Genomic DNA, 54,817 nt, shown 5'->3' with positions numbered 1-54,817 from the left:
CGAAACGTCCTTGCCGTCCGCGCCAAACACGTCGTTCGACAGCACGTCGCCCGTGATCGGCGCAAAACTCCCCGCTTCGACGTTGTCCGTGTCGGCAAACGCCGTCGGCTCGTCGTCGACGATCTCAATGCTGATGCTGACGGGGGCCGACGAGGCTCTGCCATCGGAGACGATCAGCGAGAATGTGTCGCGTTCCGCCACGTCGGGAACGTCCGTGGTCGCGCTGGTCAATTCATAGCTGTAGGTCACGACACCGGTTGCGGGGTTGTAGCCCGTTATGGTGAGTACGCCGTGAGCGCCGTCGAAGCTCTTGCCGACCATGTTGGCGATATTGACGGTAACGCCATTGATCGTGAGCGTCTTGAGGTCGCGCAGGCCATCCGGATCAGACAGGCGGAACTGGCCCTCATAGATGTGGCCCTCGGTTACGCTGCCGGGATTGGAGCCGACACCGGGCAGACCCGACTCATGGACGATGCCGGAATCGCCGAGCAGATCGATGCCGGGCGCCTGGTTGGCGACGCCCGGATAAAGGTCGCGCGCGTCGAGCTGCGAAAACTCCAGGGCGGTCGGCGGCAACAAGTCCGAAAGATTGAAGCCCTGGCCGATCCCGCCCAGCGGCAATGCGAAGTTGCCGCCGGAACTGTTGGTGCTTCCGCCGACCGAGATCGAGCCATTGGGCCCGAAGGCGACGTCCACACCGCTCGCTTCCAATGCGGCGAGAAGCGCGACGCGCGGGACTTCGACCTCGCCGAGAATGAAGGTCGGCACATTGGCGGCGGCGTTCTTGATGACGATGAGCGTGCCGTCGGCCTGTTCGAGAACCAGGTTCTGGCCATCGACCTTGATGTTGTCGATCGAGACATTCGCCGGCAGATGGACGACGTTGCCGGCCTCGAGCGCGTATTCCTGCGTCGCTGGGGCGGGGTTGGGAGCACCGGAAGTTTCGGTGGCGCCCTGCTGGATGGGGGCGCCGCTGCCGGCGTCGACCGGAACGGGATCGGCCTCGCTCTGGGCGGCTTCGGCTTGGGCGACGATCATGTGCGCCGTGCCTGCTTCGGACGGCTCGACCTCGAAAGCTCGCGTTCCCGCCAGGTTGTCAAGTTCAATGCTCATGTCATTTCCCCGCCAATTCGATAATCGCGGGGACAGAAACACCTATTGGACGAATCGGCAATACTCGGAATACTCGAAGCATATATGTGAATATGCAATCGCGGTGAAATTTCCGATTTGGTAAAATCAGAACATATATACCGTTATATATAATTTGCCGCGAGCCGACTCATTTGGCTGTGCCTTCGGCGAGAAATCGCGGTCGCTCGAACGATAAATACAATTTTATGCAAATTGTACCAAGTAAAGTCGGCAAGTATTAATCAAGTCTGTTTGCGCTATCTTTGCTTCTGCGAGCTAACGTCTTCCGCATAGGGGGCGTCATGAATAGCAGCAACAATAATGCGGCTCGTTCAAAGCAGAACGGGCGGATAATCTCTGCTCTACTTATATGTGCGGGGCAGGGTATTGCGGCCCAGGCGGTCGCGGATCCACTGATCGAACCGGCAGCGCCGAAGTCGATCGCGGCCTCCGCATTTCTTGGCGGCGTGGCCCTCCAAACAGCGCCGGCAGAGCAGCGAGTTCCCGCCTACGATTTCGCCGCAGGGTCGAAAATCTACGCTCCGGCGCCAAGCAAGGCGCGGGTTGTGGCGTCTGCGGCGGGTGTCGATACGATGAAGACTGCATCGATCGCCCCGGGCGTCTTTGGTTCCGTGGCGCTTCCGATGCGCAACTTCCCCGTTTCGGCCCGTTGGTCGCTGGTGAACCAGGCGATCAACTCCTGCGCGACAGACGCAGGTTGCAGCGATGACCCGCAGTTGCGCGAGCTCTTGGACGGTGTCCGGGGGAAGAGCTTCCGGGAAAAGCTTGCGGTAATCAACGGCGGCATAAATCGCATGATCACCTACAAGCCGGACAGCGAGGTCTATGGGCAGCTCGATTATTGGGCCAAGCCAAGCGAGATTCTCGGCAAGCGGGCCGGAGATTGCGAGGATTTTGCCATCCTCAAGATGGCCGCCCTGCTTGAAGTCGGCATTCCGGCGCAAAGCATGTCTGTCGTGGTGCTTCAGGACAGGCGGCTGCGTGTGTTTCATGCGGTCCTTTCAGTCAGCACCGCAAGCGGGAACTTCATTCTGGACAATGTGAGAAATACGGTTCTGGTCGACAGCCAGCTGCCGGATTACCAGCCGCTGTACTCGTTCAGTCAGGAGCGGGCCTGGATTCACGGGGCGAAGCCCGGCGCCATGCAGCTTGCAGACGTGGCAGGCGGGTTCGGCAAGATTGCTCCCGGAGAAGGGCCGCTTCCAGCCGGGCAGGGAACGCTAGCGATTAGGTAGTGTCCCGCTGTTGGAGACAAACGCGATCAGCAGCTCCAGTTCCTTCACGGGCGCACGCACGGCATTGATCTGGCCGCGATAGCGGCGGTCGCCGGCCCCCAGGACAAAGCCTGTCACAACGGGCTTTTCCAGATTGGCATCGAGATTCCTGAATATCTCGGGCAGGCTGAGGTCTAGCGAAAGCCGCAAGTCCTGCCTTCCGTCGGTGCCTTGCGGCAGGTGCTGCCGCACCAGCAACTGGAAGGGCGCGTTGAAGTTCAGGATCCGCTTGCCTGAAGAAAGGCTGAAGGCGGGCGAAGGGCACGCGGCCAGAATGGAATTGACCGTCTTCAGGGATGCGAGCCGGGCAAGCTCCGCATTTTCTTCGGTCAACCAGCGCATGCAACTGACGCGGATTGCCGAGGTTGCATTGCCCGCCCCCTCATGGGTTCTGGCAATCTCTTCGACTATAGCGCCAAGCGTGGATTTCCGGCTTTCGGCGAGCCGCTTCAGCGCCGTCCAGAAAAAGCGCTCCAGCCGAACCCCCCGCCGGGCTCCGGCATGGGAAACCACCCTGAACTCGGGCTCCAGTTCGGCCGACAGAGCCCCTGAAGTCGCTCCGTCAAATGCCTCCTGAGGCGCGGTTTCATCGTTCACGCATTGCCTCTTCGCGCGCTTTGTTGATCGGTTTGAGCAGGTAGCTCAGAATCGTCTTGCTCCCGGTCATGATGTCCACCGAGCAGATCATGCCGGGAATGATTGAATAGGATTTCCCGTCCTTCTCCAGCACCGCCTTATTGGTCGAGACCCGGACCTGATAGTAGGGCTCGCCCGTGTGCTGATCGAGGATGCTGTCGGCGGTGATGTTCTCGACCTTTCCTTCGAGGCCCCCAAAAATCGAAAAGTCGTAGGCGGTGATCTTGATGAGGGCTTCCTGGCCCGGGCGGATGAAGGCGACATCGCGCGGCGAAACGCGCGCTTCGACCAGCAGTGTATCGGAAGTCGGCACAATCCCGGCCACCACCGCGCCCGGCTGGACGAAGGCGCCCAGCGTATTGACTTCAAGCGTGTTCACTATGCCGTCGACGGGAGAGCGGATGTCGGTCCGTGCCACCCTGTCTCTGGCACCCCGGAGGGTCTCCTCCACCACCGACAGTTCGGCCAACGCTTGCGTAAGCTCATCCAGCGCCTGCTGCTGGAAATCCAGTCCGACCTCTTCTACCTGGAGCCGCGCCTCGGTAAGCGCACCCTGTATTCGCCCCATGGATTCCGTGGAGAGGTTTATCTGTCCCTTCAGCTCGGCCTGCTCGCGGTCGACGCGTATTTTTTCGGTTTGCGCCATGAGCCCCCGCTTGGTCAGCGATTCGACCAGCGCAGCTTCTCGATCACTGACGCTCAGGTTTTCGGTAAGGCGCTGCGAATTGGCGTTGGCTTCATTGAGTTCGCTTTCCCGCTGTTCGAGGCGCGCCTTCAGAACCGACAGCTTGTTCTCGAAGTTCTCCCGTTTCGCCACCAGCAGTTTCTGCTCATTGGCGCATATCTCCGGGGCAGAGGCGAGAATATCCGCCGGGCACTCGAAGGAACTGGAAATGTTGCCGCTCTGCTCGTGCTTCAAGCGCGCGATGCGCGCTGCGAGGGCGCGAGCTTTTGCCTGTTGCTCGCCAAGGCTGGAAACATTCATCGTATTGTCCAACCTGATTATGAGATCGTCCTTCTTCACTTTCTGGCCGATCTTGACGGCGATATCCTGAACCACGCCCGGCTCGCTGGACTGGATGATCTGCGTCTTGGAAGCGGGAATGACCTTGCCTTCGCCGCGTGCAATCTCATCCACCTGGGCAAACGCTGCCCAGCCGACGAACGCCACGAAAAGCGCACCGATAATGAAGACGGAAGCCGACGCAAACAATGGCGGGCGGTCTTCTCCGATCAGCATTCTTTAAACACCCAATATACTGGCCTCAGCCAATACACCCTTGATCAGGCACTCGGCCTTTGGAGCGCCTGTATAACTTTTTCCTTGGGGCCGTCAGCAACAATCCTGCCTTGCTCCACCACAATGAGGCGATCGACTATCTCCAGCATACTGTATCGGTGTGTGGAGATGATCAGTGTGGTGTCCTGGTCGAACGCCACTCTCAACTGGCGGATAAGCTGACGTTCCGAAGCAAGATCCATCGAGCCGGACGGCTCGTCCATGAACACGATCTTCGGCTTGGTCAGCAGCAGACGGGCAATGGCGACGGCCTGCCGTTGGCCGCCGGACAGGTTGGTGCCCCGTTCGCCGACATTCATGTCGTAGCCGCGGGGATGGCGAGACACGAACTCATCTACCCCGGCTGCCTTTGCCGCCGCGATGATTTCCTCGTCCGTTGCTTCGGGGCGGGCCATCAGCAAGTTTTCCTTGACCGTACCGGAAAACAGATCGCCTGCCTGTGCGACGATGCCGACCGCCGCCCGAACTTCCGAGGGGTGGTATTGGCGGATGTCGATGCCGTCGATCAACAGTTCGCCCGAGGTGGGCAGAAAGAGCCTGCCGATCAGTCGCCCGAGCGTGGTCTTGCCCGAACCTATGCGGCCTATGATCCCGATCCGTTCACCCGGCCTGATGGAAAGCGACAGGCCGGTCAGCACTTCGTTTTCCGAGCCCGGATAGACAAAGCCGACGTTCTTGAACGTCAGGGCGCCGGACTGAACCGGCCGGTTGACGAAGCCGATGGTTTCGGGCCGGTCTTCCGGCTGCGTCATGATCGTGTCCAGAACCCGCAGCGACAGCATGGCCTGGCGAAAGCGGGCAAGGGTCATGGCGATCTGGCTGAGCGGAGCGACCGCCCTGGACGCCAGCATGACCGCCGCGATGATCGCGCCCGAGGAAACATTGCCATCGGAAAATGAATAGGCCCCGGCTACCACGATGCCGACGGTGACCAGTTGCTGGATGAATTGGGTCGCGTTGGCGGCGGCCGCCGACAGTTCCTTGATCTTCTCCGACGTGTTGGCGGCGTTCTTGGTATGCTCGCGCCACTTCCTGAGAAGATAGGCTTCGGCGCGCAGCGACTTGATCGTCTCGGCCGTGGAGATCGATTCGACAAGCAAAGCCTGCCGCTGCGAAGCCTCGTTCATGGATGCGGCCACCCGTTTGCCGATCCGGTGCTGTGTGACCAGCCCGACAATGATCGCCGCCACAAAGGCCAGGGCCGGGATGATCACCAGGCTGCCAGCCACGGCATAGATGACCAAAAGGAACACGACGATGAAGACGGTGTCGATGAACACGCTGATGGTGTTCGACGTGAAGAATTCGCGCACGAATTCGTATTGGGTGACCCTGTTGGCGTATTCGCCGGTTGAGGAGGGGCGTGCCGAAAGCGAGCTGTTCAGCACCTTCTCGAACAGCATGTAGGAAATGCGGAGGTCGGCAGAGCGGCCCGCATGATCGATCAGCGAAGCGCGCGCAGTCTTCAGCAGCAGGTCGAACAGCATGGCCATGCCGACGCCCAGCGCGAGCACCCACAGCGTCGCGATCGCCTTGTTCGGCAGGATCCGGTCGTAGACGTTCATCGTGAAGATCGGCGACGCCAGCGCGATGATGTTGATGAAGACCGCGGCCAGGGCTACTCGCGTATATGAGCGCCAGAACAGGCTCATCGTGCCGAACAGCCAGTGGCGCCGCTCGATCTTGTGCGCGGTGCCAGCAACGGGGGCCTCGGCCGTGTTCCTGTATGTAATCGAAAAGGAAACGCCGCCGGTGACACCTTCGGCGATCAAGCTTTCCTTGCTGGTCGTCGTGCGGCCATTGTCCTGAGGTGTGGTGAGAAATCCGTCTTCGGCTTCAGCGAGCAGGCCTACGGGATAGCCGTTTCCCAGGAACACGATCGCGGGGAGGTCGAAGCGTCCCTTCGACAACTCCCGGCTGTCGAAAAAATGGACATCGAGGCCGATTCGCTCGGCAAGGTGCTCGATGTCGTTTGCTTCGATATGTGTCTTGCTGACCGGAACCCCGGCAAACAGAACGGTTTCAGCCGACGGCCTGCCCAGATAGGCTGCGACGCCCGCAAAACACGCTTTGAATGCGTCGCCGAAAGACTGGATATGAGTGTGTTGGTTCACGGGCCGCCGGCAACATTGGTAATCGGGCTTGCTCTTCCTGCCTCGCTCTAGTTCTTCCGCAGGGGTGCCAGGATATCGAGCGGCAGATTGTTATACTGCTGCGAAGGTTCCCTGGCCTGGGTGTCGGTTGCAGGTGTCGGCGGCACGTTGAACTCGCCGCGAGCATAGGCGGCGCCCTGCTTCGGCGCAGCAACGTTCATGGTCCTCAGCAACTGCCCCGTCGCCGCCAGCAGCCGGTATTCGGCGAACAGCGAAGCATATGCCGCCGTGTCTGCAAGCGCCGCGGTGTTGAAGCGGGTGTTCTGGGCATCGAGAACGTCGAGCAGCGAACGCTGGCCCACCTGGAACTGTGCCCGGTACGACTTCACGATCTGATCGCTGGTGGCCGCCTGCAGCCTCAGGGTGTTGGCAAGGTCCGCCTGCCTGAAGCGACGATCCCAGGAAACGCGGACGGCCTCTTCGATCTCGCGGAACACCTGATGCAGCACCAGGCGCTGCTCGCTCAGCCGGCGAACCTGCTCCTGCTCATTGGCCTTGTCGATGCCGCCGCGATACAGATTCCAGCGCAGCACCACGCGCGCCTGCAGGTCGTTCGATCGGCCGTCGTGGTGTTCCACGCTCTCCCACGTCCGCGCCCGGCCTTCGGCCAGGATCTCGGGGCCATACAGCGCGCGCGCAGCATCCACATTCGCCGACGCCGCGTCGATGTCGCTGTTTGCCATGTGGACGCGGGGGTTGTTGGTGCGTGCCAGGCCGATCGCCTCGTCGAGGGAGCGCGGCAGAGCCTTGGCGACGGAGCCGGGTCTGGCTGCATTGACCAGCGGCTTGCCGACGGTCTTGAAGAACCGGATCTTGGCGGTCTCCAGTTCCTCCGCCGCTTCCTTCAGGCGCGCCTCGGCTCCGTAAAGCCGTTCCTGCGCCTGCTGCACGTCCGCCTCGGTCAGCCCGCCGCCGTCGACGGTTGCGCGAATGTCGCCCAGGATCGACTGATGGAAGGCGAGATTCTTCTTCGCCTCGCCGACGATCTGCGCCTGCAGCATATATTCCAGATATTCCTGGACGACCGTGAGGCCGATGAATTCAGAACGCTCCAGAACCCGGAACGATGCGCCATCGACACGGGAAGCCTGCCGGTCCAGCTCGGCCCGCCGCGCGCCGTTGTCGAAAAGCGTCTGGGTCACCGAGACGCTGGCTTCGTTGGGGTAGAGGGTGCGGTTTTCCACGTCCAGGGCGCGCCGGGCAGGGGTGTCCAGCCTGCCTATGCCTGCCGAAGCCTGAAGGTCGACGCTGGGAAGGAACAGCCCCTTGGCCTGGCGCAGCTCGAATTCGATCGCCTCGCGGTTTTCGATCGCCTGGCCGATCTCCGGGTTGGAGCCAACGGCAACTGCTATGGCGTCCTGCAGAGTCAGCGCGTTTGAAATTCCTGGCGACAAAAACGTAGCCGCCAAAAGAACAGCCAAGCGCAAACGCTTGAATTGCATTGATGCCATGTCCCCCGACCTCACCTATAAGCTTGCGACATCCGATCTACAGATGTCACCCCCAGTCCCAATACCGCAAAAACCGCAAGAGTCGACAACCAATTGGCTGCTTGAGAGCTGTCAGCCTTGCGGTTCCATGTAAATACGCGCCGAATGTAGTAAAAAGAGCACAACTGATTGCACCGATTCTGGTCGATAACACAACCGCTCCGGCCGGATACGTCCGGAATGCCGGAATCTACGCGGATGACAATTTGAGCGCCGGGCCCGCAAAGGCGCCGCCGCACCGGCCGGAACAAAACCCTCCGCCGCCAATTGTTCGATTTAGCTTCAATCTGAATGTTTATCGAAACGAAGCCTGAACGTGTCGTGTCCTATTGACGTGGCGTTGCACGGAGGGAATGATCAGTGGCGGACAGGCGAAATGGCGGCATGTGGCCAATAATGCAATTGGTGGTTTTGGGCACGTTTGCCTGCGTCGGGCTGTCGCTTCTGTTCAATTATCTCCTGCTCTTCAGCGAGCTGACGTCGTTCGGACGCGGCATCGTCATGTCCATCGCGCTGCCCGTATTGATCGGCGTGCCGATGTTTGCGGCCATCGGCCTCAAGCTGCGGGAACTGCGGAGCCTCAGGAACGAACTGAACCGTTCGGCGAGCTACGACCGGATAACGGACTGCTACCATGGCGACGTTTTCTCCTCGCTGGTCGAGCGCCGCGTGAGCGCCAGGACCATGAAGCCCGGTGCGCAGGGCGCGCTGCTCATCGTCAATGCCGAGCATCTCGGCTCGATCATCCAGCAGCATGGTTTTTCATGGGGCAACGAGGCGCTGCGGCTGGTGGCGAACACCATCCGGTCCTCGCTGCGGCGTGACGACTTTGTCGGGCGCATCGGAATGACCGAGTTCGCCATTTTCCTGCACCACGCGTCGGAAGAGGACGCCGTCGAGGTCGGGCGTCGTATTCGAAACGAAGTCGCCAAGGTGTACTTCGCACCGGAAGGGGAAAAGGACATTCTCACGGTTCGGGTCGGGGGCGTTGCCTTCGACGGTGCCGTGGGCTTCACCGAGATGCTTCGTGCTGCCGGTTTTCAGATGTCACCCGCCGAGCGCAAACCCAACGAGGTGGAAGTGACGCGCCTTGGGTCGCCTTCCGTCGAGGCGAGCCGCCCGGTCTGATCGCCAGGCTCGAGGTCGCGCCTCCCACTCAACTCGATATATCTCCGGCAGGATAGCGCGGGCGCATTGGCGCTCGCGCTTTAGTCTGTTCAGGCGCATTCAAGCTTCGCTTGCCAGGCGAAGCGTTTTCGGTGTTCTATACGGATCTCATTTATTCTTGTCTTGAACACGCTTCGGCACGCCTCGGCGAGGCGGCGCCAGATGATGGCGGCAGTATTTTTCTGATTGGGCATGATGGGTTCTGCCTTGCATCAAGAACCCTGCTTAATAAAACGCGTTTTCAATTCGTGTTGCCAAATGGTTCCTGACTGAAGGGGCGCACTTCCCAGGTGTTGCTGTGCGGGAGGAGAGCATGCGACTCACCGACGAGATAAGGCATTTCATCGCCAGCCCGGTGATGATCATCGTCGGAACGCGCGACGAGGCCAACCGTCCGACGATCGGGCGGGGCGTGGGCGCCCGCATCCCGGGGCAGGATTGCGTCGAGGTGATCCTTTCCGCCTGGCAATGGCCCGAAACGATTTCCAACCTCTCCGCAAACGGCGACGCCGCAATCACCTTCTCGCGCCCTTCCGATTATGTGTCGTATCAGCTGAAGGGCTCGGCCCGCCTGCGCTCTGCCGACCATGACGATCTGGAGCTTTCAAGGCGCTACCAGGCCGAGATCTTTGCCATGTTCGACGGCCTGGGCGTGCCGGCCGACGTGGTAAGGCCGTGGCTTGTGGAGCGGGAGGCGATGGTGGCGTCCCTCGACATCACCGAGCTTTATGTCCAGACGCCCGGACCCAGGGCCGGCACCGCGGCAAGGGCGGGTGCGTAATGACAAGCCTTCGCGACCTCGAGGATTGTTTCGAAGGCGTGATCCCTTCGATCATCGCAACCGCGGCGGCCGACGGCACGCCCAACATTTCCTACCTTTCCCATGTGGTGATGGTGGACGACGAGCATGTCGGGATCTCCAACCAGTTCTTTGCAAAGACCGCCGCAAACATCCGCGCCAATCCCCAGGCCTCCCTGCTGCTGGTAAGCGCGCGTCACGGAGGGCAGTTCAGGCTCGACCTCAGCTGGGTATCGTCCAGGGACGAGGGCGCGCTTTTCGACCGCATGTCGGGCCAGTTGCGCGCCAGCAGCGCGCAGGTCGGCATGGCGGGGGTGATGCGGCTGCGGGCCATCGAGTTCTTCCGGGTCGATGCGATTTCCGCCGTCGCTTCTCCCTTCGACGAGGCCGACGCAGGCGCTGGCCCGCCGATGCCCGACCTGATGGCGCTCGGCCGGGCCATCAAGGCCATAGGCGCGCAGGGCGATACCGGGGCGGTCATTGGCGCGGTGCTGGATGGCTGCGCGGCACTGGGATTTGCCAACGCCATCCTGCTTCTGGCCGATGGCAGCCGCCGCCTGCTTACCACCGTGGCCAGCAGGGGGTATGACCGCTCCGGCGTCGGCTCGCAGGTTCCGTTCGGCGATGGCCTGATAGGCACCGCGGCGACGTCGAAGCAGACGGTCAAGGTCAGCGACATGAGCAGGGTCCGGCGGCTGGGCGCTGCCATCGAGGCAACCACTTCCGCCGATGAAAACCGCACCCGGACGATCGTGCTGCCCGGCCTGCCGGACGCATTGAGCCAGATGGCGATACCGCTGCTGGCGCAGGGGGCGGTGCGCGGCGTGCTGTTCGTGGAAAGCAGGCAGCGTCTTGCCTTCGGCCTTGCGCATGAAACGGCGCTGGAAGCGCTGGCGGGCCAGTGCGCGCTTGCGCTGGGCGAACTGCCTGCCCCGGAAATGCGCGCGACGGCGCAAGCCAGCGCGCCCGCGCAGCCCGCAGGCCGCGTCATTCAGGTCGTGCACCACCATTTCGATGACAGCGTCTTCATAGACAACGCCTATGTCATCAAGGGCGTGGCGGGGCGGCTACTTGCCTTCATGCTGGAAGTCTATGTCAGGGAAGGCAGGTGCGACTTCACCAACCGCGAGATACGCCTGGCGCCAGCGCTGCGCCTGCCGGAGATCAAGGACAATCTCGAGACGCGCCTTCTGCTGCTGCGCCGGCGGCTGGACGAAAAGAACCTGCCCGTCCGGCTGGTTCATCCCGGCCGGGGCCAGGTCAGGCTGGCCCTGGATGGGGTGCCGATGGTTTCGAAGGCGGGGTAGGGTTGCTCTGGGGCGGTGGATCGCGGCTCGGCGTAGCCCGCTTTCAGGCGGCATCATTTGCGATGGTTGGGGATGAGTTATGCAGCGTAGGGCGCAGCGGCGCTAAGCGCCATGTTGCGGTCAGGTCGACCGGCGCAGGCAAGATGATTGCGAAGGTGTTTTGGTTAGGGCGAAAGGGCGTGGCTGACTGAATGCCGCCGCCCCGGAAATGCGTTGGCGCGCTGCGGACTGGTGCTTGATTGCACTGGTCCGAGCGCGCCGGCATTCTCCCAAGTGCAGGAGACTTATAGCTTTATCAGGCCTTCGTGCAGCCCGCGCCAGTCCTGCCGATGTTGGTGCAAAGATCTTGCCACGCATCCTTGACGTAGCCTCCAACACCGATGATCAGGCCGATGGCCGCGGCAGTGATAATGCCAACCAGGATCGAGTATTCGACCATAGCGGCGCCGTCTTCTTCTTCACGGAACCGCCGTGCGATATTCATAATCTTGTTCATGTTGAGTCCCCAGGTTTACACAAAACACTGGACGGCGAAGACGTTGCTTCAGAAAAGGATCGTCCCCCGCGTCCCGACTTGATCCTGTGATGCGCGGGATTTCGAGTCAACGTCACCTTAACGATTCATTAAGGCTGAAGTGCTTGCAGACGGCAATTTTCTGCTACGAGATAACCTTTTATCTGTCTGAAAATAATTGGAAATTTATGTAATTAACTATTCCGTAACTTTCGTCCCGACCGGCATACGCCATTTGGATAATGGCGTCGTGAATACAGGTAGCCGGCCATACTTCGAGGTCGCAAAATGTTCTTTGTGCCGTCTTACGCCTGCCAGAAACCGACCTGAACAAGCGCGCATGATGGCGGAAAACAACTGCCGTGCGTCTCGTCCGAGACCGGCGGCGGGCCGCTTCGCCGCGCCAGGAGCACCCGCCCGATCGGCCGGCGCAGGGTCGTTCAGGCTTCGCGCATCCGCCGCAGGGCTTCATTAAGCATTGCGAAATCAGTTGCTGCCACCATCCAGAAAAAGTCTTGGCTGGGGTGCTGCTGCAATGCGCATGAGACAAGTATTTGTCGTCGCGTTTCCTGTCATCGCCATGCTTCTTCTTGCGGCAGAGCGCGCTGCCACGGTTCTGCTCGGCACCTTTCCGGACAGGCCGGAATTTTGGCGAATGTGGCTTGCGCTGCATCAGCTTGCCGGAAACTTCTGGGTGCTGGTCGAGCGCTTCGTTGCGATCCCGGTGTTTGCGGAAATTGCGGCAATTGGCGTGGCCACCCTTGCCGTGTGGCAAATCCTGGCGCGAACCAAGCCCGTGGCCGTCCGGTTTGTGGCAAACCACGCCGCCTTGCTGGGCCTCATTGTGATGGCGGTTGCCGGCAAGAACATGATGGTTGCGAGTATCTTCGCCCCGGTGCCGGTGATTGCGGGCTTCCATTTGCCCGTCGCGATAGAGGTGAACTGGCTGCAGGTGGCCGTGCTGGCCATGGGGCTTTGCGCCTGCGGCCACTGCCATTTCCTCTACCTGAACGCGAGCAGGCGGCGCGAGCGCGAAAAGGCGCTGGCCTTGCTGGCGCGCGGCCTGTGACCGGTTACCGGGCCGCTATTTCATCTTGCGATAATAGACCTTGCCGTCGGCGCCCTGGAGCCGCTGATAGGCCGAGCTTGGCGCGGGCGCCGGCTGTTGCCCCGCAGGAGGCGGTGCGGCCGCCGGCTCGGCCGCCACGTGAAATTCCTGCTGTGCCCCGTCGATCGGTTCGGCCTCCGGCAACGCATCCGTGCCGACCGGCAGCAGGCTTGTTGCGATGTTGGCCGGCAGCGCGCCCCGCTCGATCTTCTCGAGGCGATCGCCCATTTCGCCGAGCCGGCCGAGCACCCCGCGCTGCAGTTCCTCGAGGCGGGTCTGCATGCCGACATTCACCTTGTCGACCTTTGCGATGATCCGCGCCTCGAAGTCCGAAAGGGTCTGGAGCCGCTGCTCCGCCGCCCGCAGCTCCCCGATGCCCCGGATGAAATAGACCGCGGCGGCCAGGTTGATGCCGGTCATGACGGCAGCGGCCGCAAGCGTGCAGCCAACCAGCCGCGATGTGCTGAGCTTCCGGTTGAAGATCGAGTCGGCGCGGCCTTCGGAGGGCTCGTCGGGATTGATGATCCTGGTCATTCGACTATCACCTTCGTGCCGACGGGAACGCGCCTGAAGAGATCGACCACGTCGGTGTTGGTCAGCCTGAAGCAGCCCGAGGTGCCATCGAAGCCCACGCCCTTCGGGTCGTTCGTGCCATGGATGCGGTAGAGCGTGTCGCGGCCGCCGTCATGCAGATAGAGCGCACGCGCGCCCAAGGGGTTGTAGGGGCCGGCCGGCACGAATTCGGGAAGCCCGCGCTGGCGGCCGCGCATTTCGGCCGGCGGCCGCCATTCCGGCCACTCCTTCTTGGCGCCGACGCGTACCGTGCCCGTCCAGCCGAAGCCATCGCGCCCGACGCTGATCTGATAGCGCAATGCCTGCCCGGGGGAGACGACGAGGTAGAGCGCCTTCTCGTCCTTGCGGATGACGATCGTGCCGGCGGTCTCGGCCGTCTGGAACACCACCGCGCTGCGCAGGCTGGGGCCCATGGTGGGCAGCGGCGGCCGCCGTGCCTCGCCGCGTGCCTCGGCCGCCCCGACGGATGCGACCAGAAGCGCGCCCAGAACGGCGTTGAGCAGCGGCGCCGCGGTGGGGCGCCTAGCGCGCATCGAGCCGCTCGCGAAACAACGCCTTGAGCTCCTTGTTGAAGCGGGCGCGCGCGTCCACCTCCGTCGGAAGGATGGCGCGGTTGAGGGAATCGGTCAGCAGCGCCTGGTCGAGCCTGATCGACTTGATGTTGGAGGCCTTGAACACCTTCTCCAGATCCTTGCGGGAGAAGTGATTGCCGAACCATTTGCGCTTCTGCTTGTTGGCCACCAGCGTGATGCTGGCGCCATTGCCGCGCAACTCGCGGATCTTGCCATAGAGGCGCTTGGCCTGCCGCAACGCGGCCAGGTTGAGCTCGAAGACGATGAAGATCTCGTCGCTGGTGGACAGCACCGGCTTGTGCCAGCTGGTTTCGAGATTGGGCAGGTCGATGACGATGTCGCTGAACCGGTAGGCTGCAAGATCGAGCAGCTTGAACACGAATTCGTTGCCATTCGGCTCGAAGGGCAGCTGCGGCCGCTCGAAGGAATAGATCGTCAGGCCGTTGGGCCGCGAAAGCTTGATGACGTCCATCAGTTCGACGTCGAGCCTGTCCGGTTGCGTGACGATGCCGGCGAGGTCGAACTGGTTGAACAGGTTCAGATAGGCGCCGCAATTGGCATTCTGGAAATCGAGGTCGACGAGGCAGGTGGAGGCGGCGCTTTCCGGCGATTTGGCCGCCAGATACTCGGCCGCCGCAAGCGCCAGCGTGGTGGCGCCGGCGCCGCCGGTGGCGCCCACGAAGGTGATGATCCGGCTCTTGCTGGCCTGGCTGCCACTGTCGTGGAACGTCACCGCATTGAGCAGCTCCTTGCCGTCCAGCGGCTTGCGCAGCCAGTCCGATGCGTTGAGCCTGACGAGGTTGCGCATCTGCTCCGGCCGCAGCTCGGCGGAAATGGCAATCAGCGGCACGTGCGACCACGCGGCGCGCGCTTCCATCAGGCCGGGCTTCTCGAGGATTTCGCCCTGTCCGACATCGAGGATGATGAGGTTGGGGTGCCCGCCGCCGGCAAGCCCCTTCAGAAACGCCTCGGGCTCCGCGCCCTGGACATCGTAGATGGAGAGCGCCTCGAGGCGTGATGCGATTTCGCGCCGGAACTGCGGATCGGCCGTATACAGCGCAATCTGCTTCCTGCGGGTGGGCACGAGCTTTGGATCGATGGCGTTCATGGCGCTGTGCTCTTCATGTCTTCGCCGGTCACGGTGCTGAGCATGGGGGGCATGTCGATTTCGCGGAAACCCAGCAAGCCGTTCAGGAAGAAGAACCGGAATTTGACGTCGCGCAGGCTGACCGTGATGGTGGGGACGGGGCCGGCCTGACGCGTCTGGTAGCCGAGCCCGGTGGCGGCATAGCGCACCACGACATTCTCGCGCTTGAGGAACGGGTAGAAATGGCACATGCCGGGACGCTGGCTTCCGGTGGGGAGAGGGCAGGCGTCGTTGTTTGTTGCAAGCGTGTCGCCGCGGAAGATGCGGCTGAAGTTGGCCGTATCGCCTGCTCCGCTGTTGCACGAAAGCGCGCCTGCGAGATATCCGCATTCGAACGAGTAGGCCCCGGCTACGACGGGTGCACCTGGAGTGTCGGTTGGTGCAGCCGCCGCGAGCCCGTTTGCCACCGGATTGGAAATGGCGGCAAGCCGCGCGCCCACCTGCACCGCCTTGTTGGCTGAGTTCCACTGGTAGAGCGCGTTGCCCAAGTCGACGAAGCCGAGTGTCAGCAAGAGAAGCAGCGTCATGGCGATGGCCATTTCCACCATCGTTGCACCGTCCTGCAATCTGGCGAAGCGCTTGAGCATGGTCAGAACCGGATCAGCCGCTGTTCGTGGCTGCCGCCGAGCGTGATCTGGCCTATGCCGATCAGCGAAAGCATCCCGAGGTCGCGGTAGACTTTGTTGTTGGTGAGCTTGACGATGCAGACCTGCGCCGTGACCGAGCGATACTGCGTCACGCCCCCGACCACCGCATCATGGCATCTCGATGGCTCGGCGATCTCCACCGTCACGTCAGCCGCGTCCCAGCCGGCGACCCGCGGCTTGCTTGCATCGGTGGGGTTGGGGACGCCATAGACGGCGATGTTCCTCGACATGTTGGCGCAATTGATCGCCGGCAGGCCGAAGTCCGTATACATCTGGCTGTTGCAACGCGCGGCGAAGCGTGCGCCGTCGTTCAGGCCGGCCTGTATCAGCAGCTTCTGATGCAGCATGTTGCCGAACTCGAACACACCGGCTGAAAGGACGAGCATCAACGGCGCAACGAGCGCCATTTCGACCAGGGTCGCGCCCCGCTCTTCCCGGCCAAAGCGTCCTGCCAGATGTTTGAGCACGCTGAACATGGCCATCACCGATAAAGCTGCGCTTCGTCGCGCAGGAAGTTGTCCAGCGTGCCGCGCCCGCCCTTACCGGTGATGTCGACGAGTTCGACGTAGATCTCTTTGTCGTCCTTGATCGGCTCGGTGATGAAGAAGCTGCCAAACGCACGGACAGGCACATCTTTTTGGCGACCCGACAAACTATAGCCAGCAGCCGCCAGCGCTTTGCAGTCGAGGATCGCTCCGTAGAGTATTCTCCGGTCGACTGTGGTCACAGGAGTTTGGCCACAGGCCGGAGTACCTTTTTCCCCGCCTTTTGACGCGTCACCGACTATACTGTCATTTGTGAGGGGATTGCCGTCCGGATCGAGTTCGTAACGGTAGATCTCATACCGTGTTGGCATGTTGGGTCCTGAAGTTGGGAATGGATGCGGGCGCGGTTGGCCCGTTGTTGCCGGCACAGTGTGGTTGGCTCGCCAATAACGATCAAAGTTCCAGTCGCCCCGGCCCATTCGGCCGTCCATATAGGGGCAAGAGCCGACATACTGGCAGGGGTCACGTTCCAGCCCGACACCCATTTCCTTTTGTTGATCCGTTTGGATTGGGTGGAACTCAGGTTTTGGGTTGCCGTTGCAGCTTATGCTTTTAAGCCCCATGCGTACGTTGGCCGCTGGTCCGTCCGGTGTGTTCATGTACTTGTGGCTGATGCCAAAACGAGCATTCAAGCCGTCCTCGACAGGTCCCGTATTCTGTCCCGGCTCCGTGTCGACTCCATCTCGAGAGTAGCAGCCCAAGGGCTTTACCTTCGCCAGCATGTCTTTCAATTCATCGGCACCATTACCGAATGGGGATGCCAGAAACGCAAAATTCCCCGGCCCGTAAAACTTGTCATTTCGCAACAGAATTTGGCGGCGTCGGTATTCGCGTGTGTTCGCGGCCTGCTCCAGGGTCACGCCGCCGGTCACGCTGGTATCTTCATAGGGATTACAAATGAATACCGGCGTGTAGTCACACACCCCTGATTTGAAACCGGCCACCGCCGTTGCACCAACGTTGAAGCTGTTGCTCGCAGCGTTGCCGGTCAGGAACGAGGCCGGGAAAATGGTTTGAAACCCGACCGGTCTGACGGTTACTTCCACATAGCGGGCAAGCTTGGCGTCAGTTAGCTCGTTGGCGATTTGATAGCTGGCAGTAATAGGTCTTGCGTCACCATCAACTCCGTTGACCGTTGGCGGGAGCGACGAAAGAAATCGCCTGTCTATTCCGGCCCTGGCGAGGATCTGAGGCCCGCTGTCGCCGGAGAAATTGTATTGGTTCTGCACCAGCGTGATCAGCGCGCGCTCGGCCCGGACTATTGAATCCGATTGCCCATCCAGCTCTGCCGCCGCGGCCAGCGCAAATGCGTCCGCCGCCTTTTGCAGGTCGTTGTGCAGGGTATTCGCGCGGCTCATGTCTATGACCAGCAGCGAAAACCCGATGATGACGGGCAGCATGATTGCGACGAGGATCAGCGCTATCCCAGATTGATCTCGCCAGAATGCTTGAAGTGTTCGCAGCATGACGACAGCTCTTTCCTGCTCTGACGCCCGCGCGCCTCGCTCGCTCGAGCATCGCCTTTCGCCGCAAGTTCCCTTAAGATCCTCCACCCGGAGCGCCGACCGTGGCCGGCGCTCCGGGTGCTGCCGGCGTCGGCAGTGCGGGCGGGCCACCCAGGAGCACCGCCGCGACCTGGTTGCCGTTGGTCGGTATGTGGTTGTCCTGCGCGGCCGGGTTGAACGGGTCCGCGGTCTGCAGAAGCATGTTGTGCTTTTGCGTGTTGCCGGCAGCCAGCGTCACCGTATCGTAGCGGTTCAGATAGTCCGCACAGCCCGAAAGCAGGGTGGTCGTGGCAACCAGGATGAGTACGGCGCTATTTCTTCGCATAGAGCAGCTGATCCTTGGAGTTGAAATCGAGCATGTGCCCATAAGGGCCGACCACACCCGCACCGGTTTCGTAAGCCCGGATCATGTTCTTGCTGACTTCGAGCTCGCCCAGCAGGAAGAACTCGGGGTCATTGGCCGGGCGGGTCTTGTCGAGCGGGTTGGCAAGTTCCTGGCCCGGCTTTGTGGGTCGCACCAGCCGCGGCGTCACGATGATGACCAGATCGGTCTCGTTCTTGATGTAGCTGGACGAGCGAAACAGTGCCCCGATGACCGGCAGCTGGCCCAGCCACGGCAATTGGCTCTGGAGCTTGCGGTTGGTCGATTGCAGCAGTCCGGCAATGGCGAAGCTTTGCCCGTCGCGCAGCTCCACCACGGTCGACGCCTTGCGCGTGCTGAAGCCGGGAATGTCGATGCCATTGGCGCGAATTGAAGCCGTCGGGTCGACCTCGCTGACCTCGGGATTGAGGCGCAGATTGATCTTGCCGTTTTCCATGACGATCGGAATGAAGCGCAGTTTGACGCCGAATTCCTTGAATTCGATCGTGGTCTGATTGTTGTCCTGCGCGACCGGGATGGGCACCTCGCCGCCGGCGAGGAAACTGGCTTCTTCACCCGAAAGGGCGGTCAGATTTGGCTCGGCGAGCCGGCGGGCCAGGCGCTTGTCTTCGAGCGCACGGATCATCATGTCGACATTGATCCCGGCGTCGATAACGCGGGCGATCAGCGCCGCGAAGGGCACGTTGCCGGTGGCAAACTGGGCGGCGGCAAGCGCTGGCCCGGAGGCGAAGCCGTTTTCCGACTTCGGATTGTCATCGCTCTTGGCCCGAATGGATACGCCCAGCTCCCGCCCGGCATTGCGCGACACTTCCAGCACGCGCACTTCAAGATTGACCTGCTGGCTGTCCTCGACCTCGATCGAGTTGATGATCGCCTCCGGCCCGTATTGCTCGGCAATCTTAAGGATTTCGGCAAGCTGGCCGCCATCCTTGACGCGGCCGCCAAGCCGCACCCGGCCATTGACCGAGCCGACCGTCACGCGCGACCGCGGCGCCACCTGCCTGATGGCCGCGGCAAGGTCGTCCACGTCGACGCCAACTTCGACCTCGATGACGCCCAGGGACCTTCGTTTTTCGGAGAAGAGGTTGATCGAGGTGGTGCCGGTGGCTTTGCCGATGATGTAGAGCGTCCGGTCCGTCATCGGCTGGGCGTCGGCTATGTTGCTGTTTGCAACCACCAGGTCGCCGAGGTTTTCGTTCACCTGAATGGTCACGGACTGCGACGCCGGCAGGAAGATGCGGTGAACGCTTGGGCTTGAAACGTCTATGCGCCGGTCGGCCGCAACGGCGCTGGACGCGGGAAGGGCATGCGACGCAGCCCAAAGGGAGACCGCGGCCAAAATTCTAAGTCCAGACCTCAGCATGTGTCTTGTTCCCCCGGCCCATTGGGCCCCAGTCTCAATTCCGGCACCGCTCTGCCGCTGCCCTGTCTCTCACTTTATGCGCGGCACGTCGTAAGCAACCCGATCGACGCCCCTGAAGACCCCGACCGTTGCATGGGAGGGCGGCTCCGGCTGCAGATATCTGACCACTTCCTTGACCACTGCCTCGGGCGCAGGGGCGGGCTTTTCGTTGACTTTTTTCAATTCATCGAGGCGGCTGTCGACCCTTTCCACCGCCTGCTTCAAGCCGGCGATCTGCTCCTCGCTGTGCTTCCGGTCGGCGTCCAGCGCTGCCTGTCGGGCCGAAACATTGTCCGGCGTATCGCCTGTAAGATCGGAGAGCGTCACGCGCGCCGTGTTTTCGCCTTCGCCGGCCGCGACCTGGCGCAGCGCAAGTGAAAGCTGGCCGGCCCCGGCAGCCAATGTGAGCTTCTGTGCGTCCTTGGTGGAGACTTCCAGCGTCACGGCCTTCACCACCGTCGGGCTGTCCGTGCTTTCATCAGCCACCTGATCCACTGCCAGCACCTTGATGCTTTGCAGGAGCACGTCGACAAAACTCTGGTCCGCGCCCTCGGCGGAACGAACCGTGCGGGTAAGGAGAATGTCCACGCGATCGCCAGGGAAGACGAAGCCGGCGACGCCAAGCACGTCGTTGACGCGAATTGAGACGGCTTTCATGCCCTCCGCAAGCACGGCCGACAACGTGGCCCGCTGGCCCGGCCCCGTAATCTTGCTGGCCAGAATGGGCTCGTTGGTGCCGATCGCCTGCAGCGCCTGCCGGCCGCCTTCCTTGTCAAGAACTTCTTCCGTGGTCTGGAAGGCGCCCTGGGGGATGGCGCCCGCAGGCCAGGGGATCTGACGCAACTTGTCGGCTGTAATCTGGTCGCCGAATTTCAGCGGCACCGAGGCCACCACGATCGTTGCTTCGGGCTTCTCGCCGGCAATGGCCATCTGGTTGCGCTGACCGGCAAGCCACATATTGGCAAGCACCACGGCAAGCACGCCGAAAATGCTGGCCAGCACAATCATGACGATCGAATTCGCGCGCATTGCCCCGCCTCGCTCTCAAACAGCTGGTATGCACTTATCACTGCTGGGGGCGTGGGCAGATCTGGCTGCGCCGGGAATAAGAACAAGGTGAGTGTCCCGCCCCCAGGGAATCTCCTCGCGCGATGGTAGAACTGGCCTTTTTCCGGAGTCAAACAATTTTAGTGAAAAGCCGCCCAGTTGATGGGCCTGATTGAGGTGGGGTATGTTTGGGTAACTTGTGCCTATGGCCATGATTCGTAAAGATAAATTATTAAGTTAACCTATATTCTAGAAAATTGCTTACGCCTATCGCTGTCGCAGCTAACCAATAAGTTGGTGGCGATCATTATTGCAATATCTTCCGGAAAGAGGCGTCACGTCTACACCTATATTGGCGCCAAAGTTTCGACCGTTGCATTGGCATTCGCGCATCGCGAGGTAAAGCCACATCAACTCATCTTTACTATAATTGAAAATGAACCATAAAAACAGCATTTGCACGCTTGCGCACGCAATGGTTACCAAATAATTTGTGAGCGGTTGTGGGGCTGCTGCAGATTGAGGGCACCGAGGTGCCCGTCGCCGGACAGGGCAACCGGGTGTCGTCGCGAATGGAGGCATTCGCCGCGATGCAGGCAGGTGGGAGTGGGGCGCGACTATGCTTGGCCGCTTTACCAACTATCCGAGGCGGAAGGCCGAGGTTCTTCCGGAGCCTGCGGTGCCGCTGGCTGCCGTGCCCGCCGAGGAGCCGGGCGAAACCTCCCAGGCAGATGCGCTGCTGGCGCTAAAGGTCGACATTCACCGGCATCTGATCGAACGGTTCAATCTCGCGCTGCTGGAAACCGCGTCGAAGGAAGACATCCTGCGCGAGATACTTCCGCTGGTTCGCGAATTCGTCAGATCGCGCAACGTGCCTCTTAACGCGCGTGAGCTCGACCAGATCACCAGCGAAACCGCCGACGAGATGCTTGGCCTCGGGCCGATCGAGCCATTGCTCAAGGACGAATCCGTCGCCGACATTCTGATCAATACTCACAAGCGCGTGTTTATCGAAAGGCGAGGGGTCATCGAGGAAACCGCAATCCGCTTTCGCGACGAGGCGCATCTGATGCGGGTGATCAACAAGATCGTCTCGGCGATCGGCCGACGCGTCGACGAATCCTATCCCATGGTGGACGCTCGCCTCGAAGACGGATCACGCGTCAACGTTGCCGTACGGCCGATCACGGTGGATGGACCGCTCGTGTCGATCCGCAAATTCTCCCGGCGCCCATATTCGCTGGAGAGGCTCGTCGAATTCAACTCGATCCGACCGCCCATGATCGACCTGCTCAAGATTGCAGTGCAGTCGCGCAAGTCGATACTCGTGTCCGGCGGCACCGGCAGCGGCAAGACCACCATGCTCAACGCGCTGTCCAGTTACATTTCCCATCGCGAGCGCCTGATAACCATCGAGGACGCGGCGGAACTGCAGCTACAGCAGCCGCATGTCGGCCGGCTGGAGACGCGGCCTCCGAACGTCGAAGGGAAGGGCGAGGTTCGCCAGCGCGATCTGGTCAAGAATGCGCTGCGCATGCGCCCGGATCGCATCATTGTCGGCGAGGTGCGTGGCGAAGAGGCCTTCGACATGCTCCAGGCGATGAACACCGGCCACGAAGGCTCGATGACAACCATCCATGCCAACACGCCGAGAGACGCGCTTTCGAGGCTCGAGCAGATGATCGGCATGGCCGGCATGCCGATGAGCAGCGAATCGATCCGCGCCCAGATCGCCTCGGCCATCGACATCATCGTTCAGACGCAGCGCCTGTCCGACGGCGGCCGTCGGGTGATCTCCATTTCCGAGATAACCGGCATGGAAGGCAACGTCATTCAGCTGCAGGAGATTTATCACTTCATCCGCCGAGACGTGGCCGAGGACGGCAAGATCGTTGGCGAGTTCCGCGCTACCGGCGTCCGACCGCGATTCGCGCAGGAGGCTGCTACGCTCGGCCATCATTTCGCAAAAGACGCCTTCAATCCGCAGGTTCCGCTCTAGATGCTGACCGGCCAGACGCTCCTCTATTTCATTTACGTCCTGGCGGCGGCGTCGGTGATTCTGGTCGTCGAATCCCTCTATTTGTCCTATGCCGCACGGCGCCAGGCTGCAGGTGCGGTCAACCGGCGACTGAGGCGCCTGACCGAGGATGTCGCGGCCGAGCAGACTCTTCGGGGGCTGCTGCGCGAGCGCGGACTGAGCGACAGCGGCGATTTTCTTTTCGGTGCCGTGGCGCTTAACCGCCTCTACACGCAGTCGGGCATCACGGGGAACCCGCTGGCCTTTGCCGCAATGTTCATCCTGGCCGGGCTGGCCCTCGGGCTGGGCCTGCTGCTGACTTTTTCCGCACTTTGGGCTCTGCTCGCATTCCTCTTCGTCGGCTTCATCTTGCCGCTGCTGGTGCTGCGAAGGGCCCGCAACAAGCGCATCGCCAAATTCGCCAGGCAACTGCCGGACGCGCTCGACATGATCGTCCGGTCGCTGCGGGCCGGTCATCCGACCACTGTGGCAATCGGGCTTGTGGCACGTGAGATGCCGGATCCGATAGGCACCGAGTTCGGCATCGTTTCGGATGAGGTAACCTTCGGACTCAGCCTCGAGCAGGCAGTGAAGAAACTGTCGCAACGGGTGGGCTTCGAGGGGTTGAACCTGCTTTCGGTGTCGCTGTCCATCCAGGCGAGAACCGGCGGCAATCTGACCGAAATTCTATCGAACCTCTCGGGGGTGTTGCGCGAGCGCCAGAAGCTGCGCCTCAAGATACGGGCATTGTCTGCCGAGGGGCGTGTGTCGGCATGGATCATTTCGCTCTTTCCCCTCGTGATGTTCCTGATTCTTCAGCTGATCGCACCGAGCTACTACGGCGGCGTCTGGGGTGACCCGCTTATCACGCCGGTATTCGTCATCTTCGGCGCCTGGGCGCTGGTCGGCGATTACATCATGTATCGCATGGTAAATTTCGAAGTCTGAGGGGCTGGAGATGAGCTTTCTTTCCAGCTTTCAGAACCTGGGTCTGCTGATCTCGATAACGGTTTTTGCTGCCGCGGTTTCGCTTTTCCTGTTCGCGGCGTTTCTGTTCCGGCCGCTCCTTCAGACCAGGCGGATGGTCGCCCAGAGCCTGTTGAACGATCCGCCCGCCGATCGGCGATCGCTGGCCGTGCAGGAACAATTGACCAAGCTTGCCGCGCAGCGCCCGGTCGAGGCCTATTTCGAAGCGCTGGAAAGAGAGCGCGGAAGACCGGACGCCCTGGAAATAAAGCTGTTTCGCGCCGGCTTCTACCAGAAGAGCGCGCCGCTGCTCTACTTGCTGAGCCGTGTCGGGGCCGTCGTGGCGGGGTTTGCCGGGGCCTATCTGGTCTTGCTGCAGGTGCTGCCGCAGAAGATGCCGGAGTTCGTGGGTTTTGCCGGCGCCGGTCTGTTCGGGCTTGCCTGCATGGTCATTCCCAGCATCGCGCTTGACCGATTCGAGCGGGCACAGCAGCGTCAGTATCGCATCGGGTTTCCCGATTTCATGGACATGATGATCACCTGCGCGGACGCCGGCATGAGCCTTGAGGCGGCAGTGGAGCGGGTGAGCAGCGAACTCGCGGGCACACGCAAGTGGGTCGGCATTCAGTTGTCGATCATGAATTTGCAGTTGCGGGCGGGAAAGCCGTTGCGCGAGGCTCTGCGTGACCTATCGGACCGGATGGGGCTCGAAGAGGCCAAGTCGCTCGCTGTTCTGTTTCGCCAGTCTGAGGAACTGGGCACGAGCCTGACCGAAGCCTTGCGCGTCTACAGTGGAGAGATGCGTTCCCAGCGGATCCTGCGTGCCGAGGATCGAGCCAATTCGCTTCCGGTAAAGATGATGATCCCGCTGGGCCTCTGCATCTTCCCGGTTGTGCTGATGGTGATCATGCTGCCCGTCATCATCCGGATGAGAGGTGTGTTTTTCTGATCCGGCTGGCGGCCGATGCAAATTCAATAATGGCACCAAAGGTGCTGCGGGGGACAAGAATGGCAAGGTCAATTCATATCGTTGTCGCCACATGCTTGCTGGGCGGCGTGCTTGCCGGATGCAAGACAATAGACGATGGCATCGTCCGCACCAACGAGCCGACACCTTCGGAACTCACCTCGTTTGGCGATACCTTCAAAGGTCTGAAAACCGTTTCCGACGTCGAGTACTACGCCTCCGACGAAGCGGTGGCAGAGGCCAAGAACCAGTTTCGGCAAGGAAACTACGGCAATTCCGGCGCACTGTTCTACAAGGCCGTTCAGCTGGCGCCCAATGATGGGGTTGCATGGCTGGGCCTGGCCGCCTCCTGCGATCGCATCCGCCGCTTCGACCTTTCCGACAAGGCCTACAAGCGCGCATACGTGCAGCTCGGCGGAACCCCGGAATATTACAACAATTACGGCTACTCCAAGTTGCTGCGTGGCAATCTACAGGAGGCTAGAGCCAACTTTCTTCACGCCTATGAGCTCGCGCCGGGGGATCCGACTGTAAGAAACAACTTGCAGCTTCTCTCCTCCAGCGTGACCAACATCGAGCGGTGAAATGCTGCTGCTCGTCTCATTCGTGATGAAGCTTCTGGCAGTGCCGCTTTTGCTGCGGATCGGCTGGAACGATTTCACTACTCAAAAGATTCGCAACAACGATGTCGTGCTTTTGCTGAGCCTTGGCGCGGCATCGCTGTTCCTCGCCGCCCTGGCAGAGAATTCGTGGTGGAACTTTGGCATGAGCGCGATTGCGGGGGCACTGCTGTTCCTGCTGCTGTTTCCCTTTTGGCTGATGCGTAAGGTCGGCGCTGGCGACGTCAAGCTCATGGCCGTCGCGCCGCTTGTCTCGGGCGGGGGCGACTTGCTCGCCTTTTCCATCGCGCTTCTCGTTTTCACGCTGATCACCGCGGTTGTCGTGCGCAATCCGCTTTTGCTGCCATCGCCCGCTTTCCGGGCCTATATCCAGCACCTGGATCGCCAGCGCGTTGTGCCCTTCGGCGTGCCCATCTCGGCCGCGCTGCTGGCGATCATCGTCCTGCAAGTTTACCAGCAGGCTGCATATTTCATCACCACGCAGGCATTCCCGCATTGAGGACTGGCAACCCGTGACGTGATCACGGCACAGCTTGCCAAAAATCTCGAGAATGTCGGGACCGGACCATCTGACAGAGTCGAGCCCGTCGGATCGAAAGGTGCGGCGGGCTTTGTTTTTTAGCCTGCAATGGCGGCGTCGGGTTTATTGAACCTGTGGCGCACTTCGTAAATCGGATGGAAAGACCAGGAATTTCACTGGTGCAAGTGGTGGGCGATGACGGACTCGAACCGCCGACATCTTCGGTGTAAACGAAGCGCTCTACCAACTGAGCTAATCGCCCACTTCGGGCGGGACGTTTAAGCGGTTCGCTTCCCGTCCGCAACAAAAATCCGCCACTACAAACGGTTATGGCGGATTTGATGCTCTTTCGCCGGCTATCCCCAAAGCCTTTGGCGGAAAAGTGAGATTGATGCACAGTGCCGCTTGACACTCACACCCGAACACCGTAATTCCCCCTCCATCGACGCGGGGCCGAACTGGCCCACGTCCAAAGCGCGGGTGTAGCTCAGTCGGTTAGAGTGCCGGCCTGTCACGCCGGAGGTCGCGGGTTCGAGCCCCGTCACTCGCGCCATTTTTTTTCAAGAGCTTATAACAAGCTGTTCTCCTGAAAAATCAAGTCCTCCAAAGGTCACGAGGCCTTGTCCACGGGATCGTCTTCGCGGCGAGTTTTGGCGTGTTGACAGTGGCCTGCGAACACCGTAATGGCTGCTTCCAGCGACGCGGGCCGAACGGCTCACGTCCGAAGCGCGGGTGTAGCTCAGTCGGTTAGAGTGCCGGCCTGTCACGCCGGAGGTCGCGGGTTCGAGCCCCGTCACTCGCGCCATTTTTTCAGCCTGAAAATGGCTGCTTTCCTGAACGTATGCCTACTGCGGAGCGGCCGGGTGAGGAATCCCTCACGGGCTGGTTTTCCGATCTGTTGCCGCAAACCAAAGCGCTCTCAAGGTCTCCGAGAATCGAGGGCAGAATAGCAGGGTGCCAAGGTGCTTGCTGAGTTCTTGAGCGCCCGCATGGGTTGAGCCCCCCTCGGGATCTTTGGGCGAATCGCCTTCAGGTGATCGGCTGGCGCGCAAACGCAGAATGTGAATGGCGGGCGGGGCGGTTACGAATCGCCGAGTTCTTCGAAGACTTTTGCTGCCGCAGCATGGTGGCGTGGGAATGCCCATTCGCCGGCCGGGCCCGCTTCCGATACGAACAGCACCTCCATTGCCTCGCCATCGCCTTGCCCGCCTCCTGCGACCGGCTGTGTGGCGCGGGCAATGACGAGATTGTTGCCGTATTCGTCGGTCTCCATCGACACGAGGCGGAGTGCAGCGGGCTCGATTCTGTGCCCCGTTTCCTCGAACACTTCGCGGGCGCCGGCCTGTTGCCAGGTTTCGCCACGCATGTGATAGCCGCCGGGCAGCGCAAGCAATCCATGTCCGGGCTGGTTGGCACGCCTGATCACCAGCAGTTGGCCTTCGTCGTTCGTGGCAAGAACCGCGACGACGGTGGGCGTGTTGTCATAGATCGGGCGGCCATCCTCGGTATGGGCGATGGGTTTGTCGGCCATAGCGCTACTGGTCCTGAGTGTGCTGGCCGCGGCGATGCGCGCGATCTGCCGCCGCCGGCCTTGGCGACGCTTTCCGGCAACTTGCACGGTACTTGATCTGTGATCGGTTTTGGAGTTGAAAAGGGCGAACCGCTTGCCGCCGTTCGCCTTTTGCAAATGGAGCGATATCCCGGTTCTCCGAGACGTGAGCGAAAAAGCCGCTGCTACAAGCCTGATTCCGTGCCGTCTTGGAGCCAAATGGTGCGGATGAAGGGACTCGAACCCCCACGCCTTTCGGCACCGGAACCTAAATCCGGGGCGTCTACCAATTCCGCCACATCCGCATCCCGCTCGCATTCTCATGTAGTCGTCACTCTGTCAATGTCGCGCCGGTGCGTTAAATGGTTGAATCGCACGGAAATGTGCCGGTTGGCGCGCGTGAAGAGTGTTGAAAAATCGGTCCGTGTGTGACAAAAGGCGTGTCAAATGTGACGGGTTATAAATTCACGCTTCGGACGTATGTGGTAAGAAGCAGGTAAAACAACGACTTACCCATATTCTCGGAGCGCTCTGAGGGCAATTGATACCCGATGGATGGAACCGTCCCGGAACAGTTGATTCACCCGCACCGAAGGAATGCCCGCCACGAGAACACCCGCAGGTCGAGCGGCATGGAGCCGTTGGTCAGGCGGCATTCGTGAAAACAAAGGTTTGATGATGCAGGTTACCGAAACACTCAATTCCGGTCTTAAGCGCGAAATCAAGGTGATCGTGCCGGCTGGCGAAATGGAGTCCAAGCTCGTCGAACGACTTGCGGATGCCAAGGACAAGGTGCGCCTCAACGGCTTCCGCCCGGGCAAGGTGCCGATGCAGCACCTGCGCAAGGTCTACGGCAAGTCGTTCATGGCCGAGGTGGTCAACGAGATCCTGTCGAACTCGACCCGCTCGATTCTCGCCGAGCGCGGTGAAAAGGCTGCCATGCAGCCCGAAGTCACCATGACCGAGGACGAGAAGGAAGCCGAGAAGATCTTGGCCGGGGGCGCCGACTTCGAGTTCCAGCTCGCCTATGAGGTCATTCCGACCATCGAAATCCAGGATTTCTCCAAGATCGCCGTGACCCGTCAGGTGTTCGGCGTGCCGGAGGAGGAAGTCGAGGAGCAGGTCAAGCGCATTGCCGAATCCTCGCGCTCCTATGAGCCCAAGGAAGGCAAGGCCGAAGAGGGCGATCGCGTCACCATCGACTATGTCGGCAAGATCGACGGCACGCCGTTCAACGGCGGCACGGGCAGCGACCAGCCGCTGGTGCTCGGCTCCAAGGAATTCATCTCCGGCTTCGAGGACCAGCTGATCGGCACCAAGGCCGGCGACGAGAAGCTCGTCACCGTGACCTTCCCGGAAAACTACGGCGCTGCAGAGCTCGCCGGCAAGGAAGCCACCTTCGACGTGACCGTCAAGGAAGTGGCCAAGCCGGGTGAACTCGAGATCAACGACGAGACCGCCAAGAATCTCGGCCTCGAATCGCTCGAGCGCCTGCGCGAGATCGTGCGCGGCCAGATCGAAAGCCAGTTCGGCGCGATGACCCGCCAGAAGGTGAAGCGTCAGCTGCTCGACCAGCTCGACGAGGGCTACAAGTTCGAAGCGCCGTCGAATCTCGTCGACACCGAGTTCAACAACATCTGGAACCAGGTTCAGCGCGATCTGGAGGCTGCCGGCCGCACCTTTGCCGATGAAGAGACGACGGAAGAGGAAGCCCGCGCCGAATACCAACGCCTCGCTGAGCGCCGCGTGCGTCTGGGTCTGGTGCTTGCCGAGATCGGCGAAAAGGCCGGCGTGCAGGTGAGCGACGAGGAAATGCAGCGTGCGCTGTTCGACGTCGTGCGTCGCTATCCCGGCAACCAGCAGCAGGAAGTCTTCGAGTTCTACCGCAACAACGCCAATGCGCTGGCCTCGCTGCGCGCGCCGCTGTTCGAAGAGAAGGTCATCGACCATCTGCTGACCCAGATCTCCGTCACCGACCAGAAGGTCAGCAAGGAAGAGCTGATGGCCGAGGACGAGGAAGAGGCCGCCGGCGAAGCCAAGACCGAGAAGAAGACGAAGAAGGCCTCGGCCAAGAAGGCTGACGAAGCCGGCGCCGAAGAGCCGAAGAAGAAGGCTGCGCCGAAGAAGAAGGCCGCCAAGGAAGGCGACGCCGAATAAGGCGCTGCCGCTTGGAAACAGGAAAAGGCCGCTCGATCGAGCGGCCTTTTTTCTTGCCCTCCATTTCGAGGGCAGGGCTGGTCGAGCCTTCGAGGCTCAGATCAAAAGCAGTCCCTTCATGCTGGAATAGCCCTTCTTGCCGATGATGATGTGGTCGTGCACGGCGATGCCGAGCGGGCGTGCGGCCTCGATGATCGTCTTGGTCATGTCGATATCGGCGCGAGACGGGGTCGGATCGCCCGACGGGTGGTTGTGCACGAGGATGATGGCCGTCGCCGAAAGCTCCAGCGCGCGCCGCACCACCTCGCGCGGATAAACCGGGGTGTGGTCGACGGTGCCGGTCTGCTGCACTTCGTCGGCAATCAGGGTGTTCTTCTTGTCGAGGAACAGGATGCGGAACTGCTCTCGCGCCTCGAAGGCCATCGCCGCGCGACAATAGTCGAGCACATGGTTCCATGAAGAAAGAATCTCGCGTCCCTCGATCTGGCCGCGCGCCATGCGCTGTGCGGCGGCCGCCACGATCTTGATGTCCATGGCGGCGCCTTCGCCGATGTCCTCGACCTCGCGCAACAGGTGCTCGGGCGCCCCGAGCACTTCGGCAAGCGAGCCGAACCGCTTCAGAAGCGCCTTGGCGCGCTCCTTGGTGTCCGCGCGCGGGATTGAGCGGAACAGAAGCAGTTCAAGCAATTCATAGTCGGAAATCGCATCGGGGCCGGCTTGCTGGAACCGTTCGCGCAGCCGCTGTCTATGGCCGAGATAGTGCGGCTTTGCCACCCGCATCGCGGCGGGTTTGATGGGCGGCAATGGCTGCTCGGCAAACAGCCCTCGCTCGTCCTCGTGGTCATCGGTCATGCCACGTTCCCCCAAAAAGTGTCGCCGCTTCAGCGGCGACCTGGGGGATATTAGGAAGACAGGCCGGGCCGGTCGAGTCCCTTGGGCGACAAGGTGAAAATCTCGCAGCCTGTCGAGGTCACACCCACCGTGTGCTCGTATTGTGCGGAGAGCGAGCGGTCGCGGGTAACGGCCGTCCAGCCATCGGAAAGCACTTTTACGTGCGGGCGACCGAGATTGATCATCGGTTCGATGGTGAAGATCATGCCCTCGCGCATCTCGACGCCCTCGTTCGGGCTGCCGTAGTGCAGGATGTTGGGCGCGTCGTGGAAAAGCTGCCCCACGCCGTGGCCGCAGAAATCGCGCACCACCGAGCAGCGCTCGCCTTCGGCATAGGTCTGGATTGCGGCGCCGATCGCTCCGGTGCGGGCGCCGGGTCGAACGGCTGCGATGCCGCGCACAAGGCACTCATACGTCACCTCGAGCAGGCGCTCGGCGGCGCGCTTGATGGTGCCAACCGGATACATGCGGCTGGAATCGCCATGCCAGCCGTCGAGAATGTAGGTCACGTCGATATTGACGATATCGCCCTCGCGCAGGGGCTTGTCGTCGGGGATGCCATGGCACACGACATGATTGATCGATGTGCAGGTGGATTTCGTATAGCCGCGATAGTTCAGCGTGGCGGGCAGGGCGCCGTTATCCATGCCGAACTCGAACACGAAGCGATCGATCTCATTGGTGGTCACGCCGGGCTTCACCACGTCGACAAGCTCGTCGAGACAACGCGCGGTCAGGTTGCAGGCCTTGCGCATGCCGGCAAAGGCTTCCTCGCCATAGAGGCGGATCTGACCTGTATTGCGTAGCGGGGCCGAAGCGGCGTCCAGATAGGTAACCATGGAAATGACCTGCATGTCGAAAGAGCGATGGGCGAATACGCCCGCGACCGCCCTGATGTGACACCTGATCGCGCTGGCTTCAAGTCCAAACAGGCCAGGAGCGACCAAAAGGCCGCATATCGGAGCGAATCGGCGTCGCTCTAGGCGCCAATGTCATCGGGGACGAGCCGCTCCAGTGGGAGCGCGCCTTCGTCCTTCACCGTCTTGATGACGATGTAGGTGAAATGGCGGTCTATGCCGAGCTGGCGTGCGAGCAGATCGTCGACGAGCCGCTGGTAGCCTTCGATATCGCGGGCAACGATCTTCAGCATGTAGTCGACACCGCCGCCAACCGACCAGCACGCGACAATCTCGGGAACTTCCTTGATGGCCTGTTCGAAGCGCTCGAAATCCACCTGGCGATGAGCGCTCAGCGTCACTTCCATCAGCACCGTCGCTACTGGCGCCACCTGACGCATCGCCACCGTGGCGTGGTAGCCCTTCACCACGCCGGCCTCTTCAAGCCTCTTTAGCCGTGCCCAGCAGAGAGCCTGAGACTGCTCGACCTGCTCGGCAAGTTCTTCCCTGGTAATGCGCCCGTTTCCCTGCACGGCATTGAGAATGCGCAGGTCGATCGGATCGAGTTTTATGGTGCTCATGGCCTGCCCGAATGAATCGATGGCCGGACAAATGGCGGATCGGTTTCTCTCTTGTCAATTGTGAGCCCCCGCTTTGAGGAGTTGACCCGTCGTGGGCGGCAGGGCAACTTGCCCACCGGTGCTGGAGCTTTCCGCTGCGGCGCCTTGGGGCCGGGAACCGTCGGAAGCATATCCGATGATGCGCCGGTCTCCCGACGGTGGTGCCGGTTTCGGGCGGGGGGCTTGAAGCCGGCATCATCTCTGCCAGCCGCTCCGGATTCGCAATTGCCTAAAAAGTGTATCCCGAGCCGCTTTTCATCGAGCGGCGGACGTGATACGAGCCCTTGCCATTCCTGAAGGAAACAGAAGAGTCAGCGCTGCTCCTCCGAGCGTTAGCGCGCGTTTCCTGTATTGAGGGCTTGTCATGGCAAAGATCATCGAAACCGCAACCGGCGTGATGGCGCTGACTTTTGACGACGTGCTGCTTCAGCCCGGTCACTCGGAGATCATGCCCGGGCAGACCGACGTGAGCACGGTGATTGCCGGCGACATAGAGCTGAACATCCCCATCCTCTCTGCGGCCATGGACACCGTGACCGAAGCGCGCCTTGCCATCGCAATGGCGCAGGCCGGCGGCATCGGCGTCATTCATCGCAATTTCTCGCCTGAAGAGCAGGCGGAGCAGGTGCGGCAGGTCAAGAAATTCGAATCGGGCATGGTGGTAAATCCCGTCACCATCGGCCCTGATGCCACGCTTGCCGATGCGCAGGCCTTGATGCGCGCACATGGCATTTCCGGTATTCCGGTGGTGGAAAAGGGTGGCACGGGCGGCCACCGCACCGGGCGGCTCGTTGGCATCCTGACCAACCGCGACGTGCGTTTCGCCAACGATCCCAATCAGACGGTGTCGGAGCTGATGACGCGCGAAAACCTGGTCACGGTCCGCGAAAGCGTCGACCAGACCGAGGCCAAGCGGCTGCTGCACCAGCATCGGATCGAAAAGCTGCTGGTTGTCGACATGCATGGCAACTGCGTCGGCCTGATAACCGTCAAGGACATCGAGAAGAGCCAGCTCAATCCCAACGCCAGCAAGGACGCGCAAGGGCGGCTGCGGGCGGCTGCCGCCACCAGCGTCGGCGACGATGGCTTCGAGCGAGCAGAACGCCTGATCGACGCCGGCGTGGACCTGCTGGTCATCGACACCGCGCATGGCCATTCGCAGCGCGTGCTCGACGCCGTCAGCCGCGTGAAGAAGCTTTCCAATGCCGTGCGCATCATGGCGGGCAATGTTGCAACGGCCGACGGCACCAAGGCGCTGATCGATGCCGGTGCGGATGCGGTGAAGGTCGGCATCGGGCCCGGTTCCATCTGCACCACGCGCATTGTCGCCGGCGTCGGCGTTCCGCAGCTTTCGGCAATCATGGCGGCGGTGGAAACCGCCCAGAAGGCAGGCGTCTCCGTCATTGCCGATGGCGGCGTCAAATTCTCCGGTGACCTGGCAAAGGCGCTGGCCGCCGGCGCCACCGCGGCCATGATCGGTTCTCTTCTGGCCGGCACGGATGAAAGCCCGGGCGAGGTCTATCTCCATCAGGGCCGTTCGTTCAAAGCCTATCGCGGCATGGGCTCAGTCGGTGCCATGGCGCGCGGTTCGGCCGACCGCTACTTCCAGGCGGAGGTTCGCGACACGCTGAAGCTGGTTCCGGAAGGCATTGAAGGGCAGGTGCCCTACAAGGGGCCGGTGGCCGGCGTCCTGCATCAGCTTACGGGCGGGTTGAGAGCGGCGATGGGCTATGTCGGCGGGGGCAACCTGGCGGAATTCCGCGAGCGCGCCACCTTCGTGCGCATTTCGAACGCCGGCCTGCGCGAAAGCCATGCGCATGGCGTGGCGATCACGCGGGAAAGCCCGAACTACCCGGGCAGCTTCTGAGGTTTGAACGAATGCCTTCGAGCGGGGCGGACCCGCTCGAAGGCTGGAGACCTATTTGGTTTCGAAGACCACCACCTTGCGGTGGTCGAATTTCAGCGCGATCTCTCCGCGCACCAGTTGCGCGGCGACGTTTCCGAACACTTCCCGCCGCCAGCCATGCATGGCAGGCACATCGGCCTCCTCGCCCAGTGCTGCAATGCGGTCGATGTCATCGCCAGACGCCAGAACCTTTGCGGCCACGCCCTCCTTCTCGGAGATTTGGCGCAGCAGAACCTTGAGAAGCTCCGAGGCCGCGCTGCTTCCCTCAGGCGCCGGCTGCGCCTTCGGCAGCTTCGGAAGCTGTTCCTTCGGCAGTTGCAGCGCACGGTTGACCGCTTCCAGCAATGCAGTTGCGGTGGACGAGCGCTCCCAGCCCTTCGGCACCGTCCTCAGGCGCGACAGCGCCGCGGCATCGCGGGGCTGCTGCTGCGCGATTTCGAAGATGGCGTCGTCTTTCAGCACGCGGCCGCGGGGCACGTTGCGTTCGCGGGCCTCTCGTTCGCGCCATGCCGCGACAGACTGCGCCACCGCCAGTTCCATCGGCTTGCGCAGACGCATCTTGAGGCGCTTCCAGGCGTCGTCCGGATGCGGGTCGTAGGTTTCCCGCGCGGTCAGGATCTCCATCTCCTCGTTGAGCCAGTGAGCGCGGTTGGCGCGCTCGAGCTGTGCCTTGAGATGCTGGTAGACTTCGATGAGATGCGTGACGTCGGCCAGCGCGTAGGCCAGCTGCTTGTCCGAAAGCGGCCTGTGGCGCCAGTCGGTGAAACGCGACGACTTGTCGAGATGCGCGCCGGTCACTTTCTGGACCAACTGGTCGTAGGAAACGCTGTCGCCAAAGCCGCAGACCATTGCGGCCACCTGGGTGTCGAAAACCGGGTGCGGAATCAGCTCGCCCAGGTGGAAGATGATCTCGATGTCCTGTCGGGCGGCGTGAAACACCTTGGTCACCGCCTCGTTCGCCATCAGGGCGAAAAACGGCTTCAGGTCGATCTCCGGCGACAGCGGATCAATCAGCGCCTCGACGCCAGGGGCTGCCATCTGGATCAGGCAGAGCTCTGGCCAGAAGGTCGTCTCGCGAATGAACTCGGTGTCGACGGTCACGAAGCTCGACTTTTCGAGCGCGGCAATCGCCGTTTCGAGCTCTTTCTGGGTCGTTATGATGTGCATGAAAGTTCTTTGGCTGGAAATGGAAGTCATTTCCTTTCAGTCTGAGAGGCATTCGTCAAGCGCTGCGAGGCAAGTGCGGGTTCCGCAGTCTCGTCTGCCTTGCGCCGGGCCAGGCGGGCAAAAACCGTCGACGTGCGCAGAAGCGCTATGAAGCGGCCACGCTCGCTTTCCGGCACGCCTTCACGAACGCCCATACGGTAAAGCGTGATGACGACGAAAATGGCGTAGACGCAGCCCATGAACGCAAAAAGAGAATGCGGGCCCATGTGTTCCATGACCGCCGAGGCCGCAAAGGGCCCAACTATCGCGCCGATGGAATAGAACAGCATCAGAGCGGCGTTGACCAGCACGAACTCGTCCTTGCCCGCGCGGTCGTTTGCATGCGCGGCGGACAGCGAAAACAGCGGCATCGCAAAGGAGCCGAAGACGAAGACCAGAGCAAAATTTGCAAGGGGAGCGTTGCCGGCCAGGAAGGCCAGCGCCAGGGTGGAAAGCATCGCCAGGGTGGTCGTCATCAACAACACCTTGCGTCTGTCCCAGCGGTCGGAAAGGTGGCCCAGCGGATACTGGATCAGCGCGCCGCCGATGATTCCCACGCTGATGAAGGTCACGACGTCGGTGACCGACATGCCGATCTCTTCAGCATAGACGGGGCTCAGGGTGCGAAAGGCGCTGTTGGTCACGCCGACGGCGATGCAGCCGATGGAGCCCAGTGGCGAGATGCGCCAGACCCTGGCAAGATCAAGCTTGACATCTTCCGGTGGCTTGGGGTTCGACCTGTCGCCTAGCGAGATGGGCACCAGCGACAGGGTGATCATGATCGACATGATCGCGAAGATGGCGAAGCCATCGGCACCGAAAACGGGAATCATGAACTGCGCGCCGGTCACCGAGCCGATATCCACGATGCGGTAGATTGCCAGCACCCGCGCCCTGTCGTGGTTCTGGGCACCTGAATTCAGCCAGCTCTCCATGACGGTGAACAGCCCGGCGAAGCAGAAGCCGGTGACGAAACGAATGACCGACCACATCACCGGGTCGATGACCAGGATGAGCAGCAGTGTACCCGACGAGGCCATCGCGGCCAGTGCCGAGAACGCGCGAACGTGGCCGACCGACTTCATGATCCGCGAGATGGCGATGCAGCCCAGCAGGAACCCGGCGAAATAGGCCGTTCCCATGAAGCCGATGATCGAGGCGGAGAAGCCTTCCTGCGCACCTCGCAAGGCGATAAGGGTGCCTTGCAGACCATTGCCCCCTAGAAGAATGCCGGCGGCGATAAGAAGCGGGATCAACGGGCGAATGGAAGACATAATCAACATTCGGTTGGCAAAATAAGAGTAGTGGACCAACCACCTTGGGATTGCCAGCGGCAATATCGCCCAGGATTGGGCCAAAGGACGCCATTGCCTTGACAAAACACAGTGCACATGCGCTTTTCGCCCCAAATTTTCGAGCCGAACGCGAATGCGTCGGCGCGGCCAATCCAACACCCCTGACCGGATTTTGACCATGCACCCTTATCGCAGCCATACCTGCGCACAGTTGAGAAAATCAGACGTCGGATCCACCGTCCGCCTGTCGGGATGGGTCCATCGCGTTCGCGACCATGGCGGTCTGCTCTTCATCGACCTGCGCGACCACTACGGCCTCACACAGATCGTCGCCGATCCGGATTCGCCCTGCTTCAAGATTGCCGAGACCGTGCGCGGCGAGTGGGTCATCCGCGTCGACGGCGAAGTGAAGGCGCGCACGCCCGACACGATCAATGCCAATCTTGCAACCGGCGAGATCGAAATCTTCGCCAAGGACATGGAAGTGCTGTCGGCGGCGAAGGAGCTGCCGCTGCCGGTCTTCGGCGAGCCGGATTATCCCGAAGACATCCGCCTGAAGTATCGCTTCCTCGACCTGCGCCGCGAGACGCTGCACAAGAACATCGTGGCGCGCACGAAGATCATCGCCGACATGCGCCGGCGCATGAACGAGATCGGGTTCACGGAATATTCGACGCCGATCCTGACCGCGTCGTCGCCGGAAGGCGCGCGCGACTTCCTGGTGCCGAGCCGCATTCATCCCGGCAAGTTCTTCGCGCTGCCGCAGGCCCCGCAGCAGTACAAGCAGCTTCTGATGGTGGCGGGCTTCGACCGCTACTTCCAGATCGCGCCCTGCTTCCGCGACGAGGACCCGCGCGCAGACCGCCTGCCGGGCGAGTTCTACCAGCTCGACCTGGAAATGAGCTTCGTGACCCAGGAAGACGTCTGGAACACGATGGAGCCGGTCATGCGCGGCGTGTTCGAGCAGTTTGCCGAAGGCAAGCCCGTCACGCAGCAGTTCCGCCGCATTCCCTACGACACGGCGCTGCGCACCTATGGCACCGACAAGCCGGACCTGCGCAACCCGATCGAGATCCAGGAAGTCACCGAGCATTTTGCCGGTTCCGGCTTCAAGGTGTTCGCCGGCATGATCGCCGCCAACCCGAAGGTCGAGGTCTGGGCCATTCCCGCCAAGACCGGCGGTTCGCGCGCATTCTGTGACCGCATGAATTCGTGGGCGCAGAGCCAGGGTCAGCCCGGCCTGGGCTATATCTTCTGGCGCAAGGAGGGCGACAAGCTCGAAGGCGCCGGCCCGATCGCCAAGAACATCGGCGAGGAGCGCACCGAGGCGATCCGCACCCAGCTCGGCCTCGAAGATGGCGATGCCTGCTTCTTCGTCGCCGGCGAGCCGTCCAAGTTCTACAAGTTCGCAGGCGAGGCCCGCACCCGCGCCGGTGAGGAACTCAACCTCGTTGACCGCGATCGCTTCGAGCTGTGCTGGATCGTCGACTTCCCGTTCTATGAGTGGCTGGAAGAAGAAGAAAAGATCGACTTCGCCCACAACCCGTTCTCCATGCCGCAGGGCGGCCTGGAGGCGCTGAACGGCCAGGACCCGCTGTCCATCAAGGCCTATCAGTACGACCTCGTCTGCAACGGCTTCGAGATCGCGTCCGGCTCAATCCGCAACCAGTTGCCGGAGGTCATGGTCAAGGCGTTCGAGCTGACCGGAAAGTCGCGCGAAGAGGTTGAGGAGCATTTCGGCGGTCTTTACCGCGCGTTCCAGTATGGCGCGCCGCCGCATGGTGGCATGGCCGCCGGTATCGACCGCGTGATCATGCTGCTCGTCGGCGCCAAGAACCTGCGCGAGGTGACGCTGTTCCCGATGAACCAGCAGGCGCAGGACCTGCTGATGAACGCGCCCTCCGAGGCCACGCCGGCCCAGCTTCGCGAGTTGTCGCTGCGCGTCGTTCTTCCGAAGAAGGAAGAAGCCTGAGGCGCCGCCTGCGCGCGCAGGCGTGGCTCACAAAAAAGCGAATGCGAACAGGCCGCCCTCGAGGCGGCCTTTTCTTTGACGGCGCGTTGCTCTAATCGGTGCGGAATCGAAGCCCATCAAGGTGCCACGCCCCATGAACATCATGCCGGAACCGATCGTCGACGAGGACGGGGATGCCTGCCACCCGATGTTCCGCGACACGCCAACGAGCGTAGAGTTCAACAAGCTGCGCAAGCGCCTGCTGCGGCAGACGCGCCAGGCGCTGGACGATTTCGCCATGGTCAAGCCGGGGGAACGGTGGCTGGTGGCGCTGTCCGGGGGAAAGGACTCCTACGGGCTGCTGGCATTGCTGCTGGATCTCAAATGGCGCGGCTTGCTGCCGGTCGAATTGCTCGCCTGCAACCTCGACCAGGGCCAGCCAAACTTTCCCAAGCACATCCTGCCGGACTTCCTGGACAGGCACGGCGTCGCGCACCGGATCGAATATCAGGACACCTATTCGGTGGTCACCGACAAGATCGACGAGGGCAAGACCTACTGCTCGCTTTGCTCGCGCCTGCGGCGCGGTCATCTCTATCGGATCGCGCGTGAGGAGGGCTGCTCTGCGCTCGTGCTCGGCCACCATCGCGAGGACATCCTCGAAACCTTCTTCATGAACCTGTTTCATGGCGGCCGGCTTGCCGCCATGCCGCCCAAGCTGTTGAACGACGAGGGCGACACGCTGGTGCTGCGGCCGCTGAGCTATTGCGCCGAGGCCGACCTGGCGAAATTCGCCGAAGCGATGCAGTTTCCCATCATTCCCTGCGACCTGTGCGGGAGCCAGGAAGGCCTGCAGCGCAATGCGATGAAGGCGATGCTGGACGACATCGAGCGGCGCATGCCCGGCCGCAAGGACACGATGATCCGCGCGTTGACCAATGTGCGGCCGAGCCATCTGCTCGACCGCAAGCTGTTCGACTTTGCGGGCCTCATGATGCCGGAAGGGGCGTAAGGCCCCTTAGGACGGCTTGTGCTGGGCCTGGAACAGCCGGCCCTTTTCCGCGATCAGCACGAAGATCAGCCCGATGATGGAGACGGCGAAGAAGCCGGCGGCGAGCGGGGTCGTGGTGCCGTCGAACGCCTGTCCGATCAGCGCGCCGATGACGCCGCCGCCGGCCGTGCCCATGAAGCCCAGCACGGAGGAAGCCGTGCCAGCCACATGGCCCAGCGGTTCCATGGCCAACGCGTTGAAATTCGAGCCGATGAGGCCGAATTGGAACATGGCCAGCGCGAAAAGCACCAGGAACAGCGGGAAGGGGATGACCCCGAACAGCGACAGGCCGAACCAGATGGCGCTGATGGTCGTGAAGCCGAGCAGCGCGCCGTGCGACAGCCTGCGCATGCCCAGATGCACCACGAGCCGCGAGTTGAGGAACGACGACAGCGCCATGAACATGGCGACGGCTGCGAAGGCCACCGGAAACAGCGCACCCAGCTGATAGATGCCGACATAGACCTGTTGCGCCGAATTGATGAAGCCGAAAAGCGCGCCGAACACGAAGGCGCTGGCCAGCGTGTAGCAAAGCGCCACTCGGTTGCCGAGCACGATGCCGAAGCCGCGCAGCACCGACGTCAACGTGAACGGCCTGACATCAGCAGGGTCGAGCGTCTCCGGAAGGCGCAGATAGACCCATATCGTCACGGCAATGCCCATTGCGGCCATAAAGCCGAAGATCAGGTGCCACTCGCCGAAGATCATGATGACCTGGCCCGTTCCCGGCGCGACGACCGGCACGATCATGAACACCATCATCACCAGCGACATCACCTCGGCCATCTTTCGGCCGCCGAACACGTCGCGGATGATCGACACGCTGATGACGCGTGTGGCCGCCGAACCTATGCCGTGGGCAACACGCAGCAGCAGCAGCGCGGCAAAGGTGGGCGCGAAAGCGCCGGCCAGGGCCGCGGCGACATAGATGCCAAGCCCGAACAGCAGCGGCAGGCGCCGGCCGAAACGGTCGGCAAGCGGGCCGTAGACAAGCTGCGCGAAGGCGAAGCCGAGCAGATAGGCCGAAATCACGTATTGCCGGTGATTTTCGCTTTCGACGCCAAGACTTGCACCGATCTGTTGCAGGCCGGGCAGCATGATGTCGATGGCGAGCGCATTGAGCGCCATCAGCATCGCCATCATGCCGATGAATTCTACCTTGCCCACGCCTTGCAGACGCGGCTCTTTGATTGTCGTCGAAGCGTCCATTCTGTCATTCCGTCAAAGGGCCAACTGCAGCCTCCGACACACATCGTGGGTGCGATCCGGCTTTTCCGGCAAGGCATTGGCAAAACAAAGGCGGCACGATGCGGAAAAACGGGAGAGGCACGCAGCGCATCGTGGCCGGCGGGGCCGCGCCGAAGGCGAGGCCATATAAATCATTTCAAACACTGTAAGGCGCCGGGGTTCCGGCGCCTTGAAACGGAAGCTTCGAAGCCGACCTGCGGAAAGGCTTCCGCAATGCAGCCACTCAGGCGGCTCTGGTTGCCACGCCCTTGCCTTCGAAAAGGCTCTGCAGCTCGCCGGCCTGGAACATTTCGCGCACGATATCGCATCCGCCGACGAACTCGCCCTTCACGTAAAGCTGGGGAATCGTCGGCCAGTTGGAATAATCCTTGATGCCTTGGCGCAGTTCCATGGAGGTCAGAACGTCGATGCCCTTATAGTCGACCCCGACATAGTCGAGAATCTGCACGACCTGCCCGGAAAATCCGCACTGCGGGAACCCCGGCGTGCCCTTCATGAAGAGGACAACGTCGTTGGTCTTGACCTCGTTGTCGATGTAATCCTTGATGCTCATCTGATTTCGCCTTTCGTCGCCCACTGCGCAGGGCCATACCCTAACCCCTCAAATAACCCCGATGGACGGGTGAGACAAGTCAGGCTCCTGACACCGGACAAGTTGGCCACCAGCGCCCCAGCCATGCATGAAATGTCAAATCGAGACGGTTCCGGATGGTCAGTTCGCTCAATGGGGCGCTCCAAGCCTGTGGCGACCGCGCTTCTAGCAATCGGATTGGCCGCGATTGCACTTGCCTGGCTGGTGCGTCAACCCTCGCGTGTCGTGACGGGGGGTCCGTCAATTCCCAATCTGTGCCGAGAACTGCTGTTTGAGGGCGTCGAGCATCTTGTTTGCGAGATCGACCTGCGGGCCCATGAGATCGCGCTTTTCCATGCCGGAAAGGACGGCAAGCCCTTCCGATCGCTGAAGGCGTTTGACGCGGCAATGGCCGGGCAGGGCAGGCGACCGCTGCTTTCGATGAACGCGGGCATGTATCATGAGGATATGTCCCCCGTCGGGCTGCTGGTCGAAGAGGGCAGGCAGACGAGCCCCATTGAGTTGGCCGATGGCCAAGGCAACTTCTTCATGAAGCCCAACGGTGTGTTCAGTATCGCTGCGGATGGGACGGCCGCGATCGCCGAATCATCAGCCTACGCCGCCGCTTCGCCGAAAGACGTTGCATTTGCCACCCAGTCCGGGCCGCTTCTGGTCATCCATGGAAAGCTGCATCCTCGCTTCGAGGAAAACGGTTCGTCGCGCTTCATCCGCAACGGCGTGGGCGTACGCGATGCGCATACGGTTGTGCTGGCAATTTCGCGCAAGCCTGTGAGCTTCGGCAGCTTCGGGCGCCTGTTTCGCGATGCGCTCGAATGTCCAAATGCGCTTTATTTCGATGGCGCGATTTCGGCCCTTTCAAATGGCCGGGAGACGCTGATCGGTGGCGTCTACCCGGTGGGGCCGATCCTTGCGGTTTTTCCCAAAGGCTAGTGCTTACTCCGGAGCGCTGGTCTGAAGGGCGAGCGCGTGGAGCGTTCCACCCATGTTGCCCTTCAGGGCCTCGTAGACCATCTGGTGCTGCTGGACACGGCTCTTGCCGCGGAAGCTTTCAGCCACGACCTCGGCAGCATAGTGGTCGCCATCTCCGGCAAGGTCGCGGATGGTCACCTTTGCATCGGGGATGCCGTCCTTGATCAGCTTTTCGATGTCGTGTGCGTCCATTGCCATGAAGAAGTCTCCAAGTTCACTCTGCCTCAGATATGGCCGTTGCGCGGAACAAGGTCAATCATGGCGTGGCTCAGCGGCCGCTATGCCGGGAAGCCCGGATATGCCCCGGCCACAGGGGCAACCCGATAGAGGTGGCGACTTCGGGATCGGCGGTAAAAAGCCCGACGCCGCGGGCATGAAGCTCGAGCAGGATCGAGAGGTCCATGTCGCCGTGAAGTCTTTGCAAGCCGAGGTCGTTATAGGCATGGCCGCTGGACTTGGGATTGATCCCCGAGATGACGACCGCCTGCGCCTCGCTGTGGAGCGCATAGAGCACTGCGGTTATGCCGTTCGAGAACTTCCGCGCATTGTCCAGTTCGCTGTGGCGTTTGCCCATGACTGCTTCGCGCAGCGCCATGCGTTGATACTGGTCGACCAGCCGCAATTCGTCATAGCGATAGTTGAAGGCGGCCAGACCGTCGCGCAATCGTTGTTCCTCGAAGGGCCAGCGTATCACATGGAGAAGACCGGTCTCTTCGCCGTCGAGAACTCGACGCACGGCAATGGCGTTGTCGTTCGTGCCCTCTATTTGGTTGAACTGCAGAAAGGTCGCGTGGGGTTTGCGGATGCCCCATTGCTTCGCGATTGCCTGCGAGCCGTTGACGGTGAGAACCGAAAAACGCTCATCGAAGCCTTCGGGCAGGTTTGACGCAGGGGCCGAGCCGATGACCAGCACCGGCCCGCTGAACGGTGTAGGATGGCGGGGCGGGCGAGGGCGAGAGAACCGATAGACTAGCGCTTCCTTGATCGTTCTTCTGACCTTGGAATAGCCCACCGACGCCCTCCGCGTCTGCAATCAGCTGTCCATGAAACGCGGGAACCAGGTTTCATGTGCCTCGCGCAGTTCAGATATGAGTATTGCACGGGCTTGCGCCAGCTTCAATTCGGTGCCGCCCGTCGTTCCGATCGAGGGAGCGGACACACCCGTGCCCTTGAGGCGCTCCTGCACGAACCAGTCCACGCGATCACGCGGGATGGTCACCAGATATCTGCCCTGGTCCTCGCCGAAGAAGGCAGGAATCGGCGGCAAGTCATTCAATTGGTTGACGGTTGCGCCGATTCCGGAAGCCATGGCCATCTCGGCAAGTGCGACTGCCAGTCCACCGTCCGAGAGATCGTGCACGGCAGTGGCGACGCCCTCGTTGATCAGCGCGCGGACGAAATCGCCCACCTTCTTTTCGTGTTCCAGATCCACCGCCGGTGGCGGGCCGTCGGTGCGGCCATGGATGTCGCGCATATAGACCGACTGCGCCAGGTGCGTGCCCCAGGAAGCTGGCGCGCCCACGAGCAGGATGGCTTCACCTTCGGCCGCAAAACCGATGCGCGCCATCTTCGACCAGTCCCGGATGATGCCGACGCCGGCGATTGTGGGCGTGGGCAGAATGCCCTGGCCGTTGGTCTCGTTGTAAAGCGACACGTTGCCCGAAACGATCGGGAAGCCGAGCGCGCGGCAGGCATCGCCGATGCCGGTTACAGCCTTGACGAACTGCCCCATGATTTCGGGGCGCTCCGGATTGCCGAAATTCAGGTTGTCGGTGGCGGCCAGCGGCTCGGCGCCGGTGGCGGTGAGATTGCGCCAGCACTCGGCCACCGCTTGCTTGCCGCCCTCGTAGGGGTCGGCCTCGCAGTAGCGCGGCGTGACGTCGGACGAGAAGGCGAGCGCCTTGGTGGCATGGCCCTCCACGCGCACGACGCCGGCATCGCCGCCGGGAAGCTGCAGCGAATTGCCCTGGATCAGCGTGTCATACTGTTCCCAGACCCAGCGGCGGCTGGAAAGATCGGCGCTGCCGAGCAGCTTCAACAGCGCGTCGGCCACGTCGGCTTGCGGGATGTCGTCCTTCGCCAGCGGCTCGCGCTTCTTCGGCTCGATCCAGGGGCGGTCATATTCGGGCGCCTCGTCGCCGAGTTCCTTGATCGGCAGGTTGGCGACTTCTTCGCCCTGGTGCAGCACGCGGAAGCGCAGGTCGTCTGTGGTCTTGCCGACGATGGCGAAGTCGAGACCCCATTTGCGGAAGATCGCCTCGGCCTCTTCCTCTTTTTCGGGGCGCAGCACCATCAGCATGCGCTCCTGGCTTTCCGAGAGCATCATCTCATAGGCGGTCATGCGCTCCTCGCGCACCGGCACCATGTCGAGGTCGAGCTCGATGCCGAGGTCGCCCTTGGCGCCCATTTCGACTGCCGAGCAGGTCAGGCCGGCCGCACCCATGTCCTGGATGGCGATGACCGCGCCCGAGGCCATCAGCTCCAGGCAGGCCTCCAGCAGGCACTTTTCGGTGAACGGGTCGCCCACCTGCACGGTCGGACGCTTTTCCTCGATGTCGTCGCCGAATTCGGCAGACGCCATGGTGGCGCCGCCGACGCCGTCACGGCCGGTCTTGGCGCCGAGATAGACCACCGGCAGGCCGACGCCCTCGGCCTTGGACAGGAAGATGCCATCGGTCTTGGCGAGACCGGCGGCGAAAGCGTTGACCAGGATGTTGCCGTTGTAGCGCGCGTCGAAATTGACCTCGCCGCCCACGGTCGGCACGCCGAAGGAATTGCCGTAGCCGCCCACGCCCGCCACGACACCGGCAACCAGGTGCCTGGTCTTGGGGTGGTCCGGCTCGCCGAAGCGCAGCGCATTCATGGCTGCGATCGGCCGCGCGCCCATGGTGAAGACGTCGCGCAGGATGCCGCCGACGCCCGTCGCCGCACCCTGATAGGGCTCGATATAGGAGGGGTGGTTGTGGCTCTCCATCTTGAAGACCACGCAGTCGCCATCGCCGATGTCGACAACGCCGGCGTTCTCGCCCGGCCCCTGGATGACCTGCGGGCCCGTGGTGGGCAGGGTGCGCAGCCATTTCTTGGAGGATTTGTACGAGCAGTGCTCGTTCCACATCGCCGAGAAGATGCCAAGCTCGGTAAAGGTCGGCTCGCGCCCGACGAGGTCGAGGATGCGCTGGTATTCGTCCGGCTTCAGCCCGTGCGAGGCGATCAGCTCGTCCGTGATCTTCACGGTGTTGGAAATGGTCATGGTCGGGGGCCTTTTCCGTCAGTTCGGCTTCGGAAGCTTCCTAAAGCGTGAATTGCCACAGTCTGCAAGAATTGCGATGACGCATGGCACAAGATAGCGGGTGAAAGCAGGCGGGCAGGGGACCTCTCCGCTCCGTCGGTCCCTCGCTCATCCGTCATGCCGCGCTGCCGCAATCGCTGTTGCCGCTGGACCAGCGAGCCAGATCGGCATTGATGCGCGCGCCGAGCGGCTCTGCCGTCAGCGGGCCGAAATGCTCGACCTGGCTGGAATTGCCGCGCGCCTGTACGACTAGGAGCGGCAGGCCACCGTAATTCTTGGCCGGGACCAGCAGGAAGCGCGGCGTGCCGCCGAATGCGTTCAGTTCGTTGGCCATGCGATAGGGCCTGAAGGCAGGGTCCTTGCTGGCAAACCAGCATCTGTGCGCGGCGATGGCCACCTGCTCCATGGCTCGCAGCGAGGCACTCTTGCCCGAGACGACATTCGATGCCGCAGGCTTTGAGCCCGACTGGCAAGCACCAAGCGCAAGCAGCGCCGAAAACACTGCGGGCACCATGCAAAGCTTCTTCATGCCGCGACATTCGCCTCTAAAACGGGTTGGCACAGGAGGGCTGGAAAGGGGGACCCCGTCGGGTTGTCAGGCGTCCACAAGTTCGCGCCGGGCGCCGCCGAGCACGCTTTCAAACAGCCCGCGACCATCCGTTCCGCCATGGGCCGGTTCGATCAGGTTTTCCGGGTGCGGCATAAGCCCGAGCACATTGCCCTTGGCATTGACGATGCCGGCAATGTCGTTGATCGACCCGTTGGGGTTGGTGCCGTCGGCGTAGCGGAACACGACCTGGCCTTCGCCTTCGATCCGCGCCAGCGTTTCGGCGTCTGCGAAATAGTTGCCGTCGTGATGCGCCACCGGGCAGCGTATGATCTGGCCCGGCTGGTAGCGATGGGTGAAGGCGGTATTGGCGTTTGCAACCTGCAGCTTCACTTCGCGGCAGACGAACTTCAGCGAGGTGTTGCGCATCAGGGCGCCGGGCAGCATTCCGGCCTCGACCAGGATCTGGAAGCCGTTGCACACGCCTATCACTTGAACGCCCTTGGCCGCCTTTTCGGCAACGGCGCGCATGACAGGCATGCGGGCGGCAATCGCGCCGCAGCGCAGATAGTCTCCGTAGGAGAAGCCGCCGGGAATGACGATCAGGTCGACATCGGGAATGTCGGTGTCGGTCTGCCAGATGGTGACAGGTGCGGTGCCCGAAATCTTGGTCAGCGCCGCGATCATGTCACGGTCGCGATTGAGGCCGGGGAGGACGACGACGGCGGATTTCATTTCGGTTCGTAAGGCCTTTGCGTTTCGGCGAGTTCGCGCAGTTCGAGACGGCGCTCTATGCGGTCGAGGCTCTCATCATGCCTGTCGAGCTTCGTGTAGATGTTGTGAACGTCGCTCTGCATCGAAAGCATGTGGCCGCGAATGGCTGTCAGCTCTTGCTTGACCTCGCGGACACCGTGCTCAAGCCCGTCGAGGCGAGACTGAATTTTCTTCAGTACCTCGTAGAGCAGATCGCTTGAGATTTCAGCCACTACACCCTCCGGTTTCCAACCTCAGGCTATGGACACACTATAGTTCTCGATAACCGTGTTCGCCAGCAGCTTGTCGCACATGGCCTTCAGGTCGGCCTCGGCCTTGGCGGCGTCGGTGCCTGCGATCTCGATGTCGAACACCTTGCCCTGGCGCACCTGTCCCACGCCTTCAAAACCGAGGCTGCCGAGAGCATGTTCGATGGCCTTGCCTTGCGGGTCGAGCACGCCGTTCTTGAGGGTGACGGTGACGCGGGCCTTGATCACGGGCATTTCACTCCGGGAAGTCGTCTAAAGTTGTTCGGGCGCGTTTTTGGACGCGCCCGAGGATTTGGTTTAGTGCTTTACGAGGACCGGGCCGTTGGGGCGCGGCGCCTCGTTTTCGTTCATAATGCCGAGGCGGCGGGCCACTTCCTGGTAGGCCTCCACCAGCCCGCCCATGTCGCGGCGGAAGCGGTCCTTGTCGAGCTTGTCCTGGGTGTTGACGTCCCACAGGCGGCAGCTGTCGGGCGAAATCTCGTCGGCCACGACGATGCGCATCATGTCGCCCTCGAACAGGCGGCCGCACTCGATCTTGAAGTCCACCAGCTGGATGCCGACGCCGAGGAACAGGCCGGAGAGGAAGTCGTTGACGCGGATGGCAAGCGCCATGATGTCATCGATTTCCTGCGGGCTTGCCCAGCCGAAGGCTGTGATGTGCTCTTCCGAGACCATCGGATCGTCCAGCGCGTCGGCCTTGTAGTAGAACTCGATGATCGAGCGAGGCAGGACGGTACCTTCCTCGATGCCAAGGCGCTTGGCGAGCGAGCCGGCGGCGATGTTGCGCACCACGATCTCAAGCGGAATGATCTCGACTTCCTTGATCAGCTGCTCGCGCATATTCAGGCGGCGGATGAAGTGGGTCGGGATGCCCATCCGGTTGAGATGGGTGAAAATGTGCTCGGAGATGCGGTTGTTCAGCACGCCTTTGCCGTCGACAATGTCGTGCTTCTTCTTGTTGAAGGCGGTGGCGTCGTCCTTGAAGAACTGGATCAGCGTGCCCGGCTCCGGTCCTTCATAAAGGATCTTGGCCTTGCCTTCGTAGATGCGGCGGCGATGTTTCATCTCATTGTTCTCTGGATTCAAGGGCGTACGGCACAAGCCGCTCCCTGCATCTCGCCGGCCAGGGCGCGGCGGTTCGGGTCTCAAGGCGGTCTCTATCCCAAACGCGCCGTTTGCTCAATCAACAAATCTTCGCGATCAACGGGTTTCGCAAGCGAAATGCCGCACCGGTACCTTTCAATATGGATATTGACCGTGCCGTCGGCTTTTGATTTTTGCTGAACCAACCCATATTCGCTTTACGAATCGGCATGTGATCCGGAGGATTAGCCTATGAGCAGCATGAAGGACCGCGAGGAACACTTCGAAAAGAAGTTTGTCCTGGATGAGGAATTGCGGTTCAAGGCGGTGGCCCGCCGCAACAAACTGCTGGGCCTCTGGGCCGCCGAGAAGCTTGGCAAGACTGGCGCCGATGCAGAGGCCTATGCCACCGAAGTGGTGGTGGCCGATATCGAGGAAGCCGGCGACCACGACGTTTTCCGCAAGATCCGCCGCGACTTCGACGCCGCTGGCGTCGATCAGTCCGATCATCAGATCCGGCGTACCATGGATGAACTCCTGGCAACCGCGGCCGCCCAGGTCAAGAAGGCCTGAGGCAATTCAGAGTTGAGTTGACAAACCGCCCGCTTGCCGGGCGGTTTTTCTTTGCCTTGCCGGTGGTTTCAGGTTCAGATGGTGGCGAATCCAAGGAGTTGCACATGAGCCTCGCATCCCGTCTGAACGCTGGTGAAACCCTGATCACTGCCTGGTCCGGCATACCGGACGCGCTTACGGTTGAAGTTGTCGCCGCGCAGGGGTTCGACGCCGTAACCCTGGACATGCAGCATGGCGGTCATCACGAAGACAGCGTGCTGCGCAGCATCGTGCCGGTGACGTCGGCGGGCCGCCATGCGGTGGTGCGCGTGCCGGTCGGGCGTTTTGACATGGCCAGCCGCGCGCTGGATTTCGGGGCCGAGGCGGTCATTGCGCCGATGGTGAACTCGGTGGACGACGCGCGGCGTTTCGCGGCGGCGATGAAATATCCGCCTGTCGGCGAGCGTTCCTGGGGCCCGACCTTTGCGGCACCTCGCGCTTGCAGCAAGGACCCTGTTGCCTGGCTGCAGGAAAGCAATGCAGCCACCGTCTCCTTCGCAATGATCGAGACGCGTGCGGCGCTTGATGCGCTGGACGGCATTTTGGCAACGCCCGGCATCGATGGAATCTTCGTCGGCCCGGCCGATTTCTCCATCGCCTGGACCGAAGGCGAAACGGTGGACGGCAAGCTCGAAGACATGATGGGCACGGTCGAACGCATCGCCGCGAGAGCCAGGGCAGGGGGCAAGCATGCCGGCATCTATGTGGTGGATGCCAGCATGAGCGGGCGTTTCGTGGAGATGGGCTATCGCTTCCTGGCGCTCGGCACAGAGCAGCGCTACATCGCGCTGGGGGCCGAAAGCCTGCTCACGGCGGCGCGAAATAGCCTTGGCCGGCTGAAAGCAGGGGAAGCCGGCGGTTCGTCAGGCTACTGATCTCCGGGGCGGCGGTCTGAGCGCCCAACCTGGACGTTTACCCGGGCAGGCGGGTCAGGAAGTTCGCGAAGGCCATGGAGCCTTCCGGCCAGGGGCCATAACCGGCGTCCGTGTTTATGTGGCCGGCATCGCCTGCATGTATCAGGTGCGAGCCCCATGCCGCGGCGATGTCTGCCGCGACCTCTTGCGAGCAGAACGGATCGTTGCTGCTGCACACCACCACGGAAGGAAACGGCAACGGATCGCGCGGGTAGGGACCGAAGGTCATCAGGTGCTTGGGGCGGATGCCGGGGTTGGAGACATCCGGCGGCGCCACGAAGAAGGCGCCTGCAATCGGCTTCCGGAACAGCGGAATGGCCTGGACGACCGTGGGCACGCCGAGCGAATGGGCGACGAACACCACCGGCTTCTCCGCTTCGTTCACGGCGCGGGCCACTTGGGCTGTCCAATCGTCACGCACCGGTTTCGACCATTCGGCCTGCTGCACGCGCCGCGCGGTGGAGAGCTTTGCCTCCCACCGGCTCTGCCAGTGGTCGGGCCCGGAATTGGTGTAGCCGGGAACGATGAGGATGTCTGCGTCTTTGACCTTCATGGCCGTCATGTAACGATGGTGCATTGCTAGCGCAACTGCCCGCAGGCGTATCACGCCTCCGGTGGGCTGGCTCGAAATAGTGAACGCGCTGTTCGCTGCTTGCTGGCTTGTGTGAACGATCGATGTCGCCGATTTATGAGGTGACGAAACAGCCGTGTTGGACGAACAATGGATTTTGAACTGACACGACGCGAACTGGTCGGTGGCACCGTGTTGCTTGCCCTTGGGGCCACGGTGGGAACTGGCCAAACGGAGCCCACCATGAGTGCACTGCCATTTGCCGCCACCACACCGATCAGCGTTTCCCGCGTTGGTTTGCGGGCTAAGGATGCCGAAAATCTTGCCGCTTATTATCGTGCGGTGGTCGGCCTCGAAGAACTTTCGCGGGATGGGACCGTAATCACGCTAGGGGCGGGCGACCGCCCCCTGCTGGATATTGAAAAGGACGCGGCCGCAAAGCCGGATGATCCGCGCAGCGCCGGCCTGTTCCACACCGCCTTCCTCCTGCCCTCGCGGGCCGACCTCGGCCGCTGGATCAAGCATGCTGTCGAAAAGCGCATTCCAGTCGATGGCGCTTCCGACCACTTGGTCAGCGAGGCGCTTTACCTGACCGATCCGGAGGGCAATGGCATCGAAATCTATGTCGACCGGCCGGCTGAAAGCTGGACGTGGAAAGGCCCGCATGTGGAGATGGCGACCATCGGCCTGAACATTCCTGACATCGTTGCGTCCGTACCGGCCGACAATGTCGAGTGGAAGGGCGCGCCGCAAAACAGCGTTGTCGGCCATGTGCACCTGCGCGTCGGTGACCCCAAGGAAGCCGAGGCCTGGTGGCACAAGGAGTTCGGCTTCGACACCGTGGCGCTGTATGGCGGGCAGGCGGTGTTCCTGTCTTCCGGCGGCTATCACCATCACATCGGCGCCAATTCGTGGCAGAGCCCGCATGCGGGCAAGCGCGACGCCGGCCGCACCGGCCTCAGCTGGGTTGAGATGCGTTCGGCGACCGCGAAGACGAACGAGACTCGGGAAGACCCTTGGGGCACGGTCATCAAGACGGTGCCCGACGATGCCTGACGGCGATCGATAGCAAAGAAGAAAAGGGCCTGCGCTGGAGTGCGCAGGCCCTTTTTTTGTCTTTTGGGAGGTTTAGCGGCACGTCGCCATAAACCTTATGGTCACGCGAGATCAGCTCTTCCCAAACACCCGCTTGAAGATAGTATCGACATGCTTGGTATGATAGCCGAGGTCGAATTTCTCGCGGATTTCTTCCTCGGAAAGCGCGGCCCGGACTTCCTGGTCGCCCAAAAGTTCCTCAAGGAAATCCTTGCCTTCTTCCCAGACCTTCATGGCGTTTCTCTGGACGAGGCGATAGGCGTCCTCGCGGCTTGCGCCGGCCTGCGTCAGTGCCAGAAGCACCCGCTGCGAATGCACCAGACCCCGGAACTTGTTCAGGTTCTTCAACATGTTCTCGGGGTAGATCACCAGCTTCTCGACGACGCCGGCGAGCCGGTTCAGCGCAAAATCGAGGGTGATCGTGGTGTCGGGGCCGATGGCGCGCTCGACGCTCGAATGGCTGATGTCGCGCTCGTGCCAGAGCGCTACGTTTTCCATCGCCGGGGTCACCGACATGCGCACGAGCCGGGCGAGGCCGGTGAGGTTTTCCGTCAGCACCGGGTTGCGCTTGTGCGGCATGGCCGAAGAGCCCTTCTGGCCGGGCGAGAAGAACTCTTCCGCCTCCAGCACCTCGGTGCGCTGCATGTGGCGGATTTCGACGGCGATGTTCTCCATGGAGGAGGCGATGACGCCGAGCGTGGCGAAGAACATGGCGTGGCGGTCGCGCGGGATGACCTGCGTGGAAACGGGCTCAGGCGAGAGGCCGAGCTTCTGGCAGACATATTCCTCAACAAAGGGATCGATATTGGCGAAGGTGCCGACCGCGCCGGAAATGGCGCCAGTGGCGATTTCTGCGCGCGCCGCGACTAGGCGCGCCCGGTTGCGTGACATCTCGGCATAGAAGCGGGCGAAGGTGAGGCCCATCGTGGTCGGCTCGGCATGGATGCCGTGGCTGCGGCCGATGCGGATCGTGTCCTTGTGTTCGAAGGCGCGCGTCTTCAGCGCGGCTAGAACGCGGTCCATGTCTGCCAGGAGCAGGTCGGCCGCGCGCACGAGCTGGATGTTGAGGGTGGTGTCGAGCACGTCCGACGAGGTCATGCCCTGGTGGACGAAGCGGGCGTCGGGGCCGATGAATTCCGCCAGATGCGTCAGGAAGGCGATGACGTCGTGCTTGGTGACGGCTTCGATCTCATCGATGCGCGCCACGTCGAACTTGGCTGCGCCGCCCTTTTCCCAGATCGTCTTTGCAGCCTCCTTCGGGATGACGCCGATCTCGGCCAGCGCGTCGCAAGCATAGGCCTCGATCTCGAACCAGATGCGGAACTTGGTTTCCGGCGACCAGATGGCCACCATTTCGGGGCGCGAATAGCGGGGGATCATGTCGAGCTGTCCGTTAAGCGTTGATTGGCCGCGTCCTAACAGACGACGCCCCTTTGCTCAATGCGCCGGGCGGAATAGCGCACAGGGGGAGCCGTATATGCATCCAAATCGGCCTCTTGGCGTTATCTGGCAAGCCTGCCAGAGGAGAAATCGACGTGACCGCCGCCAATCAGCTACGCGAGGAAGCCATCAACCAGATACGCGAGCATATGGAAGTCATCGGGGCCGACGGGGTGCATGTCGGAACCGTCGACAACGTGGAGGGCGAGCGCATCAAGCTCACCAAGCAAGACAGCGGCCAGGGCTCTCACCGCCATCACCATCATTATATCCCGCTGGCGCTTGTGGCCGAGGTCGAGGGCGGCAAGGTGCGCCTCTCGGCCAACTCCAGTGTTGCCGTTACCTTCGAGGAAGAGGAAGACGGCCGCCAGCCGCTCAATTCGTCAGAGACGACCAAACCGGCATGACATCACCCGGCGCAGGCGTAGCCGCATAGATAGCCCTGGCGATGGCGCGCGCCATGGTGGCGCCGGCAGCGGCGTAAAGATCGGTCGTGTCGTCGGGATCTGGGGCGAGGCCACTCTTTCCGGTAGCGAGACCAAAGACAAGGTCGCCATCCATCGGCGTATGGGCTGGCCAGATGGCGCGGGCAAAGCCGTCATGCGCGGCAATCGCCAGCCGTTTGGCTGCAGCCTTGGTAAGCACCGCGTCGGTGGCTATGACCGCAATCGTGGTGTTGGCGCCGGCAGTCGGCTTGTGGCGGAACTTCAGCTCAATGTTGGTGGTTTCCTTGGGCAGGGGCGAGGGCAGGCCGAGTCCCCCGAATTCGTCGCCGATCTCGAAGGGTGCAGCCCAGAAATGCCGGCTTCGGCCGACCGTCACTGCGCCGACCGCGTTCACCGCCACGAGCGCGCCCACAGTGATGCCGCTTTCCAACACGGTCGAGGCTGAGCCGAGACCGCCCTTCAGACCTGCCACCAATGCCCCCGTACCGGCGCCGGCGGTGCCGATCTCGAAATCGATGGTCGCATTTTGCACCGCCTCGTAGCCAAGCTCGCGATAGGGCGGATAGCGGCCCCAATTCTTGTCGCCGCCGTTGATCAGGTCGAAAAGGATCGCGCCCGGCACGATCGGGATGCGCTGGTCGCCGACGGCAAAGCCGACGCCCTTTTCGCGCAGCGCCGCCTGCACGCCGGAGGCGGCGTCGAGCCCGAAGGCCGAGCCGCCCGACAGCATCACGGCGTTGATAGCCTCCACCGAATTGTGCGGCTCCAGAAGGTCCGTCTCGCGGGTTCCGGGTGCGCCGCCCAGAACCTGCACGCTGGCGACCGCCGGATCGTCGCAGAGAACGACGGAGACGCCGGATTTCAGGCGCTCGTCCGACGCGTTGCCGATTCTGAGGCCGGCGACATCGGTGATAAGGTTGCGCGGTCCGGCTTTGAAGCTCATTGCATCTCCACTTGCACGAAGCGTTTCCCGTCATAGCGGAAGACGCGGTAGGGGTTTTGGCTGAGGTCGCCCTTGCTGTCGAACCTGATTGGTCCGATTGAGGTCCGGAAATCGTGCTCGGTCAGCGCTTTCATGAGGTCGCCGTTCGAGCCCGCCTCCTCGAGGGCGGCGAGAGCGACCTGAACGGCGGAATAGGCGGGCAGGACATAGCCTTCCGGCACGACGCCACGGTCGGTGAACTTTGCGACCACGGCCTTGTCTGCAACCTCCTGCCATTCCGGCAGGCCGATCATGAGCGTGCCGGGGGCCAGGGGCACCGGTCCGGCTGCCGCTCGCAGCGTCTCGCCGCCGGCGAAAACGATCTCCGCACCGATCTTCTGGGCATCGCGGGCCATGATTGCGATGTCTTCGCGGTCGCCCCCGGCAAAGACGCGGCTGGCTTCGGCCTTACGCAGGCGGCCGACGAGGCCGATCTGGTTGTCCAGTTGCTGACGGAACGTGTCGATGAAAACCGGTTTCAGCCCTTCCCTCTCGGCGGCGGCGCGGAAGCTCTCGGCCAACTCCCGGCCATATATCGTGCCGTCGTCGATGACGGCGAAGAGTTCATTGCGCCAGAGCTTGGTCAGCAGCCGGCCGGCAGCCTCCCTCTCGCCGTCGGCGCGGGGCGCAAGGCGGAATACGGGCCAGCCGGACTTGTCGCGGCGGTCG

The 54,817-nt window shown here is 62.0% G+C and carries 54 protein-coding genes and 4 tRNA genes (1 of these 58 only partly in view); 21 read left to right on the top strand and 37 right to left on the bottom strand.

Annotation, left to right across the window (positions count from 1 at the left end; all coding sequences use genetic code 11):
• Nucleotides 1-1,116 (bottom strand): hypothetical protein (locus ABLE86_RS01085; protein WP_348777066.1); only part of this gene is annotated, 1,116 nt, incomplete at its 3' end.
• Between the two features lie 323 nt (nt 1,117-1,439).
• Between ABLE86_RS01085 and ABLE86_RS01080 the strand changes: the two genes are divergently transcribed.
• On the top strand, nt 1,440-2,393 hold the full coding sequence (locus ABLE86_RS01080) for a transglutaminase-like cysteine peptidase (RefSeq protein WP_348777065.1): 954 nt from the start codon (nt 1,440-1,442) through the stop codon (nt 2,391-2,393).
• Here ABLE86_RS01080 and ABLE86_RS01075 read toward each other — a convergent pair.
• From ABLE86_RS01075 to ABLE86_RS01060, 4 genes are read right to left on the bottom strand one after another with little or no spacing between them, the layout of a single operon-like run.
• Nucleotides 2,379-3,029, bottom strand: a complete 651-nt coding sequence (locus ABLE86_RS01075; protein ID WP_348777064.1) for a ribbon-helix-helix domain-containing protein — start codon at nt 3,027-3,029, stop codon at nt 2,379-2,381. The genes ABLE86_RS01080 and ABLE86_RS01075 overlap by 15 nt on opposite strands.
• On the bottom strand, nt 3,019-4,308 hold the full coding sequence (locus ABLE86_RS01070) for an HlyD family type I secretion periplasmic adaptor subunit (RefSeq protein WP_348777063.1): 1,290 nt from the start codon (nt 4,306-4,308) through the stop codon (nt 3,019-3,021). Before ABLE86_RS01070 ends, ABLE86_RS01075 begins: the two co-directional genes overlap by 11 nt.
• 44 nt (nt 4,309-4,352) lie before the next feature.
• Nucleotides 4,353-6,482, bottom strand: a complete 2,130-nt coding sequence (locus tag ABLE86_RS01065; protein ID WP_348777062.1) for a type I secretion system permease/ATPase — start codon at nt 6,480-6,482, stop codon at nt 4,353-4,355.
• A 47-nt stretch (nt 6,483-6,529) separates the two neighbouring features.
• Complete coding sequence (locus ABLE86_RS01060) at nt 6,530-7,963, bottom strand: TolC family outer membrane protein (protein WP_348777061.1); 1,434 nt, start codon at nt 7,961-7,963, stop codon at nt 6,530-6,532.
• Nucleotides 7,964-8,407: 444 nt separating this feature from the next.
• Here ABLE86_RS01060 and ABLE86_RS01055 point away from each other — a divergent pair, with 444 nt between their 5' ends.
• From ABLE86_RS01055 to ABLE86_RS01045, 3 genes are all read left to right on the top strand, one after another.
• Nucleotides 8,408-9,139 (top strand): GGDEF domain-containing protein, encoded by a 732-nt coding sequence (locus ABLE86_RS01055; protein ID WP_348777060.1) that lies wholly within the window; start codon nt 8,408-8,410, stop codon nt 9,137-9,139.
• A gap of 352 nt (nt 9,140-9,491) precedes the next feature.
• Nucleotides 9,492-9,959 carry a pyridoxamine 5'-phosphate oxidase family protein gene (locus ABLE86_RS01050; protein ID WP_348777059.1) on the top strand — a complete coding sequence of 156 codons (468 nt, stop codon included), beginning with the start codon at nt 9,492-9,494 and terminating at the stop codon, nt 9,957-9,959.
• Nucleotides 9,959-11,284 carry a GAF domain-containing protein gene (locus ABLE86_RS01045; protein WP_348777058.1) on the top strand — a complete coding sequence of 442 codons (1,326 nt, stop codon included), beginning with the start codon at nt 9,959-9,961 and terminating at the stop codon, nt 11,282-11,284. Before ABLE86_RS01050 ends, ABLE86_RS01045 begins: the two co-directional genes overlap by 1 nt.
• 295 nt (nt 11,285-11,579) lie before the next feature.
• Here the strand turns inward: ABLE86_RS01045 and ABLE86_RS01040 are convergent, their stop codons facing one another.
• A complete protein-coding gene (locus ABLE86_RS01040) occupies nt 11,580-11,780 on the bottom strand; it encodes a Flp family type IVb pilin (RefSeq protein ID WP_348777057.1) in 201 nt (66 codons plus the stop codon).
• A gap of 559 nt (nt 11,781-12,339) precedes the next feature.
• Between ABLE86_RS01040 and ABLE86_RS01035 the strand changes: the two genes are divergently transcribed.
• A complete protein-coding gene (locus ABLE86_RS01035) occupies nt 12,340-12,867 on the top strand; it encodes a hypothetical protein (protein ID WP_348777056.1) in 528 nt (175 codons plus the stop codon).
• A 15-nt stretch (nt 12,868-12,882) separates the two neighbouring features.
• Here ABLE86_RS01035 and ABLE86_RS01030 read toward each other — a convergent pair whose 3' ends face one another.
• From ABLE86_RS01030 to cpaB, 9 genes are all read right to left on the bottom strand, one after another.
• Nucleotides 12,883-13,440 (bottom strand): hypothetical protein, encoded by a 558-nt coding sequence (locus ABLE86_RS01030; protein ID WP_348777055.1) that lies wholly within the window; start codon nt 13,438-13,440, stop codon nt 12,883-12,885.
• Entirely contained in the window at nt 13,437-14,012 is a 576-nt protein-coding gene (locus ABLE86_RS01025; protein WP_348777054.1) for a L,D-transpeptidase, read from the bottom strand. The genes ABLE86_RS01030 and ABLE86_RS01025 overlap by 4 nt, the downstream gene beginning before the upstream one ends.
• The gene (locus ABLE86_RS01020) at nt 14,002-15,159 is read right to left on the bottom strand and encodes a pilus assembly protein (protein WP_348777053.1); all 1,158 of its coding nucleotides are present in this window, start codon (nt 15,157-15,159) and stop codon (nt 14,002-14,004) included. Before ABLE86_RS01020 ends, ABLE86_RS01025 begins: the two co-directional genes overlap by 11 nt.
• Entirely contained in the window at nt 15,156-15,785 is a 630-nt protein-coding gene (locus tag ABLE86_RS01015) for a TadE/TadG family type IV pilus assembly protein (protein ID WP_348777052.1), read from the bottom strand. Before ABLE86_RS01015 ends, ABLE86_RS01020 begins: the two co-directional genes overlap by 4 nt.
• Before the next feature lie 2 nt (nt 15,786-15,787).
• Entirely contained in the window at nt 15,788-16,321 is a 534-nt protein-coding gene (locus tag ABLE86_RS01010) for a TadE/TadG family type IV pilus assembly protein (protein WP_348777051.1), read from the bottom strand.
• A gap of 5 nt (nt 16,322-16,326) precedes the next feature.
• Nucleotides 16,327-17,856 carry a pilus assembly protein TadG-related protein gene (locus ABLE86_RS01005; RefSeq protein ID WP_348777050.1) on the bottom strand — a complete coding sequence of 510 codons (1,530 nt, stop codon included), beginning with the start codon at nt 17,854-17,856 and terminating at the stop codon, nt 16,327-16,329.
• Nucleotides 17,857-17,929: 73 nt separating this feature from the next.
• Nucleotides 17,930-18,220, bottom strand: coding sequence for a hypothetical protein (locus tag ABLE86_RS01000; RefSeq protein WP_348777049.1), 291 nt, complete (start codon nt 18,218-18,220; stop codon nt 17,930-17,932).
• Complete coding sequence (locus tag ABLE86_RS00995; RefSeq protein ID WP_348777048.1) at nt 18,207-19,640, bottom strand: type II and III secretion system protein family protein; 1,434 nt, start codon at nt 19,638-19,640, stop codon at nt 18,207-18,209. The genes ABLE86_RS01000 and ABLE86_RS00995 overlap by 14 nt, the downstream gene beginning before the upstream one ends.
• Nucleotides 19,641-19,709: 69 nt before the next feature.
• On the bottom strand, nt 19,710-20,708 hold the full coding sequence (cpaB, locus tag ABLE86_RS00990) for a Flp pilus assembly protein CpaB (protein ID WP_348777047.1): 999 nt from the start codon (nt 20,706-20,708) through the stop codon (nt 19,710-19,712).
• 637 nt (nt 20,709-21,345) lie between these two features.
• On the opposite strand from cpaB, the gene ABLE86_RS00985 reads away from it, so the two are divergent.
• The 5 genes from ABLE86_RS00985 to ABLE86_RS00965 are packed head-to-tail and all read left to right on the top strand — an operon-like array spanning nt 21,346 to nt 25,795.
• A complete protein-coding gene (locus ABLE86_RS00985) occupies nt 21,346-22,725 on the top strand; it encodes a CpaF family protein (protein ID WP_348777046.1) in 1,380 nt (459 codons plus the stop codon).
• Nucleotides 22,726-23,691, top strand: coding sequence for a type II secretion system F family protein (locus tag ABLE86_RS00980; RefSeq protein ID WP_348777045.1), 966 nt, complete (start codon nt 22,726-22,728; stop codon nt 23,689-23,691). It abuts the gene before it with no gap.
• Nucleotides 23,692-23,701: 10 nt separating this feature from the next.
• Nucleotides 23,702-24,658 (top strand): type II secretion system F family protein, encoded by a 957-nt coding sequence (locus ABLE86_RS00975; RefSeq protein WP_348777044.1) that lies wholly within the window; start codon nt 23,702-23,704, stop codon nt 24,656-24,658.
• 59 nt (nt 24,659-24,717) lie between these two features.
• Nucleotides 24,718-25,260 (top strand): hypothetical protein, encoded by a 543-nt coding sequence (locus tag ABLE86_RS00970; RefSeq protein WP_348777043.1) that lies wholly within the window; start codon nt 24,718-24,720, stop codon nt 25,258-25,260.
• Nucleotide 25,261: 1 nt separating this feature from the next.
• Nucleotides 25,262-25,795 carry a prepilin peptidase gene (locus ABLE86_RS00965; protein WP_348777042.1) on the top strand — a complete coding sequence of 178 codons (534 nt, stop codon included), beginning with the start codon at nt 25,262-25,264 and terminating at the stop codon, nt 25,793-25,795.
• 207 nt (nt 25,796-26,002) lie between these two features.
• Here ABLE86_RS00965 and ABLE86_RS00960 read toward each other — a convergent pair.
• Nucleotides 26,003-26,078: transfer RNA gene (locus ABLE86_RS00960), tRNA-Val, on the bottom strand.
• A 214-nt stretch (nt 26,079-26,292) separates the two neighbouring features.
• Between ABLE86_RS00960 and ABLE86_RS00955 the strand changes: the two genes are divergently transcribed.
• Nucleotides 26,293-26,369, top strand: a tRNA-Asp gene (locus ABLE86_RS00955).
• Nucleotides 26,370-26,544: 175 nt separating this feature from the next.
• Nucleotides 26,545-26,621 (top strand) — tRNA-Asp (locus ABLE86_RS00950).
• A 276-nt stretch (nt 26,622-26,897) separates the two neighbouring features.
• Here the strand turns inward: ABLE86_RS00950 and ABLE86_RS00945 are convergent.
• Together ABLE86_RS00945 and ABLE86_RS00940 are read right to left on the bottom strand one after the other, a co-directional pair.
• A complete protein-coding gene (locus tag ABLE86_RS00945) occupies nt 26,898-27,503 on the bottom strand; it encodes an NUDIX domain-containing protein (protein WP_348777041.1) in 606 nt (201 codons plus the stop codon).
• Nucleotides 27,504-27,585: 82 nt separating this feature from the next.
• Nucleotides 27,586-27,670, bottom strand: a tRNA-Leu gene (locus tag ABLE86_RS00940).
• A 373-nt stretch (nt 27,671-28,043) separates the two neighbouring features.
• On the opposite strand from ABLE86_RS00940, the gene tig reads away from it, so the two are divergent.
• Nucleotides 28,044-29,522, top strand: a complete 1,479-nt coding sequence (tig, locus tag ABLE86_RS00935; RefSeq protein WP_348777710.1) for a trigger factor — start codon at nt 28,044-28,046, stop codon at nt 29,520-29,522.
• Between the two features lie 96 nt (nt 29,523-29,618).
• On the opposite strand, the gene radC is transcribed toward tig, so the two are convergent.
• The 3 genes from radC to ABLE86_RS00920 all read right to left on the bottom strand — a co-directional run bounded on the left by radC (nt 29,619) and on the right by ABLE86_RS00920 (nt 31,890).
• Nucleotides 29,619-30,302, bottom strand: coding sequence for a DNA repair protein RadC (gene radC / locus ABLE86_RS00930; RefSeq protein WP_348777709.1), 684 nt, complete (start codon nt 30,300-30,302; stop codon nt 29,619-29,621).
• Nucleotides 30,303-30,424: 122 nt separating this feature from the next.
• Nucleotides 30,425-31,252, bottom strand: a complete 828-nt coding sequence (gene map / locus ABLE86_RS00925) for a type I methionyl aminopeptidase (RefSeq protein ID WP_348777040.1) — start codon at nt 31,250-31,252, stop codon at nt 30,425-30,427.
• Between the two features lie 140 nt (nt 31,253-31,392).
• Nucleotides 31,393-31,890, bottom strand: a complete 498-nt coding sequence (locus ABLE86_RS00920) for an Lrp/AsnC family transcriptional regulator (protein ID WP_348777039.1) — start codon at nt 31,888-31,890, stop codon at nt 31,393-31,395.
• A gap of 403 nt (nt 31,891-32,293) precedes the next feature.
• Between ABLE86_RS00920 and guaB the strand changes: the two genes are divergently transcribed.
• Nucleotides 32,294-33,796: an IMP dehydrogenase gene (guaB, locus tag ABLE86_RS00915; protein WP_348777038.1), complete on the top strand. Its 1,503-nt coding sequence runs from the start codon at nt 32,294-32,296 to the stop codon at nt 33,794-33,796.
• A 51-nt stretch (nt 33,797-33,847) separates the two neighbouring features.
• On the opposite strand, the gene rnd is transcribed toward guaB, so the two are convergent.
• Entirely contained in the window at nt 33,848-35,002 is a 1,155-nt protein-coding gene (gene rnd / locus ABLE86_RS00910) for a ribonuclease D (RefSeq protein ID WP_348777037.1), read from the bottom strand.
• A 26-nt stretch (nt 35,003-35,028) separates the two neighbouring features.
• Nucleotides 35,029-36,315: an MFS transporter gene (locus ABLE86_RS00905; protein ID WP_348777036.1), complete on the bottom strand. Its 1,287-nt coding sequence runs from the start codon at nt 36,313-36,315 to the stop codon at nt 35,029-35,031.
• Between the two features lie 199 nt (nt 36,316-36,514).
• Here ABLE86_RS00905 and aspS point away from each other — a divergent pair, with 199 nt between their 5' ends.
• Nucleotides 36,515-38,308 carry an aspartate--tRNA ligase gene (gene aspS / locus ABLE86_RS00900; RefSeq protein WP_348777035.1) on the top strand — a complete coding sequence of 598 codons (1,794 nt, stop codon included), beginning with the start codon at nt 36,515-36,517 and terminating at the stop codon, nt 38,306-38,308.
• A gap of 133 nt (nt 38,309-38,441) precedes the next feature.
• The gene (ttcA, locus tag ABLE86_RS00895; RefSeq protein ID WP_348777034.1) at nt 38,442-39,299 is read left to right on the top strand and encodes a tRNA 2-thiocytidine(32) synthetase TtcA; all 858 of its coding nucleotides are present in this window, start codon (nt 38,442-38,444) and stop codon (nt 39,297-39,299) included.
• 6 nt (nt 39,300-39,305) lie between these two features.
• On the opposite strand, the gene ABLE86_RS00890 is transcribed toward ttcA, so the two are convergent.
• Both ABLE86_RS00890 and grxD read right to left on the bottom strand, forming a co-directional pair.
• On the bottom strand, nt 39,306-40,547 hold the full coding sequence (locus ABLE86_RS00890; protein WP_348777033.1) for a multidrug effflux MFS transporter: 1,242 nt from the start codon (nt 40,545-40,547) through the stop codon (nt 39,306-39,308).
• Nucleotides 40,548-40,809: 262 nt separating this feature from the next.
• The gene (gene grxD, locus ABLE86_RS00885) at nt 40,810-41,139 is read right to left on the bottom strand and encodes a Grx4 family monothiol glutaredoxin (RefSeq protein WP_348777032.1); all 330 of its coding nucleotides are present in this window, start codon (nt 41,137-41,139) and stop codon (nt 40,810-40,812) included.
• 426 nt (nt 41,140-41,565) lie between these two features.
• On the opposite strand from grxD, the gene ABLE86_RS00880 reads away from it, so the two are divergent.
• The gene (locus ABLE86_RS00880; RefSeq protein WP_348777031.1) at nt 41,566-42,108 is read left to right on the top strand and encodes a phosphodiester glycosidase family protein; all 543 of its coding nucleotides are present in this window, start codon (nt 41,566-41,568) and stop codon (nt 42,106-42,108) included.
• A gap of 3 nt (nt 42,109-42,111) precedes the next feature.
• Here ABLE86_RS00880 and ABLE86_RS00875 read toward each other — a convergent pair whose 3' ends face one another.
• The 8 genes from ABLE86_RS00875 to purC all read right to left on the bottom strand — a co-directional run bounded on the left by ABLE86_RS00875 (nt 42,112) and on the right by purC (nt 48,070).
• Nucleotides 42,112-42,345, bottom strand: coding sequence for a BolA family transcriptional regulator (locus ABLE86_RS00875; protein WP_348777030.1), 234 nt, complete (start codon nt 42,343-42,345; stop codon nt 42,112-42,114).
• Nucleotides 42,346-42,415: 70 nt separating this feature from the next.
• Nucleotides 42,416-43,060, bottom strand: coding sequence for a membrane-anchored protein (locus ABLE86_RS00870; RefSeq protein WP_348777029.1), 645 nt, complete (start codon nt 43,058-43,060; stop codon nt 42,416-42,418).
• 120 nt (nt 43,061-43,180) lie between these two features.
• Nucleotides 43,181-45,397, bottom strand: a complete 2,217-nt coding sequence (gene purL, locus ABLE86_RS00865; protein WP_348777028.1) for a phosphoribosylformylglycinamidine synthase subunit PurL — start codon at nt 45,395-45,397, stop codon at nt 43,181-43,183.
• A 154-nt stretch (nt 45,398-45,551) separates the two neighbouring features.
• Complete coding sequence (locus ABLE86_RS00860) at nt 45,552-45,965, bottom strand: hypothetical protein (RefSeq protein ID WP_348777027.1); 414 nt, start codon at nt 45,963-45,965, stop codon at nt 45,552-45,554.
• A gap of 66 nt (nt 45,966-46,031) precedes the next feature.
• Nucleotides 46,032-46,718: a phosphoribosylformylglycinamidine synthase subunit PurQ gene (gene purQ / locus ABLE86_RS00855; protein WP_348777026.1), complete on the bottom strand. Its 687-nt coding sequence runs from the start codon at nt 46,716-46,718 to the stop codon at nt 46,032-46,034.
• On the bottom strand, nt 46,715-46,969 hold the full coding sequence (locus tag ABLE86_RS00850; protein WP_348777025.1) for a hypothetical protein: 255 nt from the start codon (nt 46,967-46,969) through the stop codon (nt 46,715-46,717). The genes purQ and ABLE86_RS00850 overlap by 4 nt, the downstream gene beginning before the upstream one ends.
• Before the next feature lie 21 nt (nt 46,970-46,990).
• Nucleotides 46,991-47,233 carry a phosphoribosylformylglycinamidine synthase subunit PurS gene (purS, locus tag ABLE86_RS00845; protein ID WP_348777708.1) on the bottom strand — a complete coding sequence of 81 codons (243 nt, stop codon included), beginning with the start codon at nt 47,231-47,233 and terminating at the stop codon, nt 46,991-46,993.
• Nucleotides 47,234-47,302: 69 nt separating this feature from the next.
• On the bottom strand, nt 47,303-48,070 hold the full coding sequence (gene purC / locus ABLE86_RS00840; RefSeq protein WP_348777024.1) for a phosphoribosylaminoimidazolesuccinocarboxamide synthase: 768 nt from the start codon (nt 48,068-48,070) through the stop codon (nt 47,303-47,305).
• Between the two features lie 270 nt (nt 48,071-48,340).
• Here purC and ABLE86_RS00835 point away from each other — a divergent pair, with 270 nt between their 5' ends.
• Both ABLE86_RS00835 and ABLE86_RS00830 read left to right on the top strand, forming a co-directional pair.
• Nucleotides 48,341-48,661 (top strand): DUF1476 domain-containing protein, encoded by a 321-nt coding sequence (locus ABLE86_RS00835; protein WP_348777023.1) that lies wholly within the window; start codon nt 48,341-48,343, stop codon nt 48,659-48,661.
• Nucleotides 48,662-48,765: 104 nt separating this feature from the next.
• Nucleotides 48,766-49,575, top strand: coding sequence for an HpcH/HpaI aldolase/citrate lyase family protein (locus ABLE86_RS00830; protein WP_348777022.1), 810 nt, complete (start codon nt 48,766-48,768; stop codon nt 49,573-49,575).
• Between the two features lie 37 nt (nt 49,576-49,612).
• On the opposite strand, the gene ABLE86_RS00825 is transcribed toward ABLE86_RS00830, so the two are convergent.
• Complete coding sequence (locus tag ABLE86_RS00825) at nt 49,613-50,167, bottom strand: alpha/beta hydrolase (RefSeq protein WP_348777021.1); 555 nt, start codon at nt 50,165-50,167, stop codon at nt 49,613-49,615.
• Nucleotides 50,168-50,428: 261 nt separating this feature from the next.
• Here ABLE86_RS00825 and ABLE86_RS00820 point away from each other — a divergent pair, with 261 nt between their 5' ends.
• Nucleotides 50,429-51,241, top strand: a complete 813-nt coding sequence (locus tag ABLE86_RS00820; RefSeq protein WP_348777020.1) for a VOC family protein — start codon at nt 50,429-50,431, stop codon at nt 51,239-51,241.
• Between the two features lie 111 nt (nt 51,242-51,352).
• Here the strand turns inward: ABLE86_RS00820 and purB are convergent, their stop codons facing one another.
• Nucleotides 51,353-52,660, bottom strand: coding sequence for an adenylosuccinate lyase (gene purB, locus ABLE86_RS00815; protein WP_348777019.1), 1,308 nt, complete (start codon nt 52,658-52,660; stop codon nt 51,353-51,355).
• Nucleotides 52,661-52,869: 209 nt separating this feature from the next.
• On the opposite strand from purB, the gene ABLE86_RS00810 reads away from it, so the two are divergent.
• Nucleotides 52,870-53,127: a DUF2171 domain-containing protein gene (locus ABLE86_RS00810; RefSeq protein ID WP_348777707.1), complete on the top strand. Its 258-nt coding sequence runs from the start codon at nt 52,870-52,872 to the stop codon at nt 53,125-53,127.
• Here ABLE86_RS00810 and ABLE86_RS00805 read toward each other — a convergent pair.
• Together ABLE86_RS00805 and ABLE86_RS00800 are read right to left on the bottom strand one after the other, a co-directional pair.
• Nucleotides 53,096-54,109 carry a P1 family peptidase gene (locus ABLE86_RS00805; protein WP_348777018.1) on the bottom strand — a complete coding sequence of 338 codons (1,014 nt, stop codon included), beginning with the start codon at nt 54,107-54,109 and terminating at the stop codon, nt 53,096-53,098. The genes ABLE86_RS00810 and ABLE86_RS00805 overlap by 32 nt on opposite strands.
• Nucleotides 54,106-54,817: the 3' portion of a branched-chain amino acid ABC transporter substrate-binding protein gene (locus tag ABLE86_RS00800; RefSeq protein WP_348777017.1), read on the bottom strand. It continues 362 nt past the right edge of the window; the window shows 712 of its 1,074 coding nt (coding positions 363-1,074); the start codon falls outside the window, past its right edge; it ends in the stop codon at nt 54,106-54,108. Before ABLE86_RS00800 ends, ABLE86_RS00805 begins: the two co-directional genes overlap by 4 nt.

The organism is Mesorhizobium sp. KR2-14 (assembly GCF_040049255.1).
Lineage (GTDB): Bacteria > Pseudomonadota > Alphaproteobacteria > Rhizobiales > Rhizobiaceae > Pseudaminobacter.
The sequence above is the reverse complement of the archived record's forward strand: the minus strand, read 5'-3'. Positions and strand labels throughout refer to the sequence as shown.

Coding starts and splice junctions, on each gene's coding strand:
- purQ (WP_348777026.1), bottom strand. CDS start 46,718: ATGAAATCCGCCGTCGTCGTCCTCCCCGGCCTCAATCGCGACCGTGAC.
- ABLE86_RS00805 (WP_348777018.1), bottom strand. CDS start 54,109: ATGAGCTTCAAAGCCGGACCGCGCAACCTTATCACCGATGTCGCCGGC.
- ABLE86_RS01080 (WP_348777065.1), top strand. CDS start 1,440: ATGAATAGCAGCAACAATAATGCGGCTCGTTCAAAGCAGAACGGGCGG.
- tig (WP_348777710.1), top strand. CDS start 28,044: ATGCAGGTTACCGAAACACTCAATTCCGGTCTTAAGCGCGAAATCAAG.
- rnd (WP_348777037.1), bottom strand. CDS start 35,002: ATGCACATCATAACGACCCAGAAAGAGCTCGAAACGGCGATTGCCGCG.
- ABLE86_RS00985 (WP_348777046.1), top strand. CDS start 21,346: ATGCTTGGCCGCTTTACCAACTATCCGAGGCGGAAGGCCGAGGTTCTT.
- ABLE86_RS01005 (WP_348777050.1), bottom strand. CDS start 17,856: ATGCTGCGAACACTTCAAGCATTCTGGCGAGATCAATCTGGGATAGCG.
- radC (WP_348777709.1), bottom strand. CDS start 30,302: ATGCGGGTGGCAAAGCCGCACTATCTCGGCCATAGACAGCGGCTGCGC.
- ABLE86_RS01000 (WP_348777049.1), bottom strand. CDS start 18,220: ATGCGAAGAAATAGCGCCGTACTCATCCTGGTTGCCACGACCACCCTG.
- ABLE86_RS00810 (WP_348777707.1), top strand. CDS start 52,870: ATGGAAGTCATCGGGGCCGACGGGGTGCATGTCGGAACCGTCGACAAC.
- ABLE86_RS01050 (WP_348777059.1), top strand. CDS start 9,492: ATGCGACTCACCGACGAGATAAGGCATTTCATCGCCAGCCCGGTGATG.
- map (WP_348777040.1), bottom strand. CDS start 31,252: ATGGTTACCTATCTGGACGCCGCTTCGGCCCCGCTACGCAATACAGGT.
- ABLE86_RS00995 (WP_348777048.1), bottom strand. CDS start 19,640: ATGCTGAGGTCTGGACTTAGAATTTTGGCCGCGGTCTCCCTTTGGGCT.
- ABLE86_RS00825 (WP_348777021.1), bottom strand. CDS start 50,167: ATGAAGGTCAAAGACGCAGACATCCTCATCGTTCCCGGCTACACCAAT.
- ttcA (WP_348777034.1), top strand. CDS start 38,442: ATGAACATCATGCCGGAACCGATCGTCGACGAGGACGGGGATGCCTGC.
- ABLE86_RS00920 (WP_348777039.1), bottom strand. CDS start 31,890: ATGAGCACCATAAAACTCGATCCGATCGACCTGCGCATTCTCAATGCC.
- ABLE86_RS00860 (WP_348777027.1), bottom strand. CDS start 45,965: ATGAAGAAGCTTTGCATGGTGCCCGCAGTGTTTTCGGCGCTGCTTGCG.
- ABLE86_RS01060 (WP_348777061.1), bottom strand. CDS start 7,963: ATGCAATTCAAGCGTTTGCGCTTGGCTGTTCTTTTGGCGGCTACGTTT.
- ABLE86_RS01025 (WP_348777054.1), bottom strand. CDS start 14,012: ATGCGCGCTAGGCGCCCCACCGCGGCGCCGCTGCTCAACGCCGTTCTG.
- ABLE86_RS01035 (WP_348777056.1), top strand. CDS start 12,340: ATGAGACAAGTATTTGTCGTCGCGTTTCCTGTCATCGCCATGCTTCTT.
- ABLE86_RS01010 (WP_348777051.1), bottom strand. CDS start 16,321: ATGTTCAGCGTGCTCAAACATCTGGCAGGACGCTTTGGCCGGGAAGAG.
- ABLE86_RS00875 (WP_348777030.1), bottom strand. CDS start 42,345: ATGGCAATGGACGCACACGACATCGAAAAGCTGATCAAGGACGGCATC.
- ABLE86_RS00880 (WP_348777031.1), top strand. CDS start 41,566: ATGGCCGGGCAGGGCAGGCGACCGCTGCTTTCGATGAACGCGGGCATG.
- ABLE86_RS00830 (WP_348777022.1), top strand. CDS start 48,766: ATGAGCCTCGCATCCCGTCTGAACGCTGGTGAAACCCTGATCACTGCC.
- ABLE86_RS00890 (WP_348777033.1), bottom strand. CDS start 40,547: ATGGACGCTTCGACGACAATCAAAGAGCCGCGTCTGCAAGGCGTGGGC.
- ABLE86_RS00965 (WP_348777042.1), top strand. CDS start 25,262: ATGCTGCTGCTCGTCTCATTCGTGATGAAGCTTCTGGCAGTGCCGCTT.
- ABLE86_RS01070 (WP_348777063.1), bottom strand. CDS start 4,308: ATGCTGATCGGAGAAGACCGCCCGCCATTGTTTGCGTCGGCTTCCGTC.
- purC (WP_348777024.1), bottom strand. CDS start 48,070: ATGAAACATCGCCGCCGCATCTACGAAGGCAAGGCCAAGATCCTTTAT.
- ABLE86_RS00975 (WP_348777044.1), top strand. CDS start 23,702: ATGAGCTTTCTTTCCAGCTTTCAGAACCTGGGTCTGCTGATCTCGATA.
- ABLE86_RS00980 (WP_348777045.1), top strand. CDS start 22,726: ATGCTGACCGGCCAGACGCTCCTCTATTTCATTTACGTCCTGGCGGCG.
- ABLE86_RS01045 (WP_348777058.1), top strand. CDS start 9,959: ATGACAAGCCTTCGCGACCTCGAGGATTGTTTCGAAGGCGTGATCCCT.
- ABLE86_RS00820 (WP_348777020.1), top strand. CDS start 50,429: ATGAGTGCACTGCCATTTGCCGCCACCACACCGATCAGCGTTTCCCGC.
- ABLE86_RS00905 (WP_348777036.1), bottom strand. CDS start 36,315: ATGTCTTCCATTCGCCCGTTGATCCCGCTTCTTATCGCCGCCGGCATT.
- ABLE86_RS01015 (WP_348777052.1), bottom strand. CDS start 15,785: ATGCTCAAGCGCTTCGCCAGATTGCAGGACGGTGCAACGATGGTGGAA.
- ABLE86_RS00970 (WP_348777043.1), top strand. CDS start 24,718: ATGGCAAGGTCAATTCATATCGTTGTCGCCACATGCTTGCTGGGCGGC.
- purL (WP_348777028.1), bottom strand. CDS start 45,397: ATGACCATTTCCAACACCGTGAAGATCACGGACGAGCTGATCGCCTCG.
- ABLE86_RS01040 (WP_348777057.1), bottom strand. CDS start 11,780: ATGAACAAGATTATGAATATCGCACGGCGGTTCCGTGAAGAAGAAGAC.
- ABLE86_RS01030 (WP_348777055.1), bottom strand. CDS start 13,440: ATGACCAGGATCATCAATCCCGACGAGCCCTCCGAAGGCCGCGCCGAC.
- cpaB (WP_348777047.1), bottom strand. CDS start 20,708: ATGCGCGCGAATTCGATCGTCATGATTGTGCTGGCCAGCATTTTCGGC.
- ABLE86_RS01055 (WP_348777060.1), top strand. CDS start 8,408: ATGCAATTGGTGGTTTTGGGCACGTTTGCCTGCGTCGGGCTGTCGCTT.
- ABLE86_RS01020 (WP_348777053.1), bottom strand. CDS start 15,159: ATGAACGCCATCGATCCAAAGCTCGTGCCCACCCGCAGGAAGCAGATT.
- guaB (WP_348777038.1), top strand. CDS start 32,294: ATGGCAAAGATCATCGAAACCGCAACCGGCGTGATGGCGCTGACTTTT.
- grxD (WP_348777032.1), bottom strand. CDS start 41,139: ATGAGCATCAAGGATTACATCGACAACGAGGTCAAGACCAACGACGTT.
- ABLE86_RS00835 (WP_348777023.1), top strand. CDS start 48,341: ATGAGCAGCATGAAGGACCGCGAGGAACACTTCGAAAAGAAGTTTGTC.
- aspS (WP_348777035.1), top strand. CDS start 36,515: ATGCACCCTTATCGCAGCCATACCTGCGCACAGTTGAGAAAATCAGAC.
- purB (WP_348777019.1), bottom strand. CDS start 52,660: ATGATCCCCCGCTATTCGCGCCCCGAAATGGTGGCCATCTGGTCGCCG.